This is a genomic window from Aurantibacter aestuarii (assembly GCF_003008425.1).
Lineage (GTDB): Bacteria > Bacteroidota > Bacteroidia > Flavobacteriales > Flavobacteriaceae > Aurantibacter > Aurantibacter aestuarii.
Genome location: NZ_PXOQ01000007.1, coordinates 230686 through 288356 on the forward strand (window position 1 = coordinate 230686; position 57671 = coordinate 288356).

54 protein-coding genes (2 of these 54 only partly in view) are annotated in these 57671 nt (G+C 32.8%); 17 read left to right on the forward strand and 37 right to left on the reverse strand.

What is annotated here, in order from left to right; all coding sequences use genetic code 11:
• On the reverse strand, positions 1-130 hold the start of the coding sequence (locus tag C7H52_RS02240) for a DNA-3-methyladenine glycosylase I (RefSeq protein ID WP_106462257.1). It extends 434 nt beyond the left edge of the window; only the first 130 of its 564 coding nucleotides appear in the window; it begins with the start codon at positions 128-130; the stop codon falls past the left edge of the window.
• 106 nt (positions 131-236) lie between these two features.
• On the opposite strand from C7H52_RS02240, the gene C7H52_RS02245 reads away from it, so the two are divergent.
• The gene (locus C7H52_RS02245; protein WP_106462258.1) at positions 237-851 is read left to right on the forward strand and encodes a thioredoxin family protein; all 615 of its coding nucleotides are present in this window, start codon (positions 237-239) and stop codon (positions 849-851) included.
• Positions 852-1035: 184 nt separating this feature from the next.
• On the opposite strand, the gene C7H52_RS02250 is transcribed toward C7H52_RS02245, so the two are convergent.
• Genes C7H52_RS02250 through C7H52_RS02270 form a run of 5 tightly spaced genes read right to left on the reverse strand, consistent with a single transcriptional unit; the run spans position 1036 to position 4485 of the window.
• Complete coding sequence (locus C7H52_RS02250; RefSeq protein WP_106462259.1) at positions 1036-1752, reverse strand: energy transducer TonB family protein; 717 nt, start codon at positions 1750-1752, stop codon at positions 1036-1038.
• A gap of 35 nt (positions 1753-1787) precedes the next feature.
• The gene (gene truB, locus C7H52_RS02255; RefSeq protein ID WP_106462260.1) at positions 1788-2477 is read right to left on the reverse strand and encodes a tRNA pseudouridine(55) synthase TruB; all 690 of its coding nucleotides are present in this window, start codon (positions 2475-2477) and stop codon (positions 1788-1790) included.
• Positions 2478-2482: 5 nt separating this feature from the next.
• A complete protein-coding gene (locus tag C7H52_RS02260; RefSeq protein ID WP_106462261.1) occupies positions 2483-3277 on the reverse strand; it encodes an undecaprenyl-diphosphate phosphatase in 795 nt (264 codons plus the stop codon).
• A gap of 47 nt (positions 3278-3324) precedes the next feature.
• The gene (locus C7H52_RS02265) at positions 3325-3576 is read right to left on the reverse strand and encodes a DUF3098 domain-containing protein (protein ID WP_106462262.1); all 252 of its coding nucleotides are present in this window, start codon (positions 3574-3576) and stop codon (positions 3325-3327) included.
• Positions 3577-3609: 33 nt separating this feature from the next.
• Entirely contained in the window at positions 3610-4485 is an 876-nt protein-coding gene (locus C7H52_RS02270) for a cell division protein FtsX (RefSeq protein ID WP_106462263.1), read from the reverse strand.
• Positions 4486-4608: 123 nt separating this feature from the next.
• On the opposite strand from C7H52_RS02270, the gene C7H52_RS02275 reads away from it, so the two are divergent.
• On the forward strand, positions 4609-7764 hold the full coding sequence (locus C7H52_RS02275; protein WP_106462264.1) for a leucine--tRNA ligase: 3156 nt from the start codon (positions 4609-4611) through the stop codon (positions 7762-7764).
• A 44-nt stretch (positions 7765-7808) separates the two neighbouring features.
• On the opposite strand, the gene C7H52_RS02280 is transcribed toward C7H52_RS02275, so the two are convergent.
• Positions 7809-8765, reverse strand: a complete 957-nt coding sequence (locus C7H52_RS02280) for an endonuclease/exonuclease/phosphatase family protein (RefSeq protein ID WP_106462265.1) — start codon at positions 8763-8765, stop codon at positions 7809-7811.
• Positions 8766-8845: 80 nt separating this feature from the next.
• On the opposite strand from C7H52_RS02280, the gene hflX reads away from it, so the two are divergent.
• Positions 8846-10072, forward strand: coding sequence for a GTPase HflX (gene hflX, locus C7H52_RS02285; protein ID WP_106462266.1), 1227 nt, complete (start codon positions 8846-8848; stop codon positions 10070-10072).
• 76 nt (positions 10073-10148) lie between these two features.
• Here hflX and C7H52_RS02290 read toward each other — a convergent pair whose 3' ends face one another.
• The 19 genes from C7H52_RS02290 to C7H52_RS02380 form a co-directional block, all read right to left on the reverse strand.
• Positions 10149-11054 carry a DUF3078 domain-containing protein gene (locus C7H52_RS02290; RefSeq protein ID WP_106462267.1) on the reverse strand — a complete coding sequence of 302 codons (906 nt, stop codon included), beginning with the start codon at positions 11052-11054 and terminating at the stop codon, positions 10149-10151.
• 93 nt (positions 11055-11147) lie between these two features.
• Positions 11148-11654: a DUF2480 family protein gene (locus C7H52_RS02295; protein ID WP_106462268.1), complete on the reverse strand. Its 507-nt coding sequence runs from the start codon at positions 11652-11654 to the stop codon at positions 11148-11150.
• Positions 11655-11684: 30 nt separating this feature from the next.
• Entirely contained in the window at positions 11685-12011 is a 327-nt protein-coding gene (locus C7H52_RS02300; protein ID WP_106462269.1) for an SUF system Fe-S cluster assembly protein, read from the reverse strand.
• Positions 12012-12041: 30 nt separating this feature from the next.
• Complete coding sequence (locus C7H52_RS02305) at positions 12042-12467, reverse strand: SufE family protein (RefSeq protein WP_106462270.1); 426 nt, start codon at positions 12465-12467, stop codon at positions 12042-12044.
• Positions 12468-12525: 58 nt separating this feature from the next.
• A complete protein-coding gene (locus C7H52_RS02310) occupies positions 12526-13014 on the reverse strand; it encodes a hypothetical protein (RefSeq protein WP_146129997.1) in 489 nt (162 codons plus the stop codon).
• A gap of 76 nt (positions 13015-13090) precedes the next feature.
• Complete coding sequence (locus C7H52_RS02315; RefSeq protein ID WP_106462272.1) at positions 13091-14170, reverse strand: zinc metalloprotease; 1080 nt, start codon at positions 14168-14170, stop codon at positions 13091-13093.
• 117 nt (positions 14171-14287) lie between these two features.
• A complete protein-coding gene (locus C7H52_RS02320; protein ID WP_106462273.1) occupies positions 14288-15502 on the reverse strand; it encodes an aminotransferase class V-fold PLP-dependent enzyme in 1215 nt (404 codons plus the stop codon).
• 54 nt (positions 15503-15556) lie between these two features.
• Positions 15557-16360, reverse strand: coding sequence for a hypothetical protein (locus C7H52_RS02325; protein WP_106462274.1), 804 nt, complete (start codon positions 16358-16360; stop codon positions 15557-15559).
• A 204-nt stretch (positions 16361-16564) separates the two neighbouring features.
• Entirely contained in the window at positions 16565-17878 is a 1314-nt protein-coding gene (gene sufD, locus C7H52_RS02330) for a Fe-S cluster assembly protein SufD (protein WP_106462275.1), read from the reverse strand.
• A 141-nt stretch (positions 17879-18019) separates the two neighbouring features.
• The gene (sufC, locus tag C7H52_RS02335) at positions 18020-18772 is read right to left on the reverse strand and encodes a Fe-S cluster assembly ATPase SufC (RefSeq protein WP_106462276.1); all 753 of its coding nucleotides are present in this window, start codon (positions 18770-18772) and stop codon (positions 18020-18022) included.
• A gap of 27 nt (positions 18773-18799) precedes the next feature.
• On the reverse strand, positions 18800-19207 hold the full coding sequence (locus C7H52_RS02340; protein WP_106462277.1) for a hypothetical protein: 408 nt from the start codon (positions 19205-19207) through the stop codon (positions 18800-18802).
• Between the two features lie 10 nt (positions 19208-19217).
• The gene (locus tag C7H52_RS02345; protein ID WP_106462278.1) at positions 19218-20075 is read right to left on the reverse strand and encodes an N-acyl homoserine lactonase family protein; all 858 of its coding nucleotides are present in this window, start codon (positions 20073-20075) and stop codon (positions 19218-19220) included.
• A gap of 11 nt (positions 20076-20086) precedes the next feature.
• Complete coding sequence (gene sufB / locus C7H52_RS02350; protein WP_106462279.1) at positions 20087-21535, reverse strand: Fe-S cluster assembly protein SufB; 1449 nt, start codon at positions 21533-21535, stop codon at positions 20087-20089.
• Between the two features lie 24 nt (positions 21536-21559).
• The gene (locus C7H52_RS02355) at positions 21560-21889 is read right to left on the reverse strand and encodes a HesB/IscA family protein (protein ID WP_106462280.1); all 330 of its coding nucleotides are present in this window, start codon (positions 21887-21889) and stop codon (positions 21560-21562) included.
• Between the two features lie 106 nt (positions 21890-21995).
• Positions 21996-23072 carry a cytochrome-c peroxidase gene (locus C7H52_RS02360; RefSeq protein ID WP_106462281.1) on the reverse strand — a complete coding sequence of 359 codons (1077 nt, stop codon included), beginning with the start codon at positions 23070-23072 and terminating at the stop codon, positions 21996-21998.
• 1 nt (position 23073) lies between these two features.
• The gene (locus tag C7H52_RS02365; RefSeq protein WP_106462282.1) at positions 23074-23871 is read right to left on the reverse strand and encodes an MbnP family protein; all 798 of its coding nucleotides are present in this window, start codon (positions 23869-23871) and stop codon (positions 23074-23076) included.
• A gap of 20 nt (positions 23872-23891) precedes the next feature.
• Positions 23892-25238, reverse strand: a complete 1347-nt coding sequence (locus C7H52_RS02370) for a hypothetical protein (protein ID WP_106462283.1) — start codon at positions 25236-25238, stop codon at positions 23892-23894.
• 3 nt (positions 25239-25241) lie between these two features.
• On the reverse strand, positions 25242-26609 hold the full coding sequence (locus C7H52_RS02375; RefSeq protein WP_106462284.1) for a choice-of-anchor B family protein: 1368 nt from the start codon (positions 26607-26609) through the stop codon (positions 25242-25244).
• A 10-nt stretch (positions 26610-26619) separates the two neighbouring features.
• Entirely contained in the window at positions 26620-28116 is a 1497-nt protein-coding gene (locus tag C7H52_RS02380) for a choice-of-anchor B family protein (RefSeq protein ID WP_106462285.1), read from the reverse strand.
• 128 nt (positions 28117-28244) lie between these two features.
• Here C7H52_RS02380 and thiL point away from each other — a divergent pair, with 128 nt between their 5' ends.
• Positions 28245-29291 (forward strand): thiamine-phosphate kinase, encoded by a 1047-nt coding sequence (gene thiL / locus C7H52_RS02385; RefSeq protein WP_106462286.1) that lies wholly within the window; start codon positions 28245-28247, stop codon positions 29289-29291.
• Here thiL and C7H52_RS02390 read toward each other — a convergent pair.
• Positions 29288-30064, reverse strand: coding sequence for an alpha/beta fold hydrolase (locus C7H52_RS02390; protein ID WP_106462287.1), 777 nt, complete (start codon positions 30062-30064; stop codon positions 29288-29290). The genes thiL and C7H52_RS02390 overlap by 4 nt on opposite strands.
• Before the next feature lie 35 nt (positions 30065-30099).
• Here C7H52_RS02390 and brnQ point away from each other — a divergent pair, with 35 nt between their 5' ends.
• Entirely contained in the window at positions 30100-31383 is a 1284-nt protein-coding gene (brnQ, locus tag C7H52_RS02395) for a branched-chain amino acid transport system II carrier protein (RefSeq protein ID WP_106462288.1), read from the forward strand.
• Here brnQ and C7H52_RS02400 read toward each other — a convergent pair.
• Positions 31358-32017, reverse strand: a complete 660-nt coding sequence (locus C7H52_RS02400) for a hypothetical protein (protein ID WP_106462289.1) — start codon at positions 32015-32017, stop codon at positions 31358-31360. The genes brnQ and C7H52_RS02400 overlap by 26 nt on opposite strands.
• Before the next feature lie 102 nt (positions 32018-32119).
• On the opposite strand from C7H52_RS02400, the gene C7H52_RS02405 reads away from it, so the two are divergent.
• Entirely contained in the window at positions 32120-33445 is a 1326-nt protein-coding gene (locus tag C7H52_RS02405; protein WP_106462290.1) for an aspartate kinase, read from the forward strand.
• A 69-nt stretch (positions 33446-33514) separates the two neighbouring features.
• Here the strand turns inward: C7H52_RS02405 and C7H52_RS02410 are convergent, their stop codons facing one another.
• The 3 genes from C7H52_RS02410 to C7H52_RS02420 all read right to left on the reverse strand — a co-directional run bounded on the left by C7H52_RS02410 (position 33515) and on the right by C7H52_RS02420 (position 36767).
• A complete protein-coding gene (locus C7H52_RS02410; protein ID WP_106462291.1) occupies positions 33515-33913 on the reverse strand; it encodes a VOC family protein in 399 nt (132 codons plus the stop codon).
• Between the two features lie 217 nt (positions 33914-34130).
• Positions 34131-35423: an aminopeptidase P family protein gene (locus C7H52_RS02415; RefSeq protein WP_106462292.1), complete on the reverse strand. Its 1293-nt coding sequence runs from the start codon at positions 35421-35423 to the stop codon at positions 34131-34133.
• A 60-nt stretch (positions 35424-35483) separates the two neighbouring features.
• Positions 35484-36767 (reverse strand): DEAD/DEAH box helicase, encoded by a 1284-nt coding sequence (locus C7H52_RS02420; protein WP_106462293.1) that lies wholly within the window; start codon positions 36765-36767, stop codon positions 35484-35486.
• 163 nt (positions 36768-36930) lie between these two features.
• Here C7H52_RS02420 and C7H52_RS02425 point away from each other — a divergent pair, with 163 nt between their 5' ends.
• From C7H52_RS02425 to C7H52_RS02460, 8 genes are all read left to right on the forward strand, one after another.
• A complete protein-coding gene (locus tag C7H52_RS02425; protein ID WP_106462294.1) occupies positions 36931-39738 on the forward strand; it encodes a WD40/YVTN/BNR-like repeat-containing protein in 2808 nt (935 codons plus the stop codon).
• Positions 39739-39992: 254 nt separating this feature from the next.
• On the forward strand, positions 39993-40679 hold the full coding sequence (locus C7H52_RS02430) for a succinate dehydrogenase cytochrome b subunit (protein WP_106462295.1): 687 nt from the start codon (positions 39993-39995) through the stop codon (positions 40677-40679).
• A 13-nt stretch (positions 40680-40692) separates the two neighbouring features.
• On the forward strand, positions 40693-42690 hold the full coding sequence (locus tag C7H52_RS02435) for a fumarate reductase/succinate dehydrogenase flavoprotein subunit (protein WP_106462296.1): 1998 nt from the start codon (positions 40693-40695) through the stop codon (positions 42688-42690).
• Positions 42691-42708: 18 nt separating this feature from the next.
• Entirely contained in the window at positions 42709-43050 is a 342-nt protein-coding gene (locus tag C7H52_RS02440) for a hypothetical protein (RefSeq protein WP_106462297.1), read from the forward strand.
• 18 nt (positions 43051-43068) lie between these two features.
• Positions 43069-43815 (forward strand): succinate dehydrogenase/fumarate reductase iron-sulfur subunit, encoded by a 747-nt coding sequence (locus C7H52_RS02445; RefSeq protein WP_106462298.1) that lies wholly within the window; start codon positions 43069-43071, stop codon positions 43813-43815.
• An 83-nt stretch (positions 43816-43898) separates the two neighbouring features.
• A complete protein-coding gene (locus C7H52_RS02450) occupies positions 43899-44825 on the forward strand; it encodes a M28 family peptidase (RefSeq protein ID WP_106462299.1) in 927 nt (308 codons plus the stop codon).
• 10 nt (positions 44826-44835) lie between these two features.
• Positions 44836-46605 carry a MutS-related protein gene (locus C7H52_RS02455; RefSeq protein ID WP_106462300.1) on the forward strand — a complete coding sequence of 590 codons (1770 nt, stop codon included), beginning with the start codon at positions 44836-44838 and terminating at the stop codon, positions 46603-46605.
• Between the two features lie 151 nt (positions 46606-46756).
• On the forward strand, positions 46757-47194 hold the full coding sequence (locus tag C7H52_RS02460) for a hypothetical protein (RefSeq protein ID WP_106462301.1): 438 nt from the start codon (positions 46757-46759) through the stop codon (positions 47192-47194).
• A 70-nt stretch (positions 47195-47264) separates the two neighbouring features.
• Here C7H52_RS02460 and C7H52_RS02465 read toward each other — a convergent pair whose 3' ends face one another.
• Both C7H52_RS02465 and C7H52_RS02470 read right to left on the reverse strand, forming a co-directional pair.
• Complete coding sequence (locus C7H52_RS02465; RefSeq protein WP_181256200.1) at positions 47265-48572, reverse strand: tail fiber domain-containing protein; 1308 nt, start codon at positions 48570-48572, stop codon at positions 47265-47267.
• A 223-nt stretch (positions 48573-48795) separates the two neighbouring features.
• A complete protein-coding gene (locus tag C7H52_RS02470; RefSeq protein WP_106462303.1) occupies positions 48796-50904 on the reverse strand; it encodes a S46 family peptidase in 2109 nt (702 codons plus the stop codon).
• Between the two features lie 139 nt (positions 50905-51043).
• Between C7H52_RS02470 and C7H52_RS13335 the strand changes: the two genes are divergently transcribed.
• The gene (locus C7H52_RS13335) at positions 51044-51547 is read left to right on the forward strand and encodes a hypothetical protein (protein ID WP_146129998.1); all 504 of its coding nucleotides are present in this window, start codon (positions 51044-51046) and stop codon (positions 51545-51547) included.
• 4 nt (positions 51548-51551) lie between these two features.
• A complete protein-coding gene (locus C7H52_RS02475) occupies positions 51552-52334 on the forward strand; it encodes a nitrilase family protein (RefSeq protein ID WP_106462304.1) in 783 nt (260 codons plus the stop codon).
• Here the strand turns inward: C7H52_RS02475 and C7H52_RS02480 are convergent.
• Together C7H52_RS02480 and C7H52_RS02485 are read right to left on the reverse strand one after the other, a co-directional pair.
• Positions 52327-53934 carry an Ig-like domain-containing protein gene (locus tag C7H52_RS02480; protein WP_106462305.1) on the reverse strand — a complete coding sequence of 536 codons (1608 nt, stop codon included), beginning with the start codon at positions 53932-53934 and terminating at the stop codon, positions 52327-52329. The two genes, C7H52_RS02475 and C7H52_RS02480, sit on opposite strands and share 8 nt — an antisense overlap.
• Before the next feature lie 58 nt (positions 53935-53992).
• Complete coding sequence (locus tag C7H52_RS02485) at positions 53993-54676, reverse strand: ComF family protein (RefSeq protein ID WP_317045558.1); 684 nt, start codon at positions 54674-54676, stop codon at positions 53993-53995.
• Positions 54677-54778: 102 nt separating this feature from the next.
• Between C7H52_RS02485 and C7H52_RS02490 the strand changes: the two genes are divergently transcribed.
• On the forward strand, positions 54779-56320 hold the full coding sequence (locus tag C7H52_RS02490; RefSeq protein ID WP_106462306.1) for a glycine--tRNA ligase: 1542 nt from the start codon (positions 54779-54781) through the stop codon (positions 56318-56320).
• Between the two features lie 134 nt (positions 56321-56454).
• Here the strand turns inward: C7H52_RS02490 and C7H52_RS02495 are convergent, their stop codons facing one another.
• Together C7H52_RS02495 and C7H52_RS02500 are read right to left on the reverse strand one after the other, a co-directional pair.
• Entirely contained in the window at positions 56455-57246 is a 792-nt protein-coding gene (locus tag C7H52_RS02495; RefSeq protein ID WP_106462307.1) for a hypothetical protein, read from the reverse strand.
• Between the two features lie 77 nt (positions 57247-57323).
• Positions 57324-57671, reverse strand: the 3' end of a protein-coding gene (locus C7H52_RS02500; RefSeq protein WP_106462308.1) for a hypothetical protein. Its footprint extends 3087 nt past the window's final position; 348 of the gene's 3435 nt are visible here — the last part of the coding sequence; its start codon lies off the right edge, out of view — the gene reads right to left on this strand; its stop codon occupies positions 57324-57326.

Genomic DNA, 57671 nt, shown 5'->3' on the forward strand with positions numbered 1-57671 from the left:
CTTGAAAGGTTTCTAAAATTAAAAATTCAAACAAAGTGGCATCATCATAAACGGGTTTTCCCCATTCTTGATCATGATAGGCTTCATATAAATCATCGCCAATACACCAACCACATCTATGCTTTTTCATATTTATAAGCTATTTTTTCACCTAAACTAAAAGCAGTTTTAATTTTAAGTTCTTGTAAGTAATAATTTTTTTTGCAACTAAGATATAGAATTATTAGTTTTAAATTATGGAAATAAACACCTTGACCTTGGAAGATATTCTTAATATAAGTCTTCAAAAAGGGATGAATTATTCGGCTTACAGAACTTTGGTTTCGCAATTAGTAGGGCAAAATAGCACCACTGGAAAGGAAAAAACCGAAGCCTTAGCCAATTATACCAAGCTTAACGACAAACGTATGAAGCGTTGGGATAAAACCGTTAAAATTCCTGAAGCGCTTCAACAAAAAATTATAAATTATCCGCACCACCTCAGTTTTTTAGTACTAACTGAAAGTTGGTGTGGTGATGCTGCACATATAATTCCGGTTTTAAATAAAATAGCGGTTTTAAATCCTAAAATTGAATTAAAACTGGTGTTAAGAGATGATAATGAACCTTTAATGAACCACTTTTTAACCAATGGTGGAAAAGCCATACCAAAACTTATAGCTCTAAACCAAGATAAACATATACAATTTACCTACGGACCAAGACCAAAAGAAGCGACGCAATTAGTTAATAACTATAAAACACAACATGGCGCTCTAACTCCAGAATTTAAAGAAGAGTTACAGCACTGGTATAATAAAAATAAGGGACAAGCCGTTTTGGAAGATTTAGAAGCGCTTTTAGAAATATAGTTAACCGGCGTCTAATTAGAATTATGATTTAAGGAAAAAGCCGTTTTTATATAAATTTTTTAACTAAGCTATATACCTTTCTACTACGCTCGCGGAGACGTAATATTAAATACTATAGTCTGTTTCTTGTCTGGTCGAGCGAAGTCGAGACCTATTTATAATACAATAGACCTCTTAGTAAAATCTATTGGAATAAATAGGTAATGGTACCTAATTGACTTGAAGTTGTTGCGGTACTAAAATTAGCACGTTTGGCATATTTTAAAGCTTGTTCTTGCAAACAGCCGTTTGAAGAAGACAAACTACTATTTACTTTTGCGTTAGTAACTTTACCGGAACCATTGACTTCTATACTTATTACAATTTTTCCGCCACCATCACATAAATAAACAGGAATTGGTAAATGGTTAGCAGTTCTATTTACTAAAGAATAGCTTACCGTACTATTTTTATTAGCATTGGAGATGTTGTTGCTTTTTTGCTGCTCTAAAATTCGGTTGGCTTTATCGTAAGCATTGACCTTTTTTTTATCTATTGCAGCTACTTTTTTCGTCTTATTCTCGGTAATGGTATTAGTTTCAGAGAAATCATCTTCCGTTTCGGTAGTTTCTTCTTCTGCCGATTCAAATTTAAAATCTTCAGCTGGAGGAACAACGTAAGCTTGAGCTAAAGCTTTCTGTGTTTCATTAAACGCCTGGTTAGTTTGAGATTCCTGATTGATATCTTGTTCTGTTTCTTCTGTGGGGTCTTCTGGCACTTCTTCAACTACAGTTTCAACTTCAAAAAATTCAATAACAGTACTTCTTTTATCTATAAAAGCCACATTAATTAATAACATAAGCAAGCACACACTTATGCCAAGTGAGATGAGTAATGCCTTATGTTCTCCAGATAATTTCATTATAATACAACTTTAAAGTTAGTTTAAAAGTGTACTTAATGCGTTAAGTTTTTTATAAATTCTTCTATGCTAACCGCATTATTCACATTAAAATCGCCAATTTTTGTACGTCTTAGAGCAGACAAATGGGCTCCAGAATGTAAGGCTTTTCCAAAGTCGTGTGCCAAGGAACGGATATAGGTACCTTTACTACACACCACCTTAAAATCTAAAAAGCGGTCATTAATCTGAGTAATTTCGAAACTTTCAATGGTAATTTTACGAGACTTTATTTCCACACTTTCTCCTGCACGCGCAAATTCATATAAACGCTTGCCTTCTTTTTTTATGGCTGAAAATATGGGTGGATACTGATTTATTTCTCCTGTAAATTGTTTTGTGGTTTCGTGAATTAAGTCTTCTGTAATATGCGAGGTGTCGAAAGTTTGGTCAATTTCGGTCTCGAGATCATAAGAAGGTGTGGTAGCCCCTAAAACAATAGTTCCTGTATATTCTTTAATTTGACCTTGGAACGTATCAATTTGCTTTGTCATTTTACCAGTACAAATCACCAGTAAACCGGTTGCTAAGGGATCTAAAGTACCGGCATGACCTACTTTTATTTTTTTTATGTTGAAGGCTTGCCGTATTTCCCATCGTAATTTATTAACCGCTTGAAAAGACGTCCAATGTAATGGTTTATCTATAAGTAATACTTGTCCTGCCTGATAATCGTCTCCTGTCATAGTTCTTAACTTAGTATTGAAAATCCTATTGCAATACAACCTACAATAGCACAATATATAGCAAAGTAAGACAATTTACTTTTTTTAACCAGAGAAATCATCCAAGTACATGCCACTAATCCCGCTAAAAAAGCAGCAACAAATCCTGCCGATAGTGCTAAGGTATTTTGTCCATCTAAACTTAAATCGCCTCCAATAATATCTTTAGCAATCTTTCCAAAAATTAAAGGAATAACCATTAAAAAAGAAAAACGAGCCGCTTTAGTTTTATCGTTTCCTAATAATACCGATGTAGAAATAGTTGCGCCAGATCTAGAAATACCTGGAAGCATAGCAATAGCCTGAGAGATTCCTATAATAAAAGCATCTTTAAAGTTTACCGGTTTATTCGTGCTTTTAGCTTTATCTGCAAAAAATAATAATACAGCTGTTATTAGCAACATACAGCCTACAAATAAAATATTTGCTCCAAAAAGATCTTCCAATTGTTTTTCAAAAAGTAAACCAATAATTACCGCAGGAATCATTGATACAATAATTTTAACTATAAACTGCGTGTCTTCATCCCAAGAGAACGAGAATAAACTTTTTAAAATACTTAAAATATCTTTTCTAAAAACAACTACGGTACTTAATGCAGTTGCAAAGTGTAATAATACAGTTAACAGTAAACTTTCTTCAGGTAAGGATTGATCGCCAAGAATGGCTTTACCTAATTCCAAATGCCCACTTGAGGATACGGGTAAAAACTCGGTTAAACCTTGTATAATACCTAAAATAATTGAATCTAAAATGTCCATGACACAAAAGTATTAAAAAGAAAGATTAATACTTCAAATATATAACACTAGACGTCTTTTTTGTCTTCTTTACGCGTTAATATAGCATAAACCTGTATGCCAAACCCTATTATAATTAAAGCTGGAGCCAAACGAATACGTCTCCATGAAAATATCGCATCGCTAAACACATTAGGGTCGTCACTGCCTCCGCCAGACATTAAAATAAAACCTAAAGCCATTACTGCAAGACCAATAAACATAAATTTATAGTTGCGTTTTCCAAAAACAAATTCCTTTTCCTGAGAAGATTTAGCCATGATTTAATTTTTTAAACGATAAAAATACTATAATTAATACAATTGATCGGTTTTTAGATTTAAAAAGCGTTGCGTTGCTAAGAACGTTGAAAACCACGTAATTAAAATACCTAACAAAAAGACTCCAGCAAACAGCGCAATTAAATAGACCTGATTGGTTAATAGGGTTAATTCTGGGAATGTTTTATCTATATAATACAATACAAAGCCCATGCCTATTAAAGCAATAATTGCACCTATAATTCCCAACTTAATACTATTTAAAATAAATGGCCATCTAATAAAACGTTTTGTGGCTCCAACCATTTGCATGGTTTTTATGGTAAATCGTTTTGAGTAGACCGAAAGTCTTATAGAACTATTTATTAATAACACCGCAATTAAAGTAAAAATACCGCTTAATAATAGTACCCAGAAGCTAATTTTCCTAACATTATCGTTCATTAAGTTTACCAGGTCATTATCGTAACTTACTTCGGCTACAAAGTTTTTAGACAAGGCATCTTTACTAATTTCTTCCAATTTTTCAGAAGTTACAAAATCGGCTTTTAAATTAATATCTATAGAGTTTTGCAGCGGATTAAACCCTAAAAACTGCATAAAATCTTCGCCATTTTCAGCTTTTAAAATTTCTGCAGCTTGTTCTTTAGACACGTAATTAGTAGATTTTACATAATCTGCAATTGCCAAACTTTTTTCTAATTGCTTAATTTCTATGTCTTTTGCAGTATCTTTTAAATAAATAGTTACGGTAACCTGCTCTCTAAAATGATTGGCTACTTTATTGGCATTAATAACTAAAAGACCTAAAAGACCCAATAAAAATAATACAAGTGCAATACTTAATACTACAGAGAAATAGGACGAAATTAATTTACGTTTTTGAAATTTATCAAAAGAGGAACTCATAGAAACTTAATTATTAGGTAAAAATAAAAAGAATTTAATTCTTATAATGATTACAACGTATAATCTTTTAATCTTCTTATAATAAGTTTAAATTTGCGTCTTATTAAGCTGAAAAAACAACTCATGCACTATAATTTTAACGACATTGAAGCCAAATGGCAAAAATATTGGAATGACCACCAAACGTTTAAAGCCTCTAATAACTCAGATAAACCGAAATATTATGTTTTAGACATGTTTCCTTATCCGTCTGGAGCAGGTTTACATGTTGGGCATCCGTTAGGATATATAGCAAGCGATATTTATGCGCGTTACAAGCGTCACCAAGGTTTTAATGTACTTCACCCGCAAGGTTATGATAGTTTTGGATTACCTGCAGAGCAGTATGCCATACAAACAGGACAACATCCAAAAAATACCACGGAAATCAACATTGATGGTTGTCTGGACAATGAAGGAAATTTGATAAAAAAATATCTTAAGGATGATGGGACTATAAAAGACTCAGCTTTAATTGAAAAAGGCAAAATTATTTCAGTTAAAGATGAAAATTATCAAAATTATGTCATCAAAGGATACAGAAGACAGCTAGATAAAATTGGTTTTTCTTTCGATTGGTCTCGAGAAGTGCGCACCAGCGACCCAGACTATTACAAATGGACACAGTGGATTTTTATTCAGTTATTTGAGTCTTGGTATAACAACGAGACTAATAAGGCAGAACCTATAGATAGCTTAACTGCAATATTTTCTTCGGAAGGAAATGCAAACGTTAACGCGGTTTGCGATGAAGATATTGAAGCCTTTACTGCAGACCAATGGAATGCGTTTTCTTCTGAAAAACAACAAGATATTTTATTACAATACCGCTTAACTTATTTAGCCGAAACTGAAGTTAATTGGTGTCCGGTTTTAGGAACCGTATTAGCTAACGACGAAATTGTTAATGGCGTTTCAGAGCGTGGTGGACATCCCGTTATTCGTAAAAAAATGACTCAATGGTCTATGCGTATTTCCGCTTATGCCGAACGTTTATTACAAGGTTTAGAAACCGTAGATTTTACAGAATCGCTAAAGGAAACACAACGTAATTGGATTGGAAAATCTCAAGGCGCAGAAGTAGAATTCAGAATTCAGAATTCAGAATTCAGAATTTCCGTTTTTACGACGCGACCAGACACTATTTTTGGCGTTAGTTTTATGACATTGGCGCCAGAACACGACTTGGTAAACAAAATTACCACACCAGAACAACAACAAGCGGTTAACGACTATATAGAAGCTACCGCAAAACGTAGCGAACGCGATAGAATGGCAGATGTAAAAACCATTTCTGGTGTATTTACAGGTGCCTATGCAGAACATCCATTTACTAAAGAGCCCATTCCAGTTTGGATAGGCGATTACGTGTTAGCAAGCTACGGAACTGGAGCAGTTATGGCAGTACCTTGTGGCGACCAACGTGATTACGATTTTGCCAAACATTTTAATATTCCTATTCCTAATATTTTTGAAGGTGTAGACATTTCTACCGAAGCTTTTACAGGAAAAGATAACGTTGTTATTGCCAATAGCGGTTTCCTAAATGGTTTAAACTACAAAAAAGCCACTAAATTGGCTATTTACAACTTAGAACAATTAGGTCAAGGAAAAGGAAAAACCAATTACCGCTTACGTGATGCTGTTTTTAGTCGTCAACGTTATTGGGGCGAACCATTTCCGGTTTATTATGTAAATGGCAAACCACAAATGATTGCTACAGAACATTTACCAATTGTATTACCAGAAGTAGAAAAATATTTACCAACCGAAGAAGGCGAGCCACCATTAGGTCGCGCCGATGTTTGGGCTTGGTGTACAAAAACAAATAAAGTGGTCAGTAACCAGTTAATAGACCATAAAACAGTATTTCCTTTAGAGTTAAATACTATGCCAGGTTGGGCAGGAAGTTCTTGGTATTTCTTTAGATATATGGAAGAAAAAGCCAATAGAGACCAAGCTTTTGCAAGTGAAGACGCGCTTAACTATTGGGAAAGTGTCGATTTATACATTGGTGGTAGCGAGCATGCTACGGGACATTTACTATACTCTCGTTTTTGGGTAAAATTCCTAAAAGATAGAGGTTTTGTAAACATTGAAGAACCTTTTAAAAAGCTCATTAACCAAGGAATGATTTTGGGGACAAGTGCTTTTGCAAGTATACTTAAGTTCGACCCTATAAACATTAGCGAAAATCAAATGGAAGATATTTCGAAATTAATCAAAAGAATCGGAAGTATCTTTATTAGTTATGATTATAAAAAAATAATCCCAAATTCAACTAAACAATTAAGTCTTGAAGAATTAAAAAATATTGATGAAAATTTATTCAACAATATTGATGAATTAATTGATTTAGATAGTTTACCGACTCTAAGGACAAATGAAATATTTATTTATATTGAGCCATTTTACCCTATTAATATAAATTTTGTAGATACTTCAAACAAAATTATATTTAATCAAAACTTTTTAATTGACCACATGTATTTAAACTTCAAGAAAAAAGCTATTTTAAATTCCGAAAATGAATTTATAGTTTCTCGTGAGGTTGAAAAAATGTCGAAATCTAAATATAACGTTGTTAGTCCAGATGCCATTTGTGCCGAATATGGTGCCGATAGTTTACGTTTATACGAAATGTTTTTAGGACCATTAGAGCAATACAAACCTTGGAATACAGCAGGCATTACAGGTGTGCATGGTTTCCTTAAAAAACTTTGGAAATTATATATAGACGATAATGGTGTAAAAGTAACCGATGCAGAGCCAACAAAAGACAACTTGAAAACGTTACATAAAACCATTAAAAAGGTACAAGAAGACATAGAGAATTTCTCTTTCAACACGTCGGTTTCTACCTTTATGATTGCGGTTAACGAGCTTGGTGCTCAAAAATGCACCAGTCGTGAGATTTTAGAACCGTTATTGGTATTAATTTCGCCTTATGCGCCACACATTGCTGAAGAACTATACAGTTTGTTAGGTCATACAACTTCTATTTCTACAGTTACTTTTCCAAAATTTGACGAAAGTCACTTAATAGAAAGCAGCAAAGTGTATCCGGTATCTTTTAATGGTAAAATGCGTTTTACTATGGAGCTACCATTAGATCTTAGTAAAGACGAAATTGAGAAAATTGTTATGGCAGACGAAAGAACCCAAAAACAATTAGACGGAAAAACACCTAAGAAAGTAATTATTGTTCCAGGTAAAATTATCAACCTAGCTGGTTTTTAATACAGCATATTATAAATAAAAAAGAGCGCCATGTGCGCTCTTTTTTATTTTTTAAAAATACTATATACGGGAAAGTGGTCGCTATAACCACCTTTATAACTTTTCCCCACATAGGTTCGGTAAGGTGTTCCCTTATAATCACCTTCCTGTTGTTTTAAAAATTCAGGGTCAAAGATATTTGCGGTATCAAATTTTAAGCTGTTTTTTTTACGTTCAAAACAGTTTATAGATAAAATAATCTGGTCAAATAAGTTCCACTCGCCACGATGTACCGTAGTACCACGATCTATAGACAGTAAGGTATCCATCGGGTTGTACAACTGATTGTTATTAACTAGATTTTTTACACTTTCACTACTCGGATCGTCGTTAAAATCGCCCATTATAATAATCTTAGCCTGTTCATTTTTACTTCTAATATTTTGTATGGTTTCTGAAACAAGATTTGAAACCTCTAGTCGTTTGGTACCATTTTCATTATCACTACGTTTAGATGGCCAATGGTTGACTAACACATCTAATTTTTCGCCCATAAACTTTCCGTAAACATGTAAAATATCTCTGGTATAATCGACATCTCCATTAGCTTCTTCAAACACAATTGCTTTCACTTCAGCATGAATAACTTCAAATTTTTCAGAATTATACAGTAAAGCCACGTCAATACCGCGCTCATCTTTAGAATCGAAATGCACGTATTTATAATTGCCATTTGCTAATGCTTCAGCCTGAATTAAATCGTTTAAAACTTGTTTATTTTCAACTTCAGCTAAACCAACTATTACTGGCAAATCCTGTGTTTCTGCTATACCAATCTGAGAAATCGCATAACTAATTTTTTTAATTTTATTCTTGTAGCGTTTTAAAGTCCAACGCATTTCCGAGTTTTCGGTAAAATCGGAATCATGTTTTAATTTATCGTTATAAATATCAAACAGGTTTTCAATATTATAAAATGCAAAACAATAGCGTTTTTTGCTGCGAAATGGGTTTTTTATCAAAGTTAAATATTTTGTAAGGTTTAAAAATACAAAATAATAAGTCTAAGCAAATGATTAACTTTGTAGTCTTATTATAATCTATGTTAGAAAAAAAAGATATTAGTTTAGAACGTTGCGTTTTAATTGGAGTAATAACCCAAGAACAAGACGAAGTAAAATCCAAAGAATACTTAGACGAGTTAGAGTTTTTAACCTATACCGCTGGTGGAGAAACCATAAAGCGTTTTACCCAGAAAATGGAGATGCCTAACCCTAAAACCTTTTTAGGAACAGGTAAGTTAGATGATGTTAGGCAATTTATAGAATCTAATGATATTGGAACCGCTATTTTTGATGATGAATTATCGGCTTCTCAACAACGTAATATTGGTGAAATATTACAATGTAAAGTTTTAGACAGGACCAATCTAATCTTAGATATTTTTGCACAACGTGCACAAACTAGTTATGCGCGTACACAGGTAGAATTAGCACAATGCGAATATTTGCTACCAAGATTACGAGGAATGTGGACGCACCTTGAACGTCAAAAAGGTGGTATTGGTATGCGTGGACCTGGTGAAACAGAGATTGAAACCGATAGACGTATTGTAAGAGATAAAATAGCGCTCTTAAAAAAGAAAATTGAAGTCATAGACAAGCAGCAAGCTGTACAACGAGGAAATCGCGGTAAAATGGTTCGTGTGGCTTTAGTAGGTTACACCAATGTTGGAAAATCTACTTTAATGAATACTATTAGTAAAAGTAAAGTTTTTGCCGAGAACAAGCTTTTTGCAACTTTAGATACGACTGTTCGTAAAGTCGTTATTCAGAACCTGCCATTTTTATTAAGTGATACGGTTGGGTTTATTAGAAAACTTCCTACACAATTGGTGGACAGTTTTAAGAGTACTTTGGATGAAGTGCGTGAAGCCGATTTACTGTTACACGTGGTAGATATTTCTCATCCTAATTTTGAAGATCATATCGCATCTGTAAATAAAATTTTAGGCGAAATACATTGTGCAGATAAAGCTACAATCATGGTGTTTAATAAAATTGATGCTTATGAAGCGGAACCTTTTGACGAAACCGATTTAATAGCGATAAGAACAAAAGCACATTATAGTTTAAGTGAATGGAAAAAAACTTGGATGAATAAAATTGGAAATAATGCTTTATTTATTTCTGCAACAAACAAAGAAAATCTTGAAGATTTTAAAGCCAGAGTTTACCAAGAAGTAAGAGATATACACGTAACACGTTTTCCGTACAACGAATTTTTATATCCGGATTACGATTATGACAATATGGGTGAAGAAGAATAACCATTCTTTATCTTTTCAAAATAAAAAGCCACACTAAATAGTGTGGCTTTTTATTTTTAATCAGATTGAAAGGGATTTAAAAAGTATAGTTAAACCCTAAACCAAACACTTCTCTAATCTGAAACCCTTTAGAGCCATCGTTAGTAATAACGTTATCATCATAAATAGCTTGAAATGCGATGTTAGCCGACATAAATTTATTAATCTTCATAGCTAAATTCATGGTGTAATCGATATCTACATTTTGTGGCTTATCTAAGTAGTTAGAATATAAGTTTAAAATGTTTTCCATAGTTACATTCTCTACCAATTTAAGCTTGTAATACGCGTTTAAAGAGGCTCCAAATTCAAAACGAGAGGTTTCATTAGCTTCTACACCAAAATAACCACCAGCATCGTTAAATTCATCTTCAAAACCAGGCGCAACCGCAGTAAATTCATCATGTACAAATATAAAACGTGCTGTAGCAGGCGCTATGTTTACACTTAAATTATTAGATTTTTTCCATAACATTCCAGGTCCAACCTGTAAATAAGCAGGAGAGAAAAAGTGAGTTATTTTTTCTCCGTCCTCATTGAAACCAGAATCCATTTGTGTTTTAAAGTTTAAAAAAGCTGAATAAAACCAAGTTGCACTACCTTTTACTTCCTTTCCTAATAAAGACGTAAACTCTAAGCGGTCATCTGTTTTTGTAAAGTTTTCAGCATCGTCTATTTTTGTAACACCGTAAGCTACAATAAATCTGTTATCCCAGATAATATCATCATTTACATAGTTAAAATCGTAATTTAAAGATAAGTTACCTGCAATACTAGATACACCACCTGCAGTCCAGTTATTGTTAAATGCCGATTGGTTAAACAATACTTGAAATTGCCCAGATCTAGTCCATCCTTGCTTTGTAGAATCTGCTTCTTTGTCTTGCGCATTCATTGAAACCAGTCCAACAAATAATGCCATAATAAGTGTTAGTTTTTTCATGTCTTTTTAATTTTGAAAATGCAAAAGTACTATTTCTTTATAGTTTAGAAAATAGAAAAATGTCTTATTTCTGAAAAGTCTATAACTATCTTATCACTTACGCTTATATAAAGGCACAGCAGAACAAGCTTCTCCAAACATGATGGATTTAGCAATTGGTTTTAATAAGTTGGTTGCCATAATATAAGCACTATTAGGTACCGGCTTTTTAGCACAGCCTTTTATAATTACGGGCTTATCCTTAAACTCGGTAAGATCTAAATCTTGTAATTGATTTTGATATAATGTGGTTTCTAGTGCTACTAAATCTCCTGAAGCAGTGTAAGCAGAATGAGGCTGCAATGCAATAGCAATTAACATATAAGCCCAATCTGGCACTATGGCATCTGTACTACAATATATAGCAACATAGCAAGACTTATACTGTTCCCAATTATGAGTTTTAACGCGTTCTCTAAAATCTTTTTCTCTAAGAATTAACTCATGTTCCAACCAATCTTTTAAGTCAATAACAATACGTGGTCCAGGCACATAATAATCTTCAAGGTCAAAAACCTTTAAAACACTATTGGATACGCGATTTATAATTTCGTCTGGCATACTAAAAAGAAGTGGTTATATTAATACAAATTAAAGCATTCCTAATTCCAGCTTAGCTTCTTCACTCATTAAGTCCTGAGTCCAAGGTGGATCGAATGTAATTTCTACTTCTGCGTCGTTAACATCTTTTAAAGATCTTACCTTATCCTCTACTTCTTTTGGTAAAGTTTCGGCTACCGGGCAATTAGGTGTGGTTAAAGTCATTAAAATTTTAACATCGTAATCTTCATTTACAAACACATCATAGATTAATCCTAGTTCGTATATGTCTACAGGAATTTCCGGATCAAAAATGGTTTTTAAAACTTTTACAATTTTTTCACCTAATTCTGCTGTATCTATAGTTGTTTCGCTCATGTTATTATAAATTTAATCAATTAAAAAACTTTAATTAACTTGGGTTTGGTATGCAATAGCATACATTTTTAATTGCTTAATCATGCTGACTAGGCCATTTGCTCGTGTTGGAGACAAATGTTCTTTCAGTCCAATTTCATCTATAAAATCGGTATTGGCTTCCATGATAGCCTTTGGAGATTGGTTTGAAAATACACGGATAAGTATAGCAATAATCCCTTTGGTAATTATGGCATCACTATCTGCCGTAAACTCAATTTTATTATCATTAAATTCGGCATGAACCCAAACTTTACTTTGGCAACCTTTTATAATATTATCTTCCGTTTTAAATTGCTCGTCTATTAAGGGTAATGTTTTACCAAGATCTATCATATACTGGTAACGCTCTTCCCAATCTTCAAACATAGAAAATTCGTCAATAATATCTTCCTGTATCTCTTGTATGCTTTGCATGTCTAAAACTTCATTTTAAGTATTCAGTGCAAAATTAATGAAAAGCCTTGTAATGACCTTAGTTTTTAGATGGTATTAACGACATCATTTTATCAATAATGGGAGCAATAGCTTTATGAGGGTTTCCAGCATCAAAAGTTGGAGTTTGAAGACCTTCTTCATCTTTTTGTACATATATTGAAAAAGTTGCGTGTGCAGCGCCATCATATTGGTGCGCTTTGCTTGGAGCTTCTAAACTCGGTATTGTTTTAACATCTAAGTCTGCCATAAGTAGCATCAAGTCGTTCCAATTTTTTTCTGTATTTGAAATAGCTATTAACTCGTCATTACGATTTAGTTTATAGTTTATAAATTTTTCTGTAATTCTAACCAAAATATGAGAACCTCTTGAGTTTGCTGTATATTCTAACATTTGTATGTTATTAATCATGTCTCTTTTTTCTTGGGTTAGACTACTATAATTATCACCAGTGTTTGAAGCTAAATCTTTAGAGCCTCCACAGGCATTTATCATAATGGTACTGAATATTATTAGTATAAATTTCATAAGAATAGTTTTTGTTCTCTTAATAATACAAAAAAGACGCCAAAAATGGCGTCTTTTACTTTAAAGTATTTTATAATTAATTTGCCATAGCTGCTCTTGGTCCACCTGAAGCAAAAATAGAACGCATTCTTACTTTTTGACCACTAGAGAACATACTCATACAAGCATCATTTGTGTAATCCATATAATTCATGGTCATATCATTAGATCTACAGTTTACAGTAGGATAAGATGGGCATCCATAATTTGGACCGTCTGAGCTTGGTGTATCTGCTACAAAATCATCCTGACGACATCTTCCATCTCCCCATATGTGGCGTAAGTTTAAATAGTGTCCAACTTCATGTGTTAAAGTTCTACCACCATCAAAAGGTGCTGCTACATAACCCGTTGTCCCAAAATACTGAGGTGAAACTACCACTCCATCTGTACTCGCTGGACCTCCTGGAAATTGTGCGTATCCTAAAATACCACCACCAATATTACATACCCAGATGTTTAAATGCGTATTTGGAGATACAGGTGGATAAGCTATTTTCATAGCATCATTTGTACCCCATGAAGTTCTAGAGTTTGAATATCTAAATGTATTGGCTAGCGTAAAGTTAATTTCTGAATCTGCTGCTAAACCAGAAAATTCACTAGGAATTGAGTTGGCATCAGAGTTCGTTTTTCTAAAATCTTGATTTAAAACATTTATTTGTGAATTAATTTGAGAACTACTAATGTTTTCATTAGAGTTACTATAAATAACATGTACATAAACTGGAATATTTATTACTCCTAAATTATCTGAAGTGTCACCACCACCAGTTCCTCCATCAGAACCACCGCCTCCATTATTTCCATTTCCATTTCCGTTTCCAGGTTTCATGTTTGCAGCAAATACTCTAGAATTGTATTCGATATCATACATTTTTTTATTTAAACCTTTATTCTCATTTAACAAGCGGTTTAAGTTAACCATAGAATAACACGAAGATTTTCCGTTAGCCATTCTATTTTGTTCATCTATATCTGCGTCTGTATAAAGGTAGAAATCGGACATATCTACTTTATTCTGCGTATCGGTATTTGCGATTTCATCAGATTTGTCATCGCTACAAGATGTAGCAAATAAACCTAGTGCTGTTAGAATTAAAAATGTTTTTTTCATAAATAATTATATTTAATTAATATTCTCTATGAACTTATTAATTATTTATGAGTTTTGTTGTGAATTTATCTCATTTATGATATCATTAACGTTTCGTTAACAATTAAAAAACATCCTTTAACTCAACATCATTTTTGCTTTTTTAACTCCTGCTACTAATGCATCTACCTCATTTTTAGTGTTGTAGAAAGCAAATGAAGCTCTTACGGTTCCCGGAATATTATAAAATGTCATAATTGGTTGTGCACAATGGTGACCTGTTCTTACCGCAATACCCATTTTATCTAGTAAAGTTCCAACATCGTAGGGATGAATATCTTCCAGATTAAATGATATTACAGAGGTTTTGTCTTTTGAGGTTCCAAATATTTTTAGTCCTTCAATTTTAAGTAATTCTGACGTGGCATAGTCTAAAAGTTCATGCTCGTAAGTGGCAATGTTATCGAAACCTATCGCATTCATATAATCTATTGCCGCTCCAAAAGCAATACCACCACAAATGTTTGGAGTTCCAGCTTCAAATTTATGAGGCAAACCTGCATAGGTGGTTTTTTCAAAACTCACTGTTGCAATCATTTCTCCTCCACCTTGGTAAGGTGGCAATTTTTCCAACCATTCTTGTTTCCCGTATAGCATACCAACGCCGGTTGGACCGCACATTTTATGGGCAGAGGTCACATAAAAATCGACATCTAAAGCCTGAACATCTGGTTTTAAATGCGGACAAGCCTGAGCACCATCTATTAAAACCGCTGCGCCCACCTGACGCGCTTGTTTTATGATGTAATCGATAGGGTTTATAGTTCCTAACGCATTTGAAATATGGTTGGTAAACACCAACTTGGTTTTAGGGTTTAGTAAACTGTTATAAGCATCCATATCTAAAGCACCTTCCAATGTCATAGGAATGACCTTTAAAATTGCTCCAGTTTTCTCACAAAGCATTTGCCAAGGGACAATATTACTATGATGTTCTAAAGCCGAAACAATGATTTCGTCTCCTTTTTCTAATAGCGAAGCAAAGCCATGTGCCACTAAATTGATGCTCTCTGTTGTTCCTGAAGTTAGAATAATTTCGTAAGCTTCTTTAGCATTAAAATGCTTTTGGATTTTAAGACGTGCTTCTTCATATTTATCGGTTGCTTCTTGACTTAAACTATGCACACCACGATGTATATTAGCATTGTAATTACTATAATAATCTACAATAACATCTATTACCTGTTGTGGCGTTTGGGAAGTTGCACCATTATCTAAATAGACTAATGGCTTACCATTAACTTCTCTTTTTAAGATTGGGAAATCTTCTCTTATTTTCTTTACATCTAGCATACTACAAAAATACGCTTTGTTAGTTTAATAGAGAATTTTTTTATGGATTTCGAGTTAAAAATAAGTGTACGCGTTACTACTAGAGGTACATCTTACCACATTACCATAGGCGTCATATTCTGGATTTTTGCAAACTATAGATTGTGCATTTGCAGAATAACCATTCTCTTTAACCAATTCATCTATAAGTGTCCCATTTTGGTTGTAGGTTTGATTAATAATGTAGTAACCATTACCTCTAGAATATGTTATTTTACCATCTTTAAAATTTGAATAATCATAGCTATTGTAAAAGCCTGTGTTTTCCTCATTATCCGACCATAATCTGCTTTCAACAAGTCTTTTATTATCGTCATATGTATAGGTCGCTATTTCGTTTTTAAAACTATAGTTATGTACCGATTTATCTGTTATTTCTTTTACTAATAGATTGTTTTTATACTCAAAAGTCATTGGATCTATTTGGTAGTAATCTGGTAAATTTTCTGACTCTAGAAGTTTAAAATTAGTGATAAAGTCTTTTTCGTTTTTAGTGTATTCAGTTTTCATCCAACCATTATCTTCTACATAAGAAACTTTATGAATGGTGTTGTTATTAGGATAAAAATAGGCTTCATTTAGAGTTTTATTTCCTTCGCTGTCTATAACGTAAACTTTATCTAATTGCTTTTGTGCATTAAACTCGTAATAATAATACTGATTTATATGTGCTGTTTTTACTGGACCTTTTAAGTTAAAATGTTCTAGCTTATATTTTAAAGCTACTGGGTTAAAAGGCGCTTTTGCAATTGAAGGGTTTTGTTGTGCATTAACGTTTACTATAAAGAAAACGATTAAAATTTTAACGATAGTTTTCATGCTTTTAGATTTTAATATAAACCTCTAAAAAACTCGATGAATAAACCATACGTCAATTGTCGTATTTTTTTAGCCTTGATAGAAGCGGCATCCTTTTTTTGCTTTGGCAAATGGCAAAAAAAGATTTAGTGGATAGCAAGATGAGCTCCAAATAAAAAAGCAGCTACTTAAAAGTAACTGCTTTAATATATAAGTTTTAAGCTTTTACAAATCAAAACCTATTTTAACCGCTAATTTGTTTGCAATTAATTTGGTGATGCGTTGTTTTAATTCTGGTATTTTAACAGAGCTTAATACGTTGTTACTAAAGGCATACATTAATAAGGCTTTAGCTTCTTTTTCTGGAATACCACGTTGTTTCATGTAAAACAATGCACTTTCGTCTAGTTGTCCAATAGTACAACCATGAGAACATTTAACATCGTCTGCAAAAATTTCTAATTGTGGTTTTGTATTAATAGTGGCTTTATCGCTAGTTAATATGTTATTATTAGCTTGGAAAGCGTTGGTTTTTTGTGCTTCTTTTTCTACTAAAACCTTACCATTAAATACACCGGTAGAATTATCGTTAAAAATTCCTTTATAATCCTGGTGACTTTCGCAATTTGGCTCGATATGGTGAACCAATGTATTATGGTCTACGTGTTGTTTATCTCCAATAATAGTAATTCCTTTCATGGTCGAGTCTAAATACTCTCCATTTTGATAGAAATTTAAATTATTACGAGTTAATTTACCACCAAATGAAAACGTGTGTACCGATGCAAAACTTTTATCTTTTTGCTCTACAAACGTACTATCTATTAATGAAGCTTCTTGATTATCGTTTTGAATTTTATAGTAGTCTAACTGGGCACTTTTATTTACAAATATTTCGGTTACAGAATTTGTAAATACGGGATTACTGGTTAAACTCTGGTGACGCTCTATAATTTGAACTTGTGCATTCTCCTCGACTACAATTAAGTTTCTGGGTTGCAGCATTAAAGCCGACTCATTTCCTGTTGAAAAGTGTACAATCTGAATTGGTTTTTCAACCACTTTATGTTTTGGAATATGAATGTATGCGCCTTCCTTAGAAAAAGCAGTGTTTAAAGCTGTTAAGCTGGTTTGCTTAGCTACTTTATTAAAATATTGATTGACAGTCGCTTTATATTTTTCTTTTTCTAATGCTGAAGACATTAAACACACATCGATACCTTCATGAGTAGTTTGAGAAAGATGTGAAGAATATTTACCGTCTATAAATACAATTTTATAGGTGTCTATATCATGAATAAAGTATTTTTTTACATCGCTATACTCTATGGCATTTTCCTGCTTAGGAAATACACTGTAATCTTGCTTTGTAATACTTTTAAGTGATGTATACTTCCAGTCTTCTTCCTTTTTAGATGGAAAACCTTGAGTTTCAAATATTTTTATTGCCTCACTTCTGATGTCATGAATACTAGAGTGTACGTCGACATGATCTTCAAACGCTAAAAACGAGGTTAATATTTTATCTTTTAAATCCATTGTTTTGAGTCTTCAGTAAACAGTCTGTAGTATATTCTACAAAAAACTGTATTCTTTTACTTATTTTATAATAGCTTTAGTTGATATCTGTAATTGGCAAAATTTCAAATTTGCCAAAAGAAATTAAACAACTTAAACCTATTATGCTTTCATTTCTTCTTTAATCCAGTCGTAACCTTTTTCTTCTAGCTTTAAGGCTAAAGAGGCATCTCCAGATTTAACAATTTTACCATCCATTAAAACATGTACAAAATCTGGTACAATATAGTCTAATAGTCTTTGGTAATGGGTGATAACAATAACAGCATTGTCTTTACTCTTTAGTTTATTAACACCATTTGAAACAATTCGCAAGGCATCGATATCTAAACCAGAATCTGTTTCATCTAAAATAGCCAGTTTTGGTTCCAGCATAGCCATTTGAAAAATTTCATTACGCTTTTTCTCTCCTCCAGAAAACCCTTCATTTAAAGAACGAGATAAAAACTTACGGTCAATTTCTAAAAGTTCTGCTTTTTCCTTTATCATTTTAAGCATTTCATTAGCAGGCATATCTTCTAAACCTTTAGCTTTACGCGTTTCATTAATTGCTGTTTTCATGAAATTGGTTACAGAAACACCAGGAATTTCTACTGGATATTGAAATGACAAGAAAATCCCTTTATGTGCACGCTCTTCAGCCGATAAATCTTCAATATTTTCTTTGTCTAAAAGAATTCTTCCTTCTGTAATTTCGTACTCTTCTTTACCTGCCACTACAGAAGCTAAAGTACTTTTACCAGCACCATTAGGTCCCATAATAGCATGAACTTCTCCAGGTTTAACGTCTAAATTAATTCCTTTTAAAATGGCTTTATCACCAATATTTGAGTGTAAATTTTCTATTTTAAGCATTATAATTTGTTTCGTTTATTTTAAAACTTATTGTTTTTCTAATGTAATAACTTCGTTTTCTTTTGCTGGTAAAGCCTCCACAGAAATAATTTTTTTAATATTTATTCTAAAATCCCAGCCTTCTTCTCCTTCAGGTTTTTTTTCAATAAGTCCTTTAACTCGTGCTTTTACCATATCGGTATCTTGTTTTTTTAAAGGCTTAGCCATATTTACAAGTTCCTGACTTTTTTCATTCATAACAACCCCAAACAAGCTTGTTGGTGTTTGAAAAACTGCAGCATCTGCATAGTAAATAAAATTACCTTCTAAAAGTGTAAAACCATCATTTTCGTCTTCAGAAGTGTTTACCACTTCATCTTGATTGTTTTCTTTTTGATCTGTCTTACACGCGGTTGCTATAAGGCATAAAACAATTAAAGTAATTACTTTTTTCATGATTTACTTATTAATACATACGTCTGTTATACGTGTTGAAATCATTTAAGTCATGCTGAATGATTACACGTGCATTTTTACTTTCTACAAATGTTTCAAAATCTTCAATCGATTTTTGACTTTGTGGAATATCAAAATTAAATTGTGGAACAATACCCGATTCTCTATTTTCTCTAAAATGGTAAATGTCTCCAGAAAGTATTATTGGTCCTTCATTTGGCAAATCTAAAAACAATACTTGATGTCCAGCAGTATGTCCTGGCATAGATTTAATAATTACTGAACCGTCTCCAAACACATCGTAATCTCCATTAACAACCTCTTTATTTTCTAAAGTCGCAAAAGAACTTACATCATAAAACGCATTGTTTTTAATTTCAGGACTGTTAATAAAATCCATTTCTTTTTGTTGTACTATCCATTTAGCATTTGAAAACGCATTAGCTGCTCCTGTATGATCAAAATGAATATGAGAAAATGCAATGTGAGTAATATCTTTAGGTGTTATTTTCAATTTTGCAAATTGATTCTTTAAAGAGTCTGGTCTTGATATAGTAAAAGCACCATCTGGGGTTGTGTAAGGTTCTTTCCCTACAATACCTTCTGGTAAACCTGTGTCCCAAAGTAACTTTCCTTTTGGATGATTAATGACATAATAGGCATTTGCTAAAAGTTTAGACTCTCCTTTATACGTCTCGCCTTGAGCAAATATGTTTAAGTTGTTGGCTTTTATATTACCACCATCTAAAATGTATAAACTTATTTCGGGTTTGTCTGTAGTTTCTTCGACAGTTTCTGTATTTTTTTTATCTTTTTTACAAGCAAAAACACTTACTAGAATGACGAATAGTATACTAAATCTTTTCATATTCTTTAATTTTAACCTACAGAACCTTCTAAACTAATTTCAAGTAATTTTTGTGCTTCTACTGCAAACTCCATTGGTAGCTTATTTAATACTTCCTTACTAAAACCATTAACAATTAAGGCAATAGCTTTTTCTGTATCTATACCACGCTGGTTACAGTAAAAAATCTGGTCTTCACCAATTTTACTTGTGGTCGCTTCGTGTTCTATTTGAGCTGTTTTATTTTTTGTTTCTATGTATGGAAATGTATGTGCACCACATTCATTACCCATTAATAAACTATCACATTGCGAAAAATTTCTTGCGTTTTCGGCTCGAGAATTTATTTGAACTAATCCTCTATATGAGTTTTGGGATTTTCCAGCTGAAATACCTTTAGAAATAATGGTAGACTTAGTGTTTTTTCCTAAGTGAATCATTTTTGTTCCAGTATCTGCCTGCTGATGGTTATTGGTAACCGCTATAGAATAAAATTCTCCAGTAGAGTTATCGCCTTTTAGAATACATGACGGATATTTCCAAGTTACAGCCGATCCGGTTTCTACCTGAGTCCATGATATTTTAGAATTCGTTTCACATAATCCTCTTTTAGTCACGAAATTGTAAACTCCACCTTTTCCTTCAGAGTTTCCCGGATACCAGTTTTGAACTGTACTATATTTAATTTCGGCATCATCTAAAGCAATAAGCTCTACAACCGCTGCGTGTAATTGATTTTCGTCACGACTTGGCGCTGTACAACCTTCTAAATAAGACACATAACTACCTTCATCTGCAATTACTAAAGTTCTTTCAAACTGCCCGGTTCCTGCCTGATTAATTCTGAAATATGTAGATAATTCCATAGGACAACGCACGCCTTTTGGAATATAACAGAAAGACCCGTCACTAAATACTGCGCTATTTAAAGCCGCGTAGTAATTATCGGTTGTTGGTACTACAGTACCAATATATTTTTTAACTAATTCTGGATATTCTTGGATTGCCTCAGAAATTGGCATAAATATGATTCCTTTCTCAGCTAATGTCTTTTTAAAGGTTGTAGCAACAGAGACTGAATCTACTACAATATCCATTGCAATATTATTCATCTTTTTCTGTTCATCCACAGAAATACCCAACTTTTTGTACATAGCCAACAAATCTGGATCTACGTCGTCTAAGGTCTTATTAGGGTCTACAGATTTTGGTGCAGAATAATAAGCTATAGATTGAAAGTCTGGTTTTTTATAGGTAACATTTGCCCAATCTGGCTCGGTCATGGCTTCCCAAATGCGGTAAGCTTCTAATCGCCAGTTGGTCATCCATTCTGGTTCGTTTTTTTTCTTTGAAATGGCGCGAACAATATCTTCATTTAAACCAATCGGAAAGGTTTCAGATTCCATTTCTGTATAAAAACCATATTCGTATTCCTTGGTTTTTAATTCTTCTCTTAAATCGTCCTCGGTATATTTTGACATAAATTTTGTCTTGAATAAATATTATTAAAGTGAAAAAGATTCACCACATCCACATGTTCTGTTAGCATTTGGATTATTAAACACGAAACCTGTACCATTAAGCCCACCCGAATATTCTAAGGTGGTTCCAATTAAGTACAGAAAACTTTTTTTGTCGACAATGATTTTTACACCATTATCTTCAAAAACCTTATCTTCTTCTTCTTGTTGTTTATCAAATTTTAAATCGTAAGACAAGCCTGAACAACCACCACTTTTAACACCAACACGCACATAGTCTACTGCTGGGTTAAAACCATCATCGGTCATAAGCTCAATTACTTTTTTCTTAGCAATGTCTGATACTTTTATCATAATTTTTCAATTAGAATTATTCTAAATTAAAGTGCAAATATACAATATAAGTCCCTTTTTTCCATAGAACTTACATTATATTACTGTATAGTTTTATAAGAATATCCTATTGATTTTGAAACGCAGGATTATTAACGAATTCTGGGTCTGAAAGCGTAAGAAGAAATGCTTTCAAATCGGCTCTATCTTGAGCTGATAATTGTACACCACCTTGATCGACTTTTTTCATTAATGGATCGATGGTAGGTGAATTAACTAAACCTTCACTATAATGATCTATAACCTCATCTAATGTTGCGAAACGCCCGTCATGCATGTACGGTGCAGTGTATTGAAGATTTCTTAAAGATGGTGATTTAAATTTTCCATCATCATTAGAGTCTCCTGTAACACCACCTAAACCTAAATCTGAAAAGGTGGCATCCAAACCATTGTTGTGAAATTTATTATCGGTCCATAATGGGTTATTAGGGTTTCCATGACAATGAAAACAGTCGCCTCGTGTTTCATCCATAAACACATCTAGCCCATTTTGTTCTTGAGGAGATAGAGAGACTTGCCCCAAAGTAAATTGGTCAAATTTAGAATTTCCGGAAATTAGTGTTCTCTCAAATTGAGCTATAGCCTTAACCACAAGCTCTTTAGTAATTGTAGCTGTTCCAAAAGCTCTATTAAACAAATTAGGATACTCTGGATGGTTTTGCAATTTTTCTTCCACATCTTCCCAGGATATATTTCCTAGCTCGTTAGCTTGTGTAACAGGTTCTAAAGCTTGAAGTTCTAAACTAAATTTATGTCCATCCCAGAAAAATTTTTCATCTAAATTCCAAGCTAAATTAAAAAGCGGCATCGAGTGCCTACTACCTGGTTGTCCATTTACCCCTAAGCTTAGAACTCTGTCATCTGAAAAAGCCTTTTGAGGAGCATGGCAGCTTACACAAGCTAAACTGTTGTTTGCTGATAAAATTCTGTCAAAAAACAATTTTTTACCTAGAGCAACGCCTTCATTTGTTAATGGGTTTGAAACCGGAATTAGAGGACTTGGAAGTTTTTGCTGAAACACTTCAGGTATTTGAAGCGCAAAAGGAATTGGTTCATATGCATCTTCAGAAGTCTCATTTTCGTCCTTTGAACATGATACTACTAAAATACTTAAACTTAATATGATGAACCAATATTTCATTTTAATTATTTGAAATTGTTCCTATAGAAAAAACACTTGCAACATTTTGCTGCATCATTTTTTGTGCTGTATAATTAGGCATTAATGGTGTGTCCAGAACATTTAAGTCCCATGTATTAGGGTTTCTAAAAAGCTCAGCAATGTTCATTTTTAACTCAATTTCTGTATTTCCAGCTATTAAAATATCTGTATCAAAAGCAAATGTCACAAAGTTTTGCTCAAACTCTCCTGCTGCGTTTTTTGCTGTACCATTATGAAAATTAAATGGCATTGGTGAAGCTGTGTCTACGTTATATTTACCATCAAACTGTAAAAAGTGGTAACCTCCACCTAAACCTTGAGGCCAACCCCAAGATGCAGCATTTAAATCTACATAAACTCCATCTACATTATCTTCTTCATTAAAACCCCAAACCATACTTAATTTATAATTGCCAAGAGGTATTTGAATATCGGAAGTAAAATTATAGGTGGTTTCATCAGAAATATCTAACAAATTGTAGTCCTTTAGCTTATAAACTGTTCCTGTTTCTACGCTGGTTAATTCCAATTTAGAAATTAAATATCGGATACGCTCTGCACGTAATACCTCTCCATTTTCATTGGTTAAAGTAAGCGTCGTGAAATTAGTATTATCCACCAAAGTACCATCAAAATCATTGCTTAATTTAAAATCTACTGAGGTCATTGGAGTTGTTACGTTTGTAGGAACAAACGGAGTCGCATCATCGTTATCTTCTGCACAGCTTAATACCCCTAATCCTATAAAGATAAAAGCAAAAAATTTAATTAATTTCATAAGTTAAGAGTTATAATTATTTAGTTTATTTTGATTATTAACGCATCTGTAAAACCATTATTATTAGATAAATCAAAATTGTTACTGGTTGTTTCTCCAACAGCAATAATACTACCATCATTTAATTGAGTAACATCATAAGCAAAGTCAAACTCACTACCTCCAATAGTTTTTAGCCATAATACAGCTCCAGTTTCATCTATTTGCACAACTAATGCATCATTTTGTCCGTTGTTAGTCGAAATAAAAGCATTTTCACTACGAGAACTACCTGAAATTAAATAACCATTAGCACTTTTAGTTATACTACTTGCAGTATCAAAACTCGCGCCTCCAATGGTTTTTTCCCATATTAAATTACCGTTTTCATCTATTTTAATAAGCCATAAATCGGAATCGCCGTAATTTACACTAACATCGGTATCATCACTTCTGGTATTTCCTACAATAATAAAATTATTATCTGATGTTTTAATAATCCCATGAGCTTCATCAATTTGGGTTCCTCCAAAATTCTTTTCCCATAATAAAGCTCCTGTATCTGAAATTGAAACAACCCAATAATCGTATGACCCTTTATTATTAGAGATGTCTACATCTGCACTATCAGACGCTCCAACTAAAATAAAATTTCCAGAACTTGTTTCAGCCACACCAAAAGGATCATCAGATAAATTTCCTCCAAAATATTTTGTCCATTCCTGATTACCTGTGGCATCTAATTTAACCGCCCAATAATCTCCTCCAGCATGTAATTGATTATTTGCCTGTAACGTGTTGCCTTGTCCTGCTGAAGCAGTAACATCTAGCACCCCTGAAATTAAATAGCCTGAATCTTGAGTTTGTATGATTGCATAAGCACGATCTGACCCATTAAATCCAAATGATTTTTCCCAAGTAATGTTTCCAGAGCTATCTAATTTTGTAATCCAAAAATCCTGATTCCCAAAATTTTGAGAGACATCGCCATCACTACTAGAAGCGTAGCCCGTTAGCACAAAACCACCATCTTGAGTAGCTATTAAATCGGCCCCTTTTTCATCTAAACTACCGCCATAAGTTTTAGACCACAATAATTCATCTGCTGCATTAAATCTTAACAACCAATAATCGTAACTCGTGTCTGATTTGTCGGTAATATCTATATCGATAGATTGTGTTTCACCAAAAACAGCATAACCGCCATCCTGTAATTTCACTACAGCACTAGCTAATTCATTTTTACTGCCTCCAAAATTTTTAGCATATTGCAAACTAACTGTTTGTGGGTTTTGGGGTTGATTTGCAACTGGTGCTACAAAATCATCATCTGACTTACATGCCAAAACAACCAATAAACACCCTAAAACAACAGTTATATTTCTCATATTTTATTGTTTACGTACAATAAACATACCACGCTCAATATCACCAATTACAATATTACCACTTTGAAAATAAGGGTAAATGCTCCAAACACCATTAAACGCAGCACTATCACTTGATGGAAACGTGTCTATAAAATGAGTTTCTGTCATTGCGTTAGATGAATTTCCAATGTTATCTAAATTAAGAATTCGCATTCCAGCTCTATAATTAGCTAAATAATACTCATTTCCTTTTACATAACCATTGTGATCTATAGCAGCTGTAGGACCCGTATATGTTGAAGACAACGTTGGATTATCTAAATCTGAAAAATCAAACACCAAGGTCTTTGTATTAAACCCAAAACTAGTTTCATCCAATTCGTCTCCTAAAATAAAATAACGTTGATCCTCTGTAAACCAGCCTTGATGTGCATATGCAGTTTGCGGATAAGTAAATTCACTAATTGAAATTACATTATTTTTATCTGTAACATCTAAAATAGCAACAGTATCGGTATTTCCATTACTTCCTATATATATTTCTTTTCCTTGATAATCTGGATCTGGGCCATTATAGGTAACCACTTGAGCATCATGAGAATATCCAGCTGCTTCATAATCGTTTATAAATGTAGGGTTTGTTGGGTTAGATATATCTACAAAAATAGGTCCTCCATTATTTGTTGTGTTACAACCTACTAAATATGCTACTGCTTCAGATTCGTTTATAACAATATTATGACATTTTCCAACACCAGTAAACAAGGCATCTACTGTAAAATCTTCAGGAGGGTTTGCTACATTTCGTAAACGGGTTAAATCAAAAACCTGCATACCATGAGAGTTATTTGAATTTCCATCAGCTACAATAAATGCGTGATTATTATAAACCTTAACATCTCTCCATGGTGCAGTACCTTGAGCTGTTGCAATTCTTCCTAAATTAATTGGTGCAGTTGGATCTGAAATATCTACAAAAGCTGTAGCATTAGTTAATCCAATAATAGCGTATTCCTTACCTGTGGAAGCATCGGTCCAACCCCAAACATCACTACCTTCTGCTGTAGAATTTCCAGCTAAAACATCTGTTGAAAAAACACTCATGACATCAATCCCATCACAAGGAAAAGGTCCGGCCATTCCATTAACACATGGAAATAATGGGGTGAAATTACTTGATTCACAAGCATCTCCTATACCATTATTATTAGTATCTGCCTGATCTGGATTTGGAATGCTTGCACAATTATCGTTAGCATCTGGAACTCCATCTCCATCAGTATCCTCAGCTTGCACCACTACTGGAGTAGTTCCATTAACATCATCGTCGCTCTTGCAGTTAGAAAAAAGCAAGCCTATTGCTAAAAATACTAGTGTATATTTTTTCATTTTGTATGTTTTATTTTACAATTAACTTTTTAGTTACTTTATTATTTATAGTAACTAAATAAACTCCAGACTTAAAATTACTTAAATCTAACTTATATTCTGTTTTATTTAAACTAAGAACTTCTTTTACTTTTTGACCTAATACATTATGAATCTTAACGTCATTTATAGGAAAATTAGTATTTGATGAAAAAAGAACTTCTGTTTCTGCCGGGTTTGGCGACATCGAAAATGTGTTTTCTAAGTTAAATTCATCAACACTTAGTGTATTACTTTGTCTAACAACAAACAAACCTCTTTCTATATCACTTATTATTATATTTCCACTAGCGAAGTAAGGATAGACACTCCATGCACCATTAAAATTTGCTGAATTACTCGCTGGATAGGTATCAAAATAACCAACCTCAGTCATAGGAACTGGAGAAGATATATTTGCTAAGTCTAAAACTCTCAAACCAGCACGATAGTTGGCTAAGTAAAATTTATCTCCTTTAACATAACCATTATGATCTATTGCGCGCTCTGGTCCAAAATAAGTTCTTGTTAAACTAGCGTCTGTATCAAAATCTGCATCTAAATCATTAAAATCAAATATCAACGTTTTTGTATTGAAGCCAAAAGACTGTTCATCAACCTCATCACCCATTATAAAATAACGTTGGTCGTCTGTAAACCAACCTTGGTGTGCGTATCTTGTTTGAGGATAAGAAAATTCGTTTATAGGTATTACATTATTTTTATCGGTTACATCTAAAATAACCACTTTATCTGTATTACCATTACTACCGATATAAATTTGACGACCTATTATTCCATTTGCTGGATCATAATAGTCTAAATCCGGACCAGTATAAGTCACAACCTGAGCATCGTGAGAATAACCTCCAGCTGTGTAATCATTTAAAAAAGTAGGGCTTGTAGGATTAGAGATATCAATAAAAATAGGTCCGCCTCCATTAGTAGAGCTACAGCCTACTAAATAAGCAATCGCTTCAGATTCATTTATAACAATGTTATGACAACTACCTACACCAGTATAAACGGCGTCTGCAGTATAGGTACCATTCACAGAAGCTTCCGATCTTAGTCGTGTTAAATCAAACACTTGCATACCGTGACTACCTACACCATCGGCAACAATAAACGCATGATTATTATATACTTTAACGTCTCTCCAGAAATTTGTACCTGCATTAGTATCTACACGTCCTAAAAAAACAGGATTTAAAGGATCTGTTACATTTACGAATGCAGTACTATTTGTAGTCGCTACAATTGCATATTCATTATTGTTTAATGGATCTGTCCATCCCCAGATATCACTACCTTCAGGATTTCCAAGAGTATTTGCAAGTACCGAAATAGGCACATTAGACATTAAATCGTAATCGTTACAAGGGTAAATTCCTGCCATATTAGTGTTAGTATCACATAGGGTTTGAGAGACTAAAACTGAATTATAAAACAACAAAAAACTTACAAAAAGTACGTAATTTTTAATCATAGGTCAAAAAAATGTTTGGGTTATCAACAAAAGTAAGTTTTTTTTAAAGAAAAAACAGTTATCTAATTAATTTTTAATTATCTAAAGATTTCTAGACATACTATTTTTATGTTTATTAATTTTGCGATATGATTGAAGATAAAAACACAGAGAAAACAGATTTAAGTGCCTTAGGTGAATTTGGTTTAATTGAACATTTAACTAGAAACTTAACCATAAAACAAACTTCTACTATTAAAGGTATTGGAGATGATGCAGCTGTTCTAGAACCTGGAGAGAAAAAAATTGTTGTCACTACAGACTTATTGGTTGAAGGTGTTCACTTTGATTTAAGTTATATGCCTTTAAAACATCTAGGTTACAAATCGGTTATTGTAAATTTATCTGATGTTTATGCCATGAATGCCAATGCAACTCAAATTACGGTTTCTATAGCGGTTTCAAATCGATTTCCATTAGAAGCTTTAGAAGAGTTATATGCTGGTATTGAAACTGCAGCAGCTATATATGGTATTGATGTTATTGGCGGAGACACCACGTCTTCTACAAAAGGCTTATTAATTTCTGTAACCGCTATAGGCGAGGTTAAAACGGAAAAAATAACCTACAGAAATGGCGCAAAACCAAATGATTTACTTGTTGTAACTGGTGATATTGGCGCCGCCTATTTAGGTCTACAGGTGTTAGAACGCGAGAAAGAGGTTTTTAAAGTAAACCCTAATAACCAACCAGACCTAGATGCTTATACTTATATCATTGAACGCCAGCTAAAGCCGGAAGCTCGTAAGGATATTGTAAAGCTTTTAGAAGATTTAGACGTGATCCCAACTAGTATGATTGACATTAGCGATGGACTTTCTTCTGAAATTTTACATTTATGTAAAGCCAGTAATGTGGGTTGCGATTTATATGAAAACAAACTACCTCTTGATCCACAAGTAATTTCTACTGCGGAAGAATTTAATATGGATAGTACCACTATTGCCTTGAGTGGCGGTGAAGATTATGAGTTACTTATGACCATTTCTCAAGACGATTTTCCTAAAATTAAAGCAAATCCTAATTTAACGGTAATTGGCTTTATAACTGAAGAAAGTTTAGGTGCGCATTTAGTTACCAGAGCAGAAACTAAAATACCATTACAAGCACAAGGCTGGAAAAATTTTGAAAATTAATTAATTACGAAATCACTTAAGACTTTTTCTAAGTCTTCTAATGCTTCTACATGACTCATGTGTCCACCATTTAAGGCATAAAATTGAGCGTTTGTGTTATTGGCAATCTGTTTTAATTCTTCAAAATCTATTACAGAATCGTTTATTCCTGCAATAATTGCTTTTTTAAAGGTGCTTTGTTTAAAAAACTCTGTATTATCTGGTCTTTGCATCATCCCTTCTTGAGCTGCAATATAACCTTGTATAGGAGTTTTTAAAGCTTCGGTTTTAATGGCTTCTATTTCATTTTCAAATTTTTGCCTGTTTTTTTCATAAAACAAGTTGTTTATTGACATACTTACTAAACTTTCATAAAACTTTTTTGCGTTTTTAACAGCTCTGGTGCGTAATAATTTTCGAGAGACATCGTCGTTTTTTGTAGTAGAATTTAGTAAACATATACCAGTGACTTTTATATTTTCGCGTTTAGCTATGCTTAAAGCCACATAGCCACCTAAACTATGACCAACCATTTGACAAGCAGGTATTTGTAGATTATTTAAAACCTCCTCGATTGCTTCTGCAAAGTCTGCCATACTATGAATATAACCTATACAGTGCGAATTTCCATGACCTAATAAGTCGACTACAATTATTTGATTCGATTTAGATAATTTTGGAATTAAATTGTCCCACATACTACTGTTTTCTAAAAATCCATGGATTAATACCACAGGTTCTCCGCTTCCAAAAACCGAATAAAATACTTCTGCCCCTTTATAATTTAAAATCATTTTTATACTATATTCGGCTAATATAATTTCATAAAATGAATAAATCTAAAGAAATTTTAATTACCGGTTTTGCTTTATTTTCTATGTTTTTTGGAGCAGGAAATTTAATTCTACCGCCATTTTTAGGTGTACAATCTGGCGATAATTGGTGGTTGGTAACTTTAGGTTTTGCTATTACCGCAGTTATTATTCCTATTTTAGCGATAATTGCTCATGCTAAATTACAAGGTACTTTATATGATTTTGCTAAGCCTATTTCTCCTGTATTTGCCTCTGTATATTGCTTTATCATTTATGTTATATGTATTCTGCTACCGGCGCCAAGAACCGCAAGTGTAACGCATGAAATGGCTATAGAGCCTTTTTTTAATAGCAACTCATTACTTACAAGTGGAATATATTTTGGACTAGTATTGCTGTTTGTTTTAAATCGAAGTAAGGTCACACAACTTCTAGGAAAATTCTTAACACCACTTATTGTTTTGATTTTATTGGCAATAATTTTTATTGGCTGTTTTACCAGTCCTGACATTATACAAGCAACAGACTATTTGAGTCCTTTTTCTTCAGGTGTTTTGGAAGGCTATCAAACTTTTGATGCTATTGGCGGGGCGGTTATTGGAGGCGTTATAGTTATTTCACTAAAAATCAAAGGGTTTCATACTTTTGAAAATATAAAACAGTTAATAATAAAATCTGGACTTTTAGCGGGTTTTGGTCTCCTAATTATATATACTGGTTTACTTTTTAATGGCGCTGCATTTGGCGCAGAATTTAGCGGAGACATTACTCGTACTGCCTTATTAAATCAATTAAGTATATTAACCTTAGGGCAAACAGGTGCTGTTTTTTTAAGTGTATTAGTCGCATTAGCTTGTTTTACTACAGCGGTAGGTATTATTACCGGAACAGCAGATTATTTTAAAGGTGTCTTTAATCAATCTCAAAAAGCATATCAAATTACAGCAATTATTGGATGTTTTTTTGGTGTATTAGTTGGACAGTTTAATGTGGCTTTTATTATTGACATTGCAATTCCTATCCTATTAATTATCTATCCAGTTACTATTGTTTTGATTATTTTAAATGCCATACCTTCTAAATTCACCAACCCTAAGTTATTTAAAGTGGTCGTCTATACTACAATCCTTTTTAGTTTACCAGATGTATTACATGTCGTTTTTCCCGAGAATAAGGTTGTATTAGGTTTATTAAATTTTATACCCTTTTCTAAACAAAGTTTCGGTTGGGTTATGCCAAGTTTAGCAAGCTATATTGTTGCTTATGTTTATTTTAAATTTCTTTCAAACGCGAAATAATCTTAAAAGCTTTATCAATATACATATCCTCAAAAAGTAAAGTAAACTCGTTTGTAGTTGATACCATTTCATAAATGGAAATACCTTCCCAAGCTAAAAGTTTAAATATATGATAATACAAACCTGTCATTCGGGTATTATTTTCAGGGAGTTGAATGCTAATAGCCGAAAGTTTATCTAAACTCTCTAATAAAATTTCCCCTTTAAAACTGCTAATTACATTTTCCTTTTCCTGAGTAGTAATAATTAAATTACTCTCATGAATACCACGTGTAAAAGCATAAAATATATTTGTTTTTTTATTGATGAGATTTAAAATTTTAGCATGACTATCTATTAAAGTTGAAGAATTTTTATAGGTAAAATCTGTTAAATTTGAGCGCACAGTAATATCACCTAACTGCATAATTATCTGCTTCAATTTGTTTGTATTAGTAATAGCTTGAGGAATACTATAACGTCTAAGAGCCATCATAATAGCACCACTTTTTACTGGCTTACCTACACGCTTACCAATTTCAGGAATCAATTCTTCAGCTAATGCAGAGTAATTTATAATTCCTCTCGAAAGTGCTTCTTCAAGAAAAGGTTGTTGTTTTAATAATTCTTCTACACAAAAAGTAATCGTTTTCATTTTGTTATATAGTTAACATTTTGTGCAAATATAGTATAAATTTAGAATTTATTATTACGACTCTAATTATGCCGTTAATTTTACAATCAAAAAAATACTTCAATGAAAATTTTAAAATTTGGTGGAACATCGGTTGGGTCTGTAAAGAATATGTCTTTAGTAAAAGATATTATAAACACTAGCGAAAAAAAAATAGTTGTGCTATCTGCTATGTCTGGCACTACAAATACTCTAGTAGCTGTTAATACCGCAATTAAAAACAATGAAATAGCAGTTGCGGAATCTATTATTTCAAGCCTAAGCGATAATTATCTTAAGGTTACAGAACAGTTATACCAAAAAGCCGAATATAAAGAACTAGCTATTAATTACATTACGAAGGTGATAATGCAGCTGCAAAGCCTTGCTACTAAACCTACTTCTAATCATACCGAATATCAAGTTTTAGCACAAGGAGAACTTTTGTCTACACATTTATTTTATTACTTTTTAAAAGAACATCAAATTAACGCCGCGCTATTACCAGCATTAGATTTTATGCGATTAGATCACTTTGGTGAGCCTGATAATTTTTATATTAAGAAAAATCTTTCACAAATTTTAGACTCTAAAAATGAAGTGGAAATTTATATAACTCAAGGTTTTATTACACGAGATTATATGGGAGAAATTTCAAACTTACAGCGTGGTGGCAGCGATTATACCGCTACTATTATTGGAGCTGCTTTAGATGTTGAAGAAGTTCAAATTTGGACTGATATTGATGGCTTTCATAATAACGACCCAAGGTTTGTAGCCAATACACATACCATTTCCCATTTATCTTTTGAAGAGGCTGCGGAACTCGCTTACTTTGGTGCAAAAATATTACATCCACAAACCGTAATTCCTGTTCGCAATAAAAATATCCCTGTACGACTAAAAAACACGATGCAACCCGAAGCACCTGGTACACTTATAGACAGCTCCATACATGGCGAAGGTATTAAAGCAATTGCTGCAAAAGATGGTATTACGGCTATAAAAATTAAGTCGGCAAGAATGTTACTGGCTCATGGTTTTTTAAAAAAAGTGTTTGATATTTTTGATTATTACCAAACACCTATTGACATGATTACAACATCGGAAATAGCTGTGTCGCTTACCATAGACAACCCTACTCATTTAGAAAGTATTTGCCATGAATTAGAAAAAATTGCAGCTATAGAAATTGAAACCAATCGCAGTATAGTATGTTTAGTAGGCCATAATATTGTAAACCATCATGAAACGCCTAATCTATTTCAAATCTTACAAGATGTTAACGTAAGAATGATATCTTATGGCGGTAGCAATAATAATATTTCATTATTAATAAATACTAATGACAAGCTAGAAACGCTCAGAAAATTAAATCGTTATGTGTTTGAACCCGCAGAAGTATTTTGAATGGTAAAATTCAAAAAAAAGACGAACTAATAGTTCGTCTTTTTTTTAAGAAATTTATTAAATGATGAATTACTTATTGTAGTTAATCATCCAATTTGTTCCATATTTATCGGTACATCTTCCATAATATCCCCATTCTCGTTCTTGATAATCATGATGGACTTTACCGTTGTTAGATAATTTATGAAACAACTCTTTACCTTCACTTTCACTTGCTGCATCAATACTCATATGCATTTGGTTCCCTACATTAAGCGGTGTATCTGGAGAGGCATCATAAGCCATAAAATGAATATTGTTTCCTTTTAATTCCGCATGTTGTAATTTAGTTTTAAATGATGCTGGAATGTCTATTTTGGCGTCTTCATAAGTCTGTTTATTCACAATTTTTGCATCAAATAAATCGCTATAGAAATTTAATGCATCGTGACAGTTTCCGTTAAAAGATAAATAAGCTTGAATTTTCATAGGTTTAGATTTTTAATATTAATATTTAGTTCGTTTAAATAATATAAGTCTAATTATCCAGGCACTTAGGACGTTTAAAACAAGTTTAACGTGATATTAATACTATTTAACATTATTCGAAATATGTAGTTATATCTAAATATACCCAATTCATGTTAGGTCAAAAAAAAAATCCGCTAACTCATTAGCGGATTTTGTAAAATGTATATTTAAAATATTAACTATTCATAATATCTTCAATTTCTTCAATTTCAATTGGAATATTACGCATTAGGTTAAAAGGTTCTCCAGTTTTTTGAATGACCAAATCATCTTCTAATCGAATACCAAATCCTTCATCTGGAATATAAATTCCTGGTTCCACCGTAAACACGTTGTTTTCCTGCATAGGCTCTGTTAAAATACCATAATCATGCGTGTCTAAACCAATATGGTGAGACGTTCCATGCATAAAGTATTTTTTGTAAGCTGGCCAGTCTGGATTTTCATTCTGTACATCAGCTTTATCTAACAAACCTAAGCCTAAAAGCTCACTAGTCATTAATTTACCAACCTCAACATGGTAATCTGCCCAAATGGTTCCAGGAACTAACATTTTGGTCGCATCCTTTTTTACACGATTTACAGCGTTATACACCGCTTTTTGTCTATCATTAAAACGTCCAGAAACCGGAATGGTTCTGGTCATATCACTTGCATAATTACTATAAGTGGCTCCAGCATCAATTAATATTAAATCGCCCGCTTTACATTCTTGGTTATTCTCTATATAATGTAATACGTTAGCATTATTTCCTGATGCTATAATTGGTGTGTATGCAAATCCGTCTGAACGGTTATTTAAAAACTCGTGCATAAACTCGGCTTCCAGATTATATTCAAAAACGCCAGGTTTTGTAAACTTCAATATACGTTTAAAAGCTTTTTCAGTAATAGAACACGCAGTTTGCATTAAATCTATTTCTATTTGATCTTTTACCGAACGTAATCGTTGTAAAATTGGATTAGATTTTGCCACACTATGTGCAGGATATTTATCTTTAATCCATTTGGTAAAACGATCTTCACGAGTTTCAGTTTCAACATTTGCTCTATAATGCTCGTTGGTGTTTATATAAATAGTTTCGGCTTGCGTCATCATTTCAAACAACACTTTCTCCAAATCTTTTAACCAGTAAACGGTTTTAATACCACTGGTTTCAAATGCGGCTTCCTTAGTTAATTTTTCGCCTTCCCAAACCGCAATATGTTCATTGGTTTCTTTTAAAAATAAAACCTCACGATTTTTAGGATTTGGGCAATCTGGAAAAAGCACTAAAATACTTTCTTCTTGGTCGACACCACTTAAATAAAAGATATCTCTATGCTGGTTAAAAGGCATCGTACTATCTGCACCAACCGGATAAATATCGTTAGAATTAAAAAAAGCAATTCCTTTTGGTTTCATTTTAGCCGCAAAGTTTTTACGGTTTTTTATAAATAATTTCGAGTCTATTTTGTCGTATTTCATCTTAATATTTTTCTATAAAACCAAAGGTAATAATTATGTTATTAAATAACGAATTATAAGCTAGTCTCTACGTTTTCTAGGATTATCTCTTCTCTGACTGTTGTTACTTGGTCTTTGTCGTTTTGGTTTGCCGTTACTATTTTGACTTCTAGAATTTCCTCCGGAACCCTTTTTCTTTTTTTGTGTGGAAGCGGCTTTTGGTGGAGCGGCATCTGTAGGTTCATAACCTTCAATAATTTCCATTTCTATGCGCTCGTTTAAAACCTTTTCAATTGCTTTTAAATAATCTAATTCCTCACTACAAACTAGAGAAATAGCTTCTCCTACCGCTCCTGCTCTACCGGTACGACCAATTCTATGTACATAATCTTCTGGTACGTTAGGTAATTCAAAATTAATAACATGTGGTAATAAAGGAATATCAAGTCCTCGAGCAGCAATATCTGTTGCCACTAAAACTCTAATCTTATTTTCTTTAAAATAAGCTAAGGCTTTAGTTCTTGCACCCTGACTTTTATTTCCGTGTATTGCAGCAGCCGTAATTTTAGATTTCTCTAATTTCTGTGTTAATTTATTGGCGCCATGTTTGGTGCGTGTAAAAATTAAAACCTGACTCCAGTTGCCTTCTTTAATTAAATTAGTCACAACTTCAGTCTTTTTACCTTTATCTACGTTATATGCTTTTTGAGTAATGGTTTCTGTTGCTGTGTTTTCTGGCGTTGCTTCAACCGAAACTGGGTTTTTTAAAATGGTATGCGCCAATGCTTTAATATCCTTAGAAAATGTTGCCGAAAACATTAAATTTTGGCGTTCTTCAGGAATTAAAGAAATTACTTTTTTAATATCACGCAAAAACCCCATATCTAGCATACGGTCGGCTTCATCTAAAACAAAAATTTTAACGCGTTTTAATGATAAAGCGCCTTGGTTTTCTAAATCTAATAAACGTCCTGGTGTTGCCACTAAAACATCTACACCACGTCTAAGCGTAGTTATTTGTGCTTTTGCTTTTACCCCACCAAAAATTACAGCACTTTTTATATCTAAGTGAACACTGTATTCTCTAACGTTTTCATAAACTTGCGCCGCTAGTTCTCGTGTTGGCGTTAAAATTAAAGCACGTATTGGTCGCTTTCCTTCTTTTTTTGTTGCTGCTAAATCGTGTAGCATTGGCAACGTAAAACCTGCTGTTTTACCGGTACCTGTTTGTGCCGAAGCTAATATATCTTTACCGTTAAGAATATGTGGAATTGCTTTTTCTTGTATGGGCGAAGGTGTTGTGTAACCTTTCTCTCTTACAGCTTTCAGAATATCTTCTGAAAGACCTAAATCTTCAAATGTCATAAATCGTGTTTCAGAAACTTATTGTAAAGCTTCTATAATAATCTGCAAAAGTACGTTTAATTAAATTAAGTATGGTTTTTTAAGTTTTTAAGCTTTAACTAGTATTTCTTTTTTATTTTTAAGCTGAAATTTTTCGCAATTCCTTTCAAAATTCAACCTCTTTATGAAAAATCTATACGGACTTATGCTGTTTTTTAGCATTCTAACTATCGCTGAAGCACAAGAAGATGCTATGCAACTTAATGTCTTAAAAAACCAGTCCTTAGTTAAAAATATAAGTTTTGAGTCTATTGGACCAACGGTAATGAGTGGTCGTGTGGTAGATGTAGACGTTAACCCAGAAAATCCAACCGAATTTTATGTGGCTTATGCTTCAGGAGGTGTTTGGCACACCACAAATAATGGCAGCAGTTTTAAGCCAATTTTAGATCATTTTCCTACACAAAATATTGGTGATATTGCAGTTCATTGGGCAAGCAGAACAATTTATGTAGGCACAGGAGAAAATAACAGTTCACGCTCCAGTTATGCTGGTATAGGGATTTTAAAATCAACAGATAACGGAGAAAACTGGGAGCATTTAGGATTACCAGATTCACACCATATTGGTCGCGTATTAATAAACCCAGACAATGTAAACGAAGTGGTGGTAGGCGTTTTAGGACATTTATATACACCTAATAATGAAAGGGGAATTTACAAAACCACAGATGGAGGAAAAACATGGCAAAACACTCTATTTATAAACGATTTGTCTGGAATTATCGATGTGCAACACGCACCAAAAAATTTCAACATTATGTACGCTTCATCTTGGACTAAAGATCGTAAAGCGTGGAATTTTAATGGAAACGGAACAGGTTCAGGTATATATAAAAGTACAGATGCCGGACAGAACTGGGAATTAATTTCAACCCAAAAAAGTAATTTTCCAAAAGGAGATGGTGTTGGACGTATTGGATTAGCCGTTTTTAACGAATCTACCGTTTACGCTTTACATGACAATCAAGACAGAAGAACAGAAGAAACTAAAAAAGAAATTACATCTGGTTTACAGAAAGACGATTTTAAAACCATGACAGAATCTGCCTTTTTAAAACTAAGCGATAAAGATTTGAATGGATTTTTAAAAACAAATGGTTTTCAAGAGAAATATCGTGCAGAAAACGTAAAACAAATGGTAAGAAGTGGTAATGTTAAACCTATAGATTTAGCGCGCTATCTTGAAGATGCTAATTCTATGTTGTTTGACACTCCAGTAATTGGTGCAGAGGTTTTTAAAACCACTAATGGCGGGAATACTTGGCAAAAAACTCATGACGACTATTTAGACGATTTATTTTATAGCTATGGATACTATTTTGGTGAAGTAAGAGTCGATCTTCAAAATGAAAATAACATTTACGTTATGGGAGTTCCTATTTTAAAATCTAAAAATGGAGGACAAACGTTTGAGTCTATAAGTCGTGAAAATGTTCATGCAGATCATCAGGCTTTATGGGTAAATCCAAATAAATCAGGTCATTTAATAAATGGGAATGATGGCGGATTAAACATGAGTTATGACGATGGAGAAACTTGGGAGAAATTAAATGTTAATGCGGTTGGGCAATTCTACACCGTAAATGTAGATAATGAAACGCCTTATAATGTTTACGGTGGCTTACAGGATAATGGGGTTTGGGTTGGAGCCCATAACGCAAAAATGGATAAAGGCTGGCAACAGTCTGGACAAAATCCTTTTGAAAGTATTATGGGTGGTGACGGGATGCAAATCCAGATAGACAATAGAAATTCTAATATTGTTTACACCGGTTATCAATTTGGAAATTATTACCGTATAAATCGTGAAACAGAGGAACAAAAATACATTCAACCTAAACACGAATTAGGCGAAAATCCTTACCGATTTAATTGGCAAACACCTATTTTATTATCACCTCACAATCAGGATATTTTATATTTAGGTGGCAATAAATTGATGCGTTCTTTAAACCAAGGTAACGACTGGCATGCTATTTCGGGAGATTTAACGCATGGAGGCAAAAAAGGAAATGTTGCTTTTGGAACCCTTACAACTATTAGCGAGTCGCCTTTTGAGTTTGGTTTAATTTATACAGGATCGGATGATGGTTTAATTCAGTTAACTAAAAATTCTGGAGCAAATTGGTCTGTTATTTCTAATAATTTACCTCAAAATTTGTGGGTATCTCGCGTTATTGCTTCGCAACATAAAAAAGAACGTGTTTACGCCACTTTAAATGGTTACAGAAATGATGATTTTAAAGCCTATGTTTATAAGTCTGAAGATTATGGCACTACCTGGAAACCTATAAATACTGGTGTTTTCAATGCGCCTGTAAATGTTATTAAAGAAGATTTAGAGAATGAAAATGTGCTGTATCTAGGTACTGATAATGCCGCTTATGTAAGTTTTAATCAAGGAAAAAATTGGGAGGTTTTCAACAAAATACCTGCAGTTGCTGTACATGATTTAGTCCTTCAAAAAGCTTCTGGAGATCTTATTTTAGGTACACACGGTAGAAGTCTTTACAAAACTAATGTGAGTGCTTTTAAACATAGTGATGCCGATTTTTTTAATAAAGACGTTTCGATATTTAATATTGAATCTATTAATTATTCGGGGAATTGGGGAAGCTCTTGGAGTAAATGGTTAACACCTTATGAACCAGAACTTCATATCTCATTTTACACCAATACAGCAGAGCAATTACAAATTGAAGTTTTATCAAATTCAGGTAAAGTCATTCGCCAAATATCTTTTAAAGCCGAAAAAGGATTTAATAGGTTAGACTATGATGTGACTTTAAACGAAAAAGGAGTAAATCAACTTAAAAAAGAAAACGAAAATCTTAAAATTTCTAAAGCTAAAAACGGAAAATACTATTTACCAAAAGGAAATTATAAAGTAAAAATTAAGTCCCAAACAGAGTCTTTCGATATCAAATAACATCCTATTTGTTTAAGCTTAACTTGTTTATAGTTAGGTCTCTATAAATTAAAATTAGGGCTTAAAACCTACATTAATACTTGTTTTTAAAGCTTTGTTTGACTTTTATTATCGAAAACGTTTGAATTTATTCATAATTAGAGGTTAAACAGCTAATTATACACATTCTAAATAAGACTGAAATTAGAGTTTAATATTTGCTATAGTTGGGGTTACACCTTATCTTTGTTGTACAAACAATTAACTATAAAATAATGAGCGGAATTTTAAATTCTTCAATTGGAAGAAAGTTTGCTATGGCACTTTCAGCATTCTTTCTAATGGTTTTCTTACTTCAACATTTTTCTATTAACATTTTATCGGTATTTAGCCCAGATACTTTTAACGAAGTGTCTCATTTTATGGGTACGTTTTGGGTTATTCAATATCTATTACAACCGGTGTTAATTTTCGGTGTAATTTTCCACTTTGTGATGGGTTTCATCTTAGAAATAAGAAATAATAAAGCACGTCAAATTAGCTACGCTAAAAATAATGGAGGTGCAAATTCATCTTGGATGAGCCGTAATATGATTTGGAGTGGATTAGCTATTTTAGCTTTTATCATATTACACTTTATTGATTTTTGGATTCCAGAAATCAATACTAAATTTATAGCTGGAGATATGTCTGGTTTGGTAAATCCTGAAAATGCAGACAGTGGTTTTAGATATTATGAAGAGTTAGTTCATAAATTTGAAAACCCAATTAGAGTTGTTGCTTATGTTATAGCGTTCGTATTTTTAGCATTACACTTATTACACGGTTTTAACTCGGCATTCCAGTCGGTTGGAGCAAACAACAAATACACCAAAGGTTTAATGACATTTAGTAAAATATATGCAATTGGTATTCCAGCTGGATTTATTTTTATTGCTATTTATCATTTCTTAAACCACTAAAATATAGTTTACTATGGCTTTAGATTCTAAAATACCAAAAGGTCCATTAGCAGATAAATGGACAAATTATAAAAATGAAATTAACTTAGTTAATCCAGCCAACAAACGTCTAATAGATGTTATTGTTGTTGGAACTGGTTTAGCTGGTGGGTCTGCTGCTGCAACTTTAGCCGAATTAGGTTATAACGTAAAAGCATTTTGTTTTCAAGATTCTCCAAGACGTGCGCACTCCATTGCAGCACAAGGAGGAATTAATGCAGCAAAAAACTATCAAGGTGATGGGGATTCTACCTACAGATTATTTTACGATACTGTAAAAGGAGGAGATTACCGTTCTCGTGAAGCTAACGTATATCGTTTAGCAGAAGTTTCTGCAAATATTATTGACCAATGTGTGGCTCAAGGTGTTCCTTTTGCTCGTGACTATGGTGGATTATTAGACAACCGTTCATTTGGTGGTGTTTTAGTATCTCGTACATTCTATGCTAAGGGTCAAACAGGACAGCAACTTTTATTAGGTGCTTATTCTGCCATGAACCGCCAGATTGGACGTGGTAAAATAAAAATGTACAATCGTCATGAAATGTTAGACGTTGTAAAAGTTGGTGGTAAAGCACGTGGTATTATTGCCCGTAATTTAGTAACCGGCGAAATTGAAAGACATTCAGCTCACGCTGTAGTTTTAGGTACTGGTGGATATGGTAACGTATTCTTCTTATCTACAAATGCAATGGGTTCTAACGTAACGGCAGCATGGAAAGCTCACAAACGTGGTGCTTACTTTGCAAACCCTTGTTATACACAAATTCATCCAACTTGTATTCCTGTTTCCGGAGATCATCAATCAAAACTGACGTTAATGTCAGAATCTTTACGTAACGATGGTCGTATCTGGGTGCCTAAAAAAATGGAAGATGTTGAGGCTATTAGAAATAAAACCTTAAAACCTACACAGATTGCAGAGGAAGATCGTGATTATTACTTAGAGCGTCGTTATCCTGCATTTGGTAACTTAGTACCTCGTGATGTAGCTTCTCGTGCTGCAAAAGAGCGATGTGATGCTGGTTATGGCGTTAATGCTACCGGAGAAGCGGTTTATTTAGATTTCGCATCGGCTATACAGCGATACGGTAAAGAAGCGGCTCATGTTAAAGGTTTAAATGAAAACGATAAAGAGGTTGTAACTCAATTAGGTAAGGAAGTCGTTAAAAATAAATACGGGAATTTATTCCAGATGTATGAAAAAATTGTAGACGAAAACCCTTACGAAACTCCAATGATGATTTATCCTGCAGTACACTATACTATGGGTGGTATTTGGGTAGATTACAACTTACAAACAACAGTTCCTGGTTTATACGCAATTGGTGAAGCCAATTTCTCAGACCACGGAGCAAACAGACTTGGTGCTTCTGCATTAATGCAAGGTTTAGCCGATGGGTATTTTGTATTACCTTATACTATTGGAGACTATTTAGCAGACGATATTAGAACTGGGCCAATCCCAACAGATTCTCCAGAGTTTGATGAAGCTGAAAATAAAGTTAAAGCAGACATTGACCATTTAATTAATAATAACGGTACAAAACCAGTAGATTATTTCCACAAACGTTTAGGTAAAATAATGTGGAATAAATGTGGAATGGCTCGTAATGAAAAAGAATTAAAAGAAGCTATTACTGAAATCTCTGAATTAAGAGCAGAATTCTGGAAAGATGTTCGTGTGCCTGGTTCTAAAGATGAATTTAACGAAGAATTAGCGAAAGCTGGTCGTGTTGCCGATTTCTTAGAGTTAGGAGAGTTATTTGCTAAAGATGCACTTTACAGAGAAGAATCTGCAGGTGGACACTTTAGAGAAGAATATCAAACTGAAGAAGGAGAAGCTCAACGTCGTAAAGAATTCCAATTTGTTTCGGCATGGGAATATAAAGGAGAACCAAAAGATGCGGTTCTACATAAAGAAGACCTTGTTTACGAAAATATTGAAGTTAAAGAACGTTCTTATAAATAACATTTAAACCCAACCACTATGAGTACTTTAAGATTAAAATTAAAACGAATTGATCCTGTAAAATATGCAACTATTGCAGCCTTTTTAACGGCTTTAGTGATGCTTATTGTTTTTGTACCATTTATGTTGATATTCTCTGCTCTTGGTGCAGGTGCAGCAACAGAATCTATGGGTGCGGGCGCAGCCATATTTGGAGGCGGTATATTTATTGTTATTCTTGCTCCAATTATTTATGGTGTATTTACCTTCATATTTACTCTAATTGCGGTATCTCTATTTAACTTCATCCTTAAAAAAACAGGTGGTTTAGATATCGATTTTGAAAAAGCTGGTTTAGATATTAATCGAATTGGCGAATAAATTTAAAAAAACATTGTTATGAATTTAACATTAAAAATATGGCGTCAAAAAGGCGCTAACGATAAAGGGAAAATGGTAGATTACCAAATTGCCGATGTTTCTCCAGATATGTCTTTCTTAGAAATGTTAGACGTCTTAAACAGTGAATTAATTACTAAAGGAGAAGAGCCTGTTGCTTTTGATCATGATTGTCGTGAAGGCATCTGCGGGTCTTGTTCTTTATATATTAATGGTGAAGCTCATGGACCAGATCGTTTAGTAACTACCTGCCAATTACACATGCGTAAGTTTAAAGATGGAGAAACCATTTATATCGAACCTTTTAGAGCTAAAGCATTTCCTGTAATTAAAGATTTAGTGGTAGATCGTTCAGCATTCGATCGTGTACAACATGCTGGTGGATTTATTTCGGTAAACACTTCTGGAAATACTCAGGACGCCAACTCTATTCCTATTGAAAAAGCGAATGCAGATAAAGCGTTTGATGCGGCAACTTGTATTGGTTGTGGTGCTTGTGTAGCGAGTTGTAAAAACTCTAGTGCAATGCTATTTGTTTCGGCTAAAGTTTCGCAATTTGCTTTATTACCTCAAGGTCAGGTTGAAGCTACAGATCGTGTATTAAACATGGTAAACCAAATGGATGCTGAAGGTTTTGGTAACTGTACCAATACTGGTGCTTGCGAAGTAGAGTGTCCTAAAGGTATTTCATTAGAAAATATTGCACGTATGAATCGTGAGTATTTAGCAGCAAGCTTAAAAGGTTAATTTTAAAACCATTTTAATTATATACAAAAACCCAGGTGGAGACACTTGGGTTTTTTAGTACCTTAACTTCAAAATTAACTATTATGAAAATACTCTATACAAGTCTTATTATTTTACTATTAATAAGTTGTAAAAGTCAAAATGCAAAAACTACTGAATCCAGCAGTACAAATAACTATACTTATAATAATGAGCAGCTTTTAATAGATATAAAAACCTTGTCTTCCGACGCTTTTGAAGGTAGACGAACCGGAACAAAAGGTGCTGAAAAAGCGAAGAATTATATTGTAAATCGTTTTAAAGATTTAAATGTAGCACCACTTACAGAAAATTATGAACAAGCCTTTATGTTCAATCTTCAGGATAGAACCTATAATGGTATTAATGTTCTTGGTCTTATAAAAGGGCAAACGCATCCTAATAAATACATTGTAATTTCTGCGCATTATGACCATGAAGGTGTAAAAAATGGAGTCATTTATAATGGCGCAGACGATGATGCTTCAGGCGTTTCGGCATTGTTCGCATTGGCAGATGATTTACAAAAGAATCCACCAAATTATTCAGTTATTTTAGCCGCTTTTGATGCTGAAGAATTAGGATTAAAAGGCAGCTATCATTTTATAGAGCACAGCATTGTCGAAAAAAATCAAATTGTTCTAAATTTAAATATGGACATGGTAAGCCGAAGCAAGGCTAACCAATTATTTGCAGTGGGAACACGATACCATTCCTTATTAAAACCAGCTATTGAAGCTAACAAAAGCTTTGGAAAGGTAAATTTGCTAACTGGTCACGAAGGTTTAGACCAAAGTGATAATTGGACTTTTTCTAGCGATCATGCAGCATTTTATAAGGCTGAAATTCCTTTTGTGTATTTTGGGGTTGCAGACCATGAAGATTACCATAAACCTACAGACGATTTTGAGCGTATAGACCCAATTTTTTACAAAGACGCCGTACAAACCATCATAAATGTCTTTAAAATGTATGATGTTTTAAATTTTTAAAAATCTTGTAATGACAGATTTAAAAAACTATTATCAAAAACATATAGAAACTTACACAACAGAAGTTTCAAAATTAAAAAAACAACTGGTTTCTTTTAGTGTATTGAGATTAGGTGTATTTATACTTACTCTATTATTAATCTACTATACATTTTCAAACCTTATTCTTACCACAAGTATTGCAATAATTGGCAGTGCTCTGTTTCTATATTTATTATTAAGATACACGAGATTAAAAGAAAAACAGGCTCTTACTAAAGCACTCTTAAAAGTTAATACGGATGAACTTCGCATAATAAATGGAGACTATTTATTTAAGCCTGAAGGTAAAGCTTATCATGAGGCGACGCATGAATATAGTTTAGATATAGACTTGTTTGGCAAAGGTTCCTTTTTTCAAAATATAGATAGAACAGCTACAAAATCTGGACAACATTTATTAGCTCAAGCTTTAAAAGCCAATTCTATTCAACATATAACTGAAAGACAAGAAGCTATTAAAGAGTTAAGTACTAAAACCGATTGGAGACAACACTTTCAAGCTACCGCTAGCCTTATTGAAATTGAAACTAAAACCGAAGACATTACAAATTGGCTTCAAAATTACACCAACAAATTACCGAAATTTAGTAAAGCTTTGGCTATAATCTTTTCAATAATAACCCTTGCTATTCTTGTTCTAAGTGTAATTGGTATAGTACCTAAAGCCATTATAGGGTATTGGTTATTTGCTGGCTTACTAGTTTCTGGTATTTATGTAAAAAACATCAATCATTTAGCCCAAAAAACAGGAAAAACAAAAGATACATTCAGGCAATATGCTTCATTACTAAAAACTATTGAAAATGAAAATTTTACGAGTGAATTACTCGTTCAAAAACAAAAAGACATTAACACCGCTACTAAAAAAGCCTCAGAAATATTTAAACAGTTTTCGAAACATCTGGATGCTTTAGACAATCGAAACAACTTAATAGGAGCCATATTTGGTAATGGTTACTTTTTGTTAGATATAAAAAATGCTTATGCTGTAGAACAATGGATTAGCACACATAAAGAAACCGTTTCAAAATGGTTTGAAGTGGTCGATTTTTTTGATGCCTATAACAGTTTTGGAACTTATACGTTTAACCACGAAAGTTTTGTTTTTCCCGAAATTACAAGCTCCAAAAGTGGTATAGTAGCAAAAGATTTAGGTCATCCTTTACTTGCAGCACATAAACGTGTGACGAGCGATTTAACCATAAATGCAGATGAATTTTTTATTGTTACAGGAGCTAATATGGCTGGTAAAAGCACCTTTTTAAGAACCGTATCTTTACATATTGTTATGGCAAATGTGGGTTTACCCGTTTGTGCTTCTAAAAGCAGCTACACACCTATAAAACTTATTACTAGTATGAGAACTACAGATAATTTAACCGAAGATAGCTCGTACTTTTTTAGTGAATTAACCCGATTAAAATATATTGTTGATGCTGTTAAAACTGACGACTATTTTATTATACTGGATGAAATATTAAAGGGCACCAATAGTAAGGATAAAGCTGAAGGTTCTAAACAATTTGTAGAAAAACTGGTAGCAAGTAAATCTACAGGTATTATTGCCACTCACGATTTAAGTTTATGCCAAGTTGAAAACGAATTACCGCAGGTAAAAAATTACTATTTTGATGCCTTTATAAAAAATGATGAATTGTCTTTTGACTATAAATTTAAAAAAGGGATTTGCCAGAATATGAATGCCAGTTTTTTATTACGAAAAATGGAGATTATTTAAATAGCTTATGAAATTACCAATCACACTATTATCGCTTTTTCTTTTAATAATTTTATCTACTTCATTTACTCCAACAAAGTCAAAAGCACTTGATGTAAATAAAGTATAAATTCAAAAAAAATGTATTGATTCTAGTCTTGTAAAAAACTATATGAAGTCTTATGAAATACAGGTCCCAAAAGGATGGTGCTCCTACATATATCACGATTATCTTTTAATTAGTACGCCTTATAAAACAGATTTTGAGACCTTTAAGAGCGATAATGTGCAATTATATATACTTTCTAGTGATGGAGAAGATTATAAAAGTAAAAATATTGAAGAAGCATTAGAGAGTCAAATCTCAATTCTGGAAGACTTATCTTTATTTAAACCTGTTTATTTTTCAGAATACCATAAAGAATATGGTAAATATTATTTAATTAAAAACTTAGGTATTGAATCGGGAAAAAAATATATTAAACTGGATATTTTATTTAATCATAAAGGCAGAAATTACATTATTCATTACAAGGCGTTAGAAAGCGAATTTGAAACCTATTTACCTTATGCCATAAATACTATTTCAACTTTTAAGATTAAAGATTAGCATAAAAAGCATCACATTCCAAAAAAATACGATGCTTTTTGTGTTCTACGCAATAGGTAGAATATAAACCCTACTGTTCTAAATTTGAAATTCTTTGCTCTAAACTAATAAGCAATTGATTTTGAGATTCTATTTTTTCTTCAAGTTTAGAGATTAATTCCTGTTGCTCTTTAGTTGCTTGAATTAAAACAGGCACTAAGCTATTATAAGACACTCTCATTTTATCTAATTTCACTTCTTCAAAAATACCAGCTTCATTTTTTTTCATTGTGTGCGTTTGCGTAGCTTCTTTTATAAGCTCATTTACTTCTTGCGCAACCAAACCAATTCTATCCACACCAAATGGATCATTTATCAACTGATAAGAAATAGTACTAAGTTTAAGAATTTCATTTAATCCATAAGGCATTTTAGTTACATTTTTCTTCGCAGTAATATCAGAAACGGTATAAAAATCTCCTGCATAAATATTTCTCCATGACATACTAGCACCTAAGTCATAGGTTAAATCTAAGTTTGGAGAAAAACTATCACTAACAAATAATTCTGCTTCACCATCTACTAAAAACTCTATAGATCCTAAACCCATAGTAGTTCCTCTAGACGAACCATTATCAAAATCTGCTACATAATCTATAGTTGTATTATAGTTTGGTGAAGCATCTACTGTGCTAAAGACTGTTCCGTTGGAAAATAGAGTTCCAGTTGATCCAAAAATAACAGCATCATTTGTTCCATCTGAAAACATAGTGTGTGTATTGTTATTAGACTCTATTCTTACATTCAAAATATTTCCAGGCTCATTAATAACAAGATCATTTGAAGCTGTGGCTTCAGATAAACGCATAAACTCTAATCCACCCGCTGAAAACCCAAGTCTATCACTAGAAATCTGATACATTCCTGTATTATTATCTCCAGACCATGTGAACAAAGGTTCTAAAGCAGTTCCTGGATTTTTTGCTTGAATTTGACCATTTTTCTTGAAATTTAAAACCTCGCTATTGTTGGTTTTAATAATCAAATCCTTATTATCTGTGGTACCTAAAAAATCTGTCCCTGGTGTTGTTAGACTATTACCATTAAGCTTCCAGTCTTTACTTGATAAATTAATCCATTTTGAGCTATCCCAATAATAAAAACCTTCACCAGTAGTTGTATTGTTATTATAAACTAATAATCCAGTTGTTGCGCCACCTGTTACAGGAGCAATAGCATTTAAGTCTGAAATATTAACTCTGGGAATCAACAAGCCTTTTTCAGAAGAATCAATATCTAAAATTGACCCAGGACTTGGAGAAACTGTACCTATACCAACTTGAGAAAATAAATTAAAACTAAAAACTGTAAAAAATACTATTAATAAACTTTTTTTCATAACTATAACGTTTTCGTGGTTAAACGGGTGCAAAAATACAACCATTTTATAATTAAAAAAACGCTGTTGTTATTTTTATGTTCATTTGAATAAAACTTAAAATAAATGAATTATTTACATGTATTAATGCAAAAAAGCATCAAATTCCAATCGAATTTGATGCTTTTTTAATATTACTTCATTTAAAGAAACTTTAAATAAGGTTAAAGATTTCTATAGATAATTATTTTTTCTTTTTACTTGACTTTTTTGGATGAACTAATTTCATTTCATCTATTAAATGTTTAGCTCCAGCGTATTTATCGACAATAAATAAGACGTAACGTAAGTCTACCATAATATTTCTACAAATTTCTGGGTCGTAATTCATATCGCTCATAGTACCTTCCCAAACACGGTCGAAATTTAAACCTACCAAATTACCATGTGCATCAATTGCTGGAGAACCAGAATTTCCACCTGTGGTGTGATTGGTTCCTAAAAAGCATACAGGAACTTTTCCGTTTTTATCGGCATAATTACCATAGTCTTTAGCCTCGTATAAATCACGTAATTTTTTTGGAACATCAAACTCATAATCACCCGGCACATATTTTTCTATAACACCTTCTAAGTAACTCACTGGTTCGTAATAGACAGCATCTCTTGGTGAATATCCTCTAACCTGTCCGTAAGTAACTCTTAAAGTACTATTAGCGTCTGGGAAATAACGGGCATTTGGTAAAGCTTCCATTAAAGCTTTCATATATTGTTTTTGCAAAGCTCCAATAGGTTCTTGTTTAGCAACATACTCTGCATTTAGTTTAGAATAAAATTCTTCCACCATTGGTTTAGCATACGCATAAGCGGCATCGTTATTTAATGCATTTAACACATCTTCTTTAGAACCTTCTATTAACTTTAAAGCGCTATCTAACTCAACCAATGCACTTTTATTATAAATAGTAGGGTCTACATTACCTGGATTGTATAATGGCATCACGTTTTCAAAAACACCTTTATCTACTGTTTTATCAAAATCTTTATGAATGCCCTTTAAGGTATTTGCAAAACTTTGTTTAGCCTGCTCAAAAGCTTCAGGTTTATTTAAAACCGTTTGTTCAAACTGATATGCTCTAAAAGTCATTTGCATTAACTCATTAGTCACTAAAAAGACTTCAATAAAATTACGACGTTTAATATTTATTGGAGCAAAATCCTTATAAAGTCTATCAAATTCCGGCAGGATAGTTCCGTATTTACTAGTAAGACCTTTTTCTTTTAACGCTTTGGTAAAAGTGGCTTCAAAAGCTTTACGTTCTGCTATGGCGTTACTTTTATCTATTCCTAAATTTTCGCCAATCCATTTTTTCCATGCATTTGCAATTCTCGCTTGTTTAGACGCATATTTAATTCTAACCTCATCACTAGCTTTCATTTGTGCATCAATCACTTTTAGAGCCGCTTCACGAATAGCAATATTAGTTGGGTTATATTCTTTTGTAATATGCTCTATGGCTACTGCTGGTAAATATTCGTCTGTTGTTCCTGGAAAACCAAAAACCATAGTAAAATCGCCTTCTTCTATACCATCTAGAGAAACTGGTAAGAAATGTTTTGGTTTAAATGGCACATTGTCTTTACTGTATTTTGCTGGTTTGTTGTTTTTATCGGCATAAATACGAAACATACTAAAATCTCCCGTATGTCTTGGAAACACCCAATTATCGGTATCACTACCAAACTTACCAATACTGGTTGGCGGAGCGCCAACTAATCTGATGTCTTCATAACGCTCGGTCACAAAAAGGAAAAACTGGTTTCCATTGTAAAACGATTTTACTTTAGTATCCTGCCAATCTTCACGCTTGGTTACTTTTTGTAATGCATTACTGTTTTTATCTATTAATGATTGCTTTTCAGCTTCGGTTAGGTTAGCATTAACACCATTTAAAACCTGATTAGTTACATCTTCAATTCTAACAATAAATTCGACATATAAATCTTCGTTTGGCAACTCTTCACTTAAAGACATTGCCCAGAAACCATCCTTTAAATAATCATTCTCCATTGAAGAATGTGATTGAATTTGTCCAAAACCGCAATGGTGATTGGTTAACAACAAGCCTTTATCGGAAATTATTTCACCCGTACAACCACCATTAAAATGTACTATAGCGTCTTTTAAGCTCGAGTTATTGACGTCATAAATATCTTTAGCAGTCATTTTACTACCTAAAGCAGTCATTTCCTTTTCGTTCATCCCTTCTAAAAGAGAAGGAATCCACATACCACCTTGCTGTGCAGATGCTTGAAATACCAAAAGGCATATCAGAATTTTTATAAATTTCATAAGTTTAAATTTTAACTCCCACAAGATATTAAATCTGTAAATAATAGGTTTAAAATATTTCTTGTATTTCACAAACTTTTACTAATAAGCCTTTTATTTATGGTCTATTATGTAGCTTTGTGTATACAAAAATCTAACTATGAAATTAAAAATTACACTAGCTTTACTTACACTTATAATCATATCTTCTTGCGGATCTTCTGAAAAAGTCATTACTAGTGACGGAAAATTATACACTGTAAAAGGAAAAAAGATTTATCAAAACGATAACGAAGTTACAGAGTCTTTAAGTTCCGGAGAAAAATCTAATATTTTTAACACTTTAGATAAGCGATTAGAGGCAGAAAAGGAAATTGAAGAGCAACAAAAAAAGCTTGAAAAAGAACAAGAACGCCTTGAAAAAGCTCAAAGAGAAGCAAAAAAGAAACAAGAAAAATTAGAGAAAGAGCTTAAGGAAAAAAACAGAGCTCGAGAAAAATATCTTGATGCCAAAAAAGAGCTTTCAGATGCTAGAAAAACTTACGAAAGACGCTTGAAAAAAGGAAAGCTTTCTCCTAATGATATTGAAGATTGGGAAATAAAATTTGAAAAACTTAAAAAAGAAGTTTCCAATACGGAACGTGCTTATAAAAAGCTAAAATAATAACATGAAGCCTCAATTACAGGTTGCTTTAATACAAACGAATTTGGTTTGGGAAAACCCCCTACAAAATCGTTTAAACCTAAATGATAAATTAGAACATTTAAATTCTGGAATAGATTTAGTAGTATTACCAGAGCTGTTTACTTCAGGATTTACTATGTCGCCTGAATTAGTTGCAGAATCTATGGAAGGTGAAACCATACAATGGTTAAAACATTGGGCTTCTAAAAAACAATGTGCCATTACCGGAAGTCTTGTAATTAAAGAACATAAGGTTTTTAGAAATCGTATGGTTTTTATAAAACCTAATGGTGATTTAACTTATTATGATAAGCGCCATAGTTTTACCTTAGCTGGTGAGCATAAAGTTTACACTTCTGGAAAAGAAAAAGTGATTGTAGACTATAAAGACTTCAAATTATGTTTACAAATTTGCTATGACTTAAGGTTTCCTGTCTTTTCACGTAACCAGAATGACTACGATGTTTTAATTTATGTGGCTAATTGGCCAAAAGTTAGAGTTGAAGCCTGGAGCGCACTTTTAAAAGCCAGAGCCATAGAAAATATGAGTTACTGCATCGGTGTAAATAGAGTTGGTTTAGACGCTAACAATCACGAATACTCAGGACATTCTGTAGCTTTTGATGGTTTAGGACAATCCATAAGCACAATTTCACCTTATAAAGAACAGGTTGAAGTGGTTACTTTACAAAAAGAAGCATTAGAAACCCTTAGAACAAAATTGAATTTTTTAAATGATGCGGATGAGTTTAAGTTACTTAATTAAGTATAAACTTTGTGACCTCTTCAAAACCAGCTCTCACCTCAATTGGTTTTTCGGCATAACTAACCCGTTCTGGTTGTTTGCCTTTTAAATAATTTCCAGAGTCGTAAACCCCATTATTATTTTCATCAAAAAGTACCCGTAAATAATAAACTCCAGGTTGAAGGTTTGTGAAATCTACATTTCCTTTTTCTGTAATATATTTACTAAAAACCACTTCGCTTTTTTCGTTTACAAACTGAATAAATAAAGGATACGTCTCATTTTTTAATACCACACGAATATTTCCAAAACTTAAATATTTATCTGTAGAAGCCTTAAAATTTAAAGAATCATTTGTTCTCCCAAAGAAGTCCGTAAAAGCTTCTGGTAATACGTCCATATTATAGCGATTCCCCTCTTTTTTTGGAAACTTAAATTTATACGTGTTGTTTAGACTATCTAATTCTGTAGTATACGTTACAGCTACAGAATCTTTGTCTATAATTTTTATCTTACTTTCATCTATAGCAGTAAAAGGAATATTAGAGGTTAGCTTAAAATCTTCATCAAATCCTAATTTACTTTTATTTAAGGAAGTAATGGTTAAGGTATCTCTTCGGTTGTCTTTTATTCTAACTTTAAACGTATCTATTTTTTTAGCGTGTGAAATTCTTAGCATTAAAGAATCAATTTCTATTTTTGGCTTATAAAAATATAATAAAGAGTCCTTTTCCTGCTCTTTAATCAATCTGGTTTCAAAACCTTCGGGAATAGTAGATACCGGCATAACAGTAATATCTTTGAAATCGCCTTCAAAACCTATAGAAATCTTCTCCCCAGACACTAATTTGGGTTTCATCACTTTAGTGTCTAAAGCTTCTTTAAATAATTTTAATTCGTAATAAGCCGAATCTTTTCCAACCGTAATAACCTCATCGTAAAAAGCAATTTTATCGGATTTTTGTTGAAATTTATTATCCTCATTATTGTCTTTAAGCGCTACCAGTTTATAGTTACCTGCCTTAATGTTTTCAATAGTAAATGTCGTAACACTATCTTGAGTATTCGTCATGTATCTTGGTTTTTGTTTATAAACAATTGAATCGTTAAATGTACTATCAACTTCATAAAGATTAACCAAAACATTTTTTTCGGTAACGCGATCTAACGCATCAAATACTTTACCGTAAATTTTTAAGGAATCTATATAGTTACCTGTAGAAAAGACATATTTAAAAAATGGAAACGGATTTTCCTCGTTATTATCTACTATACTATTTCCAAAATTAAAACTATAAGTGGTATTTGGTTGTAAGTTATCTTTAATTTTTATTTTAATAACCTTACTTGCGGTGCTGTATGGTGTAATTTCTGGCTCATTCTCCATTGGCGGAGATATGATAAGTTGTTTTGATAAGTTTTTAAACTTTACATATTCGTTAAAGTAGATAGTTATTTCATTGTCTTTAAAATTTATACTATAATTTTCTGGAATAGACTTAACAATTTTAGGAGGCATAACATCTTTATCGCCTCCAGTTGGATTTCCTCTATTGGCACAAGTAAACACCAAAATACTTAAAACAACTAACAAGCTTATGTTATAAACAACTGATTTCATAGCACAAAAAATTCTGTAAACAAAGAAACAATTTATTTCGGTTTAAATAAAACTTGGTTTAAGCAATTGCAATTGTAGCCACACTTATTTTAATATGTTGAGCTTTAAGTAATTCATTAGCACAAGCTTCTAGAGTTGCACCTGTAGTTATAATATCGTCTACCAATAAAATATGTTTTCCTTCAAGGCTATCTAAATGTTGCGTTACAAACATTTCATTATTAAGCTGCCAACGTTCTAAACGATTTTTAAAAACCTGAGAGTTGGTAGATTTTTGTTTTAATAAAACGACATCGTTATAACTGGCATCTAAACAATCTGCTAAAGCCTTACCAAAACCTGCCACCTGATTATAACCACGTTGTTTTAATTTTGATGGATGAAGTGGCACTGGAATTACAACATCTATATCTTTAAAAAACTCAGAATGTTTTAAGTGTTCTCCAAGCCATTCACCAAAAAAACTACTTAAACGCTCTTCTTTTTTATATTTTAATTCGTGAAGCAACTGTTGAATATGACCTTTTTTTTCAAATTTAAAAAGTGCTGCGCCGTCTACTAAGTTAACCCGTCCGTATAACGCTTTTTTTACCAAATTATCTGAATGGTTATAGCTATTGTTTAAAATTGGTAAATGGTGTCTGCAATCTGTACAAATAACCATTTCATGATCGGACAAAGCTAAATGGCAGGACAAACAAACCTCAGGAAAAAACAGGTTAAATAAAGATTTAAAAATCATAAGCCACCAAAAAAATTACAGATGATTAAATATACTATAAAACGGTCACTTTTTTTTATCAAACGATAAGTGTTTGTCCAATCGGTTTTCTATTTTTGTATTATGGCAAATAACGACGATCAATTTAAAAAAGTAATCTCTCACGCTAAGGAGTATGGTTACATTTTCCAGAGTAGTGAAATTTACGATGGACTAAGTGCAGTTTACGATTATGCACAAAATGGAGTAGAATTAAAGAAGAATATTCGCGACTACTGGTGGCAAGCAATGGTGCAGCTAAACGACAATATTATTGGTTTAGACTCTGCTATTTTTATGCATCCAACCACATGGAAAGCTTCTGGACATGTCGATGCTTTTAGCGACCCGTTAATAGATAATAAAGATTCTAAAAAAAGATATAGAGCCGATGTTCTAGTTGAAGACTATTGTGCAAAACTAGAAGCTAAAATAGATAAAGAAGTTGCTAAAGCTGAAAAACGTTTTGGTGAAGCCTTTAATAAAGCTGAATTTGTTTCTACTAACGGAAGAGTTTTAGGATATCAAGAAAAAATTGATAGTATTTTAAAGCGATTAGGCGAATCTTTAACTAAAGAAGATTTAGCTGATGTTAAAGCTTTAATTGAAGAACTTGAAATTGCTTGTCCACTTTCTGGAAGCCGCAACTGGACTGAAGTTAAACAATTTAACTTAATGTTTGGAACTAAATTAGGTGCCAGTGCAGATAGCGCTATGGACTTATATTTAAGACCAGAAACCGCGCAAGGTATTTTTGTAAACTTTTCTAATGTTCAAAAAACCGGACGTATGAAAATTCCATTTGGAATTGCACAAACCGGTAAAGCTTTTAGAAATGAAATTGTTGCCAGACAATTTATTTTTAGAATGCGTGAGTTTGAACAAATGGAAATGCAGTTTTTTATAAAACCAGGTACACAAGCCGAATGGTATGACTACTGGAAAGAAACCCGATTAAAATGGCATAAAAGTTTAGGTTTAGGAGAAGAAAATTACCGTTTCCATGACCACGAAAAATTAGCGCATTATGCAGATGCTGCAGCCGATATTGAATTTAAATTTCCTTTTGGATTTAAAGAATTAGAAGGTATACATTCTAGAACCGATTTTGACCTTAAAGCACATGAAGAGCATTCTGGTAAAAAACTACAGTATTTTGACCCGGAAGAAAACAAGAGTTATACCCCATATGTTTTAGAAACCTCTATCGGGTTAGACCGAATGTTTTTAGCAGTATTTTCTGCTGCCTTAATGGATGAAGAACTAGATAACAACACTACACGTACGGTTTTAAAAATTCCAGCTGTGTTAGCACCAACAAAAGCAGCTATTTTCCCATTAGTTAAAAAAGATGGGTTACCAGAAATTGCTAAAGAAATTTTTGATGACCTAAAATGGGATTTTAATGTGATGTATGATGAGAAAGATGCGGTAGGAAAACGTTACAGACGTCAAGATGCTGCAGGAACACCATTTTGTATAACTGTAGATCATGATACTATTGAAGACCGCACGGTAACCATTAGACATCGTGACACTATGGAACAAAAACGTGTAGCTATAAGTGAATTAAGAGCCATAATTGCTAAGGAAGTAGATGTGAAACATTGGCTTCAAAAGATGTAAGTTTTTTAACTTACTAGCTTGATTATTTGAATATTCATTAACTAAAAACTCCCAATTCTGAAGTTCAGAATTGGGAGTTTTTAATAACTTAGGATTTTAAATATTTTAAAGTTCTGTTAAAGTGTTTAAAATAATTAACTAAACGTAAACTCTGTACAAGTTTTTGAATACGCATTTTGTATAACCAATTGCACAGCGTCTTTAGCTTCGGCTGCTTTACCTATAAAGGTTTTACCGCTATAAACATCACCATTTAATTTCCAGATAAATGTTTTATCGTTATCGCCTCTATTTATTATAGCACGTTCGCCACCAGAAGTTCCTATTCTAAATGATTGAAACTCTCTCTTATACTTAATTCCTGCTGGATAATAGGTTTCTGAATTGAAATAAGCATTTCCGTTAGAAAATAAATAGCTCACACAGTTTCCAACTTCACTTTGTTCTGAAATTTTAACAGTGTTTAACTGGATAATTTTCCAATCGCCCATAAATTTAGTGGCAATCATATTAATTAAAACAGTTCCTTTTTCGGTAATTTTATCGTCAATCATAGATTGAAAGTTTACTACTGCAGAAATAGTACCTGCTTTATCTTTTTGAGACTCGTAAACCACTTTGTCAATAATCATTTTAAAATTGTAATTATTGTCTTTAGATTTTTCTGTAAACTCTTCTGTTATTGTCGATAAGTTTTTAGTTTCTCTAGACACAAAGCCTGCCAAACCAATAAAGGTTGAATTATCCTCAAATTTTTCATGTAGTAATGATGTAATATTTACAACTGAACTTTCATCGGTTAAATTATTTGAATAATTTACATAAGAAGTTAACAATTGATTTACAGGTGTTTTTTGGGCAAAAGAAAAGCCTATATTTAAGCAAACAAGGCAGATGGTTAGTTTTAATACAGTAGATTTTTTCATGTTCTAAAAGTTGGGATTTAAAATTTTCCACAATATATAAAAAACTAAAAGAGTAGTTAAGTAAAAAATCGTATAAGTTAAAAATAAGCTTTTAGCTGTATATTTCCTGTGTGTATTGTATTACTAGTTTCGGTTTTTCGTCCAAAGTAACTTAAATTAAGGTCTAAGTACTTGGTTAGCTTTTTTTGGGCTATTAAATTCCATGTCAGGTTTTTACCGGGTTGTAAACCTTCTAGCAATTGGTAACCTACTGGAGAATTACTATCACCTTCGAAGGTGTTGTTTATAAAGTTTAACTCGCCGTTTATAGAACCTTTAGTAACATCTTTTCCTGTTAAGCCAAAAGAAACGCCATACTTGTGTTGCTTTAAGGTTTCTAAATTTCCAATACTGTTTTCTTTACTTAAAAACTGATAAAACAAATC

Excerpts from the sequence above, each read along its gene's own strand:
- C7H52_RS02245 (WP_106462258.1), top strand. The coding sequence starts at position 237 with ATGGAAATAAACACCTTGACCTTGGAAGATATTCTTAATATAAGTCTT.
- C7H52_RS02250 (WP_106462259.1), bottom strand. The coding sequence starts at position 1,752 with ATGAAATTATCTGGAGAACATAAGGCATTACTCATCTCACTTGGCATA.
- truB (WP_106462260.1), bottom strand. The coding sequence starts at position 2,477 with ATGACAGGAGACGATTATCAGGCAGGACAAGTATTACTTATAGATAAA.
- C7H52_RS02260 (WP_106462261.1), bottom strand. The coding sequence starts at position 3,277 with ATGGACATTTTAGATTCAATTATTTTAGGTATTATACAAGGTTTAACC.
- C7H52_RS02265 (WP_106462262.1), bottom strand. The coding sequence starts at position 3,576 with ATGGCTAAATCTTCTCAGGAAAAGGAATTTGTTTTTGGAAAACGCAAC.
- C7H52_RS02270 (WP_106462263.1), bottom strand. The coding sequence starts at position 4,485 with ATGAGTTCCTCTTTTGATAAATTTCAAAAACGTAAATTAATTTCGTCC.
- C7H52_RS02275 (WP_106462264.1), top strand. The coding sequence starts at position 4,609 with ATGCACTATAATTTTAACGACATTGAAGCCAAATGGCAAAAATATTGG.
- hflX (WP_106462266.1), top strand. The coding sequence starts at position 8,846 with ATGTTAGAAAAAAAAGATATTAGTTTAGAACGTTGCGTTTTAATTGGA.
- C7H52_RS02290 (WP_106462267.1), bottom strand. The coding sequence starts at position 11,054 with ATGAAAAAACTAACACTTATTATGGCATTATTTGTTGGACTGGTTTCA.
- C7H52_RS02295 (WP_106462268.1), bottom strand. The coding sequence starts at position 11,654 with ATGCCAGACGAAATTATAAATCGCGTATCCAATAGTGTTTTAAAGGTT.
- C7H52_RS02300 (WP_106462269.1), bottom strand. The coding sequence starts at position 12,011 with ATGAGCGAAACAACTATAGATACAGCAGAATTAGGTGAAAAAATTGTA.
- C7H52_RS02305 (WP_106462270.1), bottom strand. The coding sequence starts at position 12,467 with ATGCAAAGCATACAAGAGATACAGGAAGATATTATTGACGAATTTTCT.
- C7H52_RS02310 (WP_146129997.1), bottom strand. The coding sequence starts at position 13,014 with ATGAAATTTATACTAATAATATTCAGTACCATTATGATAAATGCCTGT.
- C7H52_RS02315 (WP_106462272.1), bottom strand. The coding sequence starts at position 14,170 with ATGAAAAAAACATTTTTAATTCTAACAGCACTAGGTTTATTTGCTACA.
- C7H52_RS02320 (WP_106462273.1), bottom strand. The coding sequence starts at position 15,502 with ATGCTAGATGTAAAGAAAATAAGAGAAGATTTCCCAATCTTAAAAAGA.
- C7H52_RS02325 (WP_106462274.1), bottom strand. The coding sequence starts at position 16,360 with ATGAAAACTATCGTTAAAATTTTAATCGTTTTCTTTATAGTAAACGTT.
- sufD (WP_106462275.1), bottom strand. The coding sequence starts at position 17,878 with ATGGATTTAAAAGATAAAATATTAACCTCGTTTTTAGCGTTTGAAGAT.
- sufC (WP_106462276.1), bottom strand. The coding sequence starts at position 18,772 with ATGCTTAAAATAGAAAATTTACACTCAAATATTGGTGATAAAGCCATT.
- C7H52_RS02340 (WP_106462277.1), bottom strand. The coding sequence starts at position 19,207 with ATGAAAAAAGTAATTACTTTAATTGTTTTATGCCTTATAGCAACCGCG.
- C7H52_RS02345 (WP_106462278.1), bottom strand. The coding sequence starts at position 20,075 with ATGAAAAGATTTAGTATACTATTCGTCATTCTAGTAAGTGTTTTTGCT.
- sufB (WP_106462279.1), bottom strand. The coding sequence starts at position 21,535 with ATGTCAAAATATACCGAGGACGATTTAAGAGAAGAATTAAAAACCAAG.
- C7H52_RS02355 (WP_106462280.1), bottom strand. The coding sequence starts at position 21,889 with ATGATAAAAGTATCAGACATTGCTAAGAAAAAAGTAATTGAGCTTATG.
- C7H52_RS02360 (WP_106462281.1), bottom strand. The coding sequence starts at position 23,072 with ATGAAATATTGGTTCATCATATTAAGTTTAAGTATTTTAGTAGTATCA.
- C7H52_RS02365 (WP_106462282.1), bottom strand. The coding sequence starts at position 23,871 with ATGAAATTAATTAAATTTTTTGCTTTTATCTTTATAGGATTAGGGGTA.
- C7H52_RS02370 (WP_106462283.1), bottom strand. The coding sequence starts at position 25,238 with ATGAGAAATATAACTGTTGTTTTAGGGTGTTTATTGGTTGTTTTGGCA.
- C7H52_RS02375 (WP_106462284.1), bottom strand. The coding sequence starts at position 26,609 with ATGAAAAAATATACACTAGTATTTTTAGCAATAGGCTTGCTTTTTTCT.
- C7H52_RS02380 (WP_106462285.1), bottom strand. The coding sequence starts at position 28,116 with ATGATTAAAAATTACGTACTTTTTGTAAGTTTTTTGTTGTTTTATAAT.
- thiL (WP_106462286.1), top strand. The coding sequence starts at position 28,245 with ATGATTGAAGATAAAAACACAGAGAAAACAGATTTAAGTGCCTTAGGT.
- C7H52_RS02390 (WP_106462287.1), bottom strand. The coding sequence starts at position 30,064 with ATGATTTTAAATTATAAAGGGGCAGAAGTATTTTATTCGGTTTTTGGA.
- brnQ (WP_106462288.1), top strand. The coding sequence starts at position 30,100 with ATGAATAAATCTAAAGAAATTTTAATTACCGGTTTTGCTTTATTTTCT.
- C7H52_RS02400 (WP_106462289.1), bottom strand. The coding sequence starts at position 32,017 with ATGAAAACGATTACTTTTTGTGTAGAAGAATTATTAAAACAACAACCT.
- C7H52_RS02405 (WP_106462290.1), top strand. The coding sequence starts at position 32,120 with ATGAAAATTTTAAAATTTGGTGGAACATCGGTTGGGTCTGTAAAGAAT.
- C7H52_RS02410 (WP_106462291.1), bottom strand. The coding sequence starts at position 33,913 with ATGAAAATTCAAGCTTATTTATCTTTTAACGGAAACTGTCACGATGCA.
- C7H52_RS02415 (WP_106462292.1), bottom strand. The coding sequence starts at position 35,423 with ATGAAATACGACAAAATAGACTCGAAATTATTTATAAAAAACCGTAAA.
- C7H52_RS02420 (WP_106462293.1), bottom strand. The coding sequence starts at position 36,767 with ATGACATTTGAAGATTTAGGTCTTTCAGAAGATATTCTGAAAGCTGTA.
- C7H52_RS02425 (WP_106462294.1), top strand. The coding sequence starts at position 36,931 with ATGAAAAATCTATACGGACTTATGCTGTTTTTTAGCATTCTAACTATC.
- C7H52_RS02430 (WP_106462295.1), top strand. The coding sequence starts at position 39,993 with ATGAGCGGAATTTTAAATTCTTCAATTGGAAGAAAGTTTGCTATGGCA.
- C7H52_RS02435 (WP_106462296.1), top strand. The coding sequence starts at position 40,693 with ATGGCTTTAGATTCTAAAATACCAAAAGGTCCATTAGCAGATAAATGG.
- C7H52_RS02440 (WP_106462297.1), top strand. The coding sequence starts at position 42,709 with ATGAGTACTTTAAGATTAAAATTAAAACGAATTGATCCTGTAAAATAT.
- C7H52_RS02445 (WP_106462298.1), top strand. The coding sequence starts at position 43,069 with ATGAATTTAACATTAAAAATATGGCGTCAAAAAGGCGCTAACGATAAA.
- C7H52_RS02450 (WP_106462299.1), top strand. The coding sequence starts at position 43,899 with ATGAAAATACTCTATACAAGTCTTATTATTTTACTATTAATAAGTTGT.
- C7H52_RS02455 (WP_106462300.1), top strand. The coding sequence starts at position 44,836 with ATGACAGATTTAAAAAACTATTATCAAAAACATATAGAAACTTACACA.
- C7H52_RS02460 (WP_106462301.1), top strand. The coding sequence starts at position 46,757 with ATGAAGTCTTATGAAATACAGGTCCCAAAAGGATGGTGCTCCTACATA.
- C7H52_RS02465 (WP_181256200.1), bottom strand. The coding sequence starts at position 48,572 with ATGAAAAAAAGTTTATTAATAGTATTTTTTACAGTTTTTAGTTTTAAT.
- C7H52_RS02470 (WP_106462303.1), bottom strand. The coding sequence starts at position 50,904 with ATGAAATTTATAAAAATTCTGATATGCCTTTTGGTATTTCAAGCATCT.
- C7H52_RS13335 (WP_146129998.1), top strand. The coding sequence starts at position 51,044 with ATGAAATTAAAAATTACACTAGCTTTACTTACACTTATAATCATATCT.
- C7H52_RS02475 (WP_106462304.1), top strand. The coding sequence starts at position 51,552 with ATGAAGCCTCAATTACAGGTTGCTTTAATACAAACGAATTTGGTTTGG.
- C7H52_RS02480 (WP_106462305.1), bottom strand. The coding sequence starts at position 53,934 with ATGAAATCAGTTGTTTATAACATAAGCTTGTTAGTTGTTTTAAGTATT.
- C7H52_RS02485 (WP_317045558.1), bottom strand. The coding sequence starts at position 54,676 with ATGATTTTTAAATCTTTATTTAACCTGTTTTTTCCTGAGGTTTGTTTG.
- C7H52_RS02490 (WP_106462306.1), top strand. The coding sequence starts at position 54,779 with ATGGCAAATAACGACGATCAATTTAAAAAAGTAATCTCTCACGCTAAG.
- C7H52_RS02495 (WP_106462307.1), bottom strand. The coding sequence starts at position 57,246 with ATGAAAAAATCTACTGTATTAAAACTAACCATCTGCCTTGTTTGCTTA.